This window comes from Micromonospora sp. IBSANI012 (assembly GCF_052814045.1).
The window spans coordinates 3,392,887-3,447,592 of record NZ_CP199933.1; the positions used below are offsets into that span (position 1 = coordinate 3,392,887).

The window sequence follows — 54,706 nt, forward strand, 5'->3', positions numbered from 1 at the left end:
CGACAACCTGCCCGGGTGGCTGACGACCACCGTCGGCCGGGTCTGCCTCGACCGGCTGCGGGCGCGGGCCGTCCGCCCCGAACAGCCGTGGGACACCGCCGGGCCGGAGCCCGCCGGGGCGGGCGGCGGTGACCCGGCCGAGCCGGTCGACCCGGAGCGGGAGGCCGTGCTGACCGAGTCGGTCGGCCGGGCGTTGCTGGTGGTCCTGGACACCCTCGCGCCGACCGAACGGTTCGTCTTCGTGCTGCACGACATGTTCGCCGTCTCCTTCGACGAGATCGCCCCCGTCGTCGACCGCAGCCCCGCCGCCGTGCGGCAGATCGCCAGCCGGGCCCGCCGCCGGGTGCAGCGGGACTCCGCCGCCCCCGAGACGGACCGGACCCGTCAGCGGCAGGTGGTCGAGGCGTTCCTCGCCGCCTCCCGGGAGGGCCGGTTCGACGATCTGGTCAGCCTCCTCGACCCGCACGTGGTGATGCGCGCCGACCCGGTGGCCGCCACCATGGGTTCGACGCCCGAGGCGCGCGGCTCGGCGGTCATCGCCGGCTTCTTCAACGGCCGGGCGCAGGGCGCCACACCCGCGTACGTCGACGGGGCGCCGGGTGCGCTGGTGGTGTTCGACGGACAGGTCCGGCTCGCGCTCAGCTTCATCGTCACCGACCGGATCATCGGCATCGAGGTGGTGGCCGACCCGACGCAGTTGGCCGCGCTGGACCTCGTCCCCGGTGCGGCGGAGGCCCGCTGACCGCGACGATCGACCCGCCGGCACCGGCTCAGGTAGGGCCAGGCATACCGCCGAAGTGAGCGCAGACGGCTGTCACCTGGTTGGCCGCACCGCCGCGCCCGCGCTGCCGGGTCAGTCCCGGCGGTCCTCGTCGCCCGGCCCGACCACCCGGCGCTGCTCCAGGGCGTCGGCGGCGGTGGCGTCCTCCGGCAGGGACGTCGACGGCAGCGCGTGCTCTCCCGGCACCGAGGCGCGCTGCTCGGCCAGGTCGGCCTCGTTGGCGTCCGGTTGCGGTTCCGGCGGCTCGTCGGGCTGCCCCTCGTCGAGCAGCGGCTGGCGCTGCTCGACCGCGTCGGCCTCCGGCGGCACGTCCAACGGTCCATCGGTCATGCCGACGCTCCTCTCCCCCGCCGGCCCCTCGCGGGGCCGGCCTCATGACGGCGGGTCAGTCCGGCAACAGCCGCCGGAGGACACCCTTCCCGGTGGCGCCCATCCGGTAGGACTGCACGAGGTACGAGCCGCAGACGATCTTTGCGCCGGCCAGCGCCGGCACGGCGAACTGCGCCAGGCGCTGGCGCCGCTGCCACGTCGCGATGTCGGCTGGCGTCCCCGCGGCGGGCACGGTGGCGTCGTGCACCTCGAGGCGGTCACCCCGCTGGTGCGCCGCCTCGGCCGACTGACCGATCCGGTTGCCGCAGTAGGCCGCGTAGGCGGTGGCCGCGGCACCGGCGACGGTGATTCTCGCCTTCAGCGCGCCCACCGTGCCGAATCCCTTCTGCAGGGCGGTGCGGCGTCCGCCGACCTGGGTCAGCCGCAGCCCGGCGAGCATGGTCGCACCGATGCCGAGCCACTGCACCGGGCTGAACCGGCTCCAGGCGGACTCGGCGACCCGGATCCGGTCGATGCCCTGCTGCAGGTCGCTGCCGGACTTGTTGACGCCGGCGACGCCCATGACGGTGCCGCCGAACCACAGCGCGGAGCCGACGTCATGGACGGCCTGGGCGACGGCGGGGTTGTCGGTCGCGGTCAGCTGCATCCCGCACTCCTCCGCTCCGCGGGCTCGTTGCCCTTCGTCCCGATTGAAGCACTTTCGCCGGGGTCGCCACCCGGTGTTCCCGACCACCGATCTCCGGGACAGCTCGCCCAGCGCGGGGCTGCCGCCGAGCGGTCAGCGCCCGGCCAGGCGGCGGGCCAGCGTCCGGCGCAGCTCGTCGATGCCGGCACCGGTCAGCGCGGACACCGGCACCGCGTCCGGGTAGGCGCGGCACAGCGCATCGACCCACTCCGGCGGCGCAATGTCGATCTTGTTGAGCACCAGCAGTTCCGGCACCTGGCCCGCGCCGATCTCGTGCAGCACGCCGTGCACCGTGGTGATCTGGCCGAACGCGTCGGGCGCGGACGCGTCCACCACGTGCATCACCAGGTCGCTGCGGCTGACCTCGTCCAGCGTCGAGCGGAACGCGTCGACCAGTTGGTGCGGCAGGTGCCGGACGAAACCCACGGTGTCGGTGACGGTGTAGGTCAGCTCGCCGGTGCTGATCCGCCGTACCGTCGGGTCGAGGGTGGCGAAGAGGACGTCCTGCACCTGGGCGTCCGCGCCGGTGAGGCGGTTGAGCAGGGCGGATTTCCCGGCGTTGGTGTACCCGGTGATCGACACCGAGGGGATCTGGTTGCGGGCCCGTCGGCCCCGGGTGCGTTCCCGCCGCCGGGCCAGCTCGCCGGCGTTGCGCCGCAGCCGGGTGGCCCGCTGGCGCAGCGTTCGACGTTGGGTCTCCAGCCGCATCTCACCCGGTCCACGCACACCGATGCCGGCGCCGCCGGCGACCCGGCCACCACCGACGCGGGACATCGACCGGCCGTCGCCGCGCAGCCGGGGCAGCTGGTACGCGATCTGCGCCAGCTCCACCTGCACCCGGCCCTCGCTGGTGCGGGCGTGCTCGGCGAAGATGTCCAGGATCAGCGCGGTGCGGTCCACCACCCGTACCCCGACCCGTTCCTCCAGGTTCCGCACCTGGCCGGGGCTCAGCTCGCCGTCGGCGATGACCAGCTCGGCCCCGGCGCGTTCGGTGGCGGCGGCCAGCTCGTCGACCTTTCCGGAGCCCAGGAAGGTGGCGGGATCCGGCTTGGGGCGGTGCTGCACCACCGCGTCGGCGACGTTGAGGCCGTCGGTGTCGGCGAGCCGGCGCAGCTCCTCCAGGGACACCTCACTGCCGGGGCCGTTGCCGCCGGCGCCGTCGTCCTCGCGCACCGCGACCAGCACCGCCGTCGGCCGTTGCCGGGAGGTCTCGGCTCCCGCACCCAGCAACCAGGTACCCGCCATCGTCCACCTCACCTCACCTCTCGCCGGACTGCGGCCTACCCTGGCCGCCGCCGACCATGCCGCCGACGCCGCGTCCACCCCGGGCGTCCTGTCGCACCCGGGTCCGAACCACGCCAGGCAGGACATCCGGTCACAGGTGTCCGCATGAGGCCATGGATGAGCGACGACCGTCGATGAGTGGACATCGACATATATTGACGTTCTTGATACCGTGGCTGGCAATTGTCTTCGCAGCGACGGGAGGTAGGCATGCCCCGACGAATCCTGCACGGAGTCGCCGCCCTGACCATCGGCACCGCGGTGGCCACGCTCGGCGCCGTGCCGGCGCAGGCCGATCCGGTGGTGCCCCGGCACGCCGTGGTCATCTGCCAGAGCGCCAGCTTCTACGACAACTACGACTCGGTCAGCGGCCCCTACGGCCTGAAGCGGGTCCTGCCCTACGGCAACAAGATCGGCCACACGCCCGGGGCGCACCCGGTCTACAACGGCTGGGCCGCGACCTTCGACTTCGGCCCCAACGACTGGGGCTACCTGCGCATCGAGTGCATCGGGGGGTACGACTCATGGTGAGCCGATCCGTCGCCCGCGCGGTGGCGACCGTGCTGGCGGGAACCGTCGCCCTCGTCGCCGCGCCGGCCGCGGCACACGCCGACACCGGCACGATCGGGCAGCGCGAGACGGTCTGCGCCGCCGACCTGTTCGTCCGCACCCAGCCCAACGGCGCCTGGATGGGCACCCTCTACCAGGGCCAGACCTTCCTGGTCGAGGGCCCGCGCAGCGGCGGCTACGTCTACGGGTTCGCCTACGGGCACATCAACCGCCACGGCTGGGTCCAGGACGGCTGGTTCTGCTGATCCGGCGGGAAGCCCGCCCGGCACGGCGCGGGTCGCCCGTACCGGCCGCCAGGTTCTCGTCGGTCGGCATGGTGGCAGCGGGAACGGGAAGGCCACGGTCGCCAGCAGGACGCACAGGGTCCCGAGGTACGAGCACGAGCACCCGCACCGGAGGGCAGCGCGATGAGCGAGACGACGGAGAAGGCGATCCTGGCCGGCGGCTGCTTCTGGGGAATGCAGGATCTCATCCGGAAACGCCCTGGCGTGCTCGCCACCAGGGTCGGATACACCGGCGGGGACGTGCCGAACGCCACTTACGACAACCACGGCACCCATGCCGAGGCGATCGAGATCGTCTACGACCCCGAGGAGCTGCCCTACCGGGATCTTCTCGAGTTCTTCTTCCAGGTCCACGACCCGACCACGAAGAATCGTCAGGGCGGCGACGTGGGAGTCAGCTACCGGTCGGCCATCTTCTACACCGACGAGCAGCAGCGGCAGGTCGCGGAGGACACGATCGCCGACGTCGACGCCTCCGGCCTGTGGCCGGGCAAGGTGGTCACCGAGGTCACCCCCGCCGGCCCGTTCTGGGAGGCCGAGCCGGAACACCAGGACTACCTGGAGCGCAATCCCGGTGGTTACACCTGCCACTTCCCTCGGCCGGACTGGAAGCTCCCCCGTCGAGGGGGGAAGGCCGCGTAGTGGCCGGCTCCGTTCGCGCGGCCGGCAGGCGAACGACGGGCGCGGCGGCAGCGGCGCGGCGCGACGGGCGCGGCCGGCCCGACATCACCGTCACCGGTCGGACTCACCGGGATCGCGCCACTCCGGCGGAGCCTGCTCCTCCCCCCGCTGCGAGTCGAGGGGATTCTCGTTCGCCTCGCGCGCCTCCTCGAAGCTGGGACGGCGGATGTGTTCGGGGGTGGGCACCTCGACGGGCCGTGCCCCGGAATCGGGCGGCGGCCGGTGGCTTGTCACCTCCGCGGCGCCCCGGGCTCCTTCGAGGGTCGGAGGCGGCACAGCACGGCGCTCGTGGTGCATTTCGTCGGCCAGGGTCTGCGGTGGTCGCGCGGCGCGCTGCGGCAGGTCCCGGCCGAGGTCGGCGACGTACTCGCCGTACTTGAGGTCGAAGGCGGGCCGCTCGGAGCGGATCCGGGGCATCCGGTCGAAGTTGCGCAGTGGAGGCGGGGAGGTCGTGGCCCATTCCAGCGAGTTGCCGTACCCCCAGGGGTCGTCCACCGCCACGACGGCCCCGAAGCGCCAGGACTGCCAGATGTTGTAGATGAAGAACAGGGTCGACGCGCCGAGGATGAAGGACCCGACTGTCGAGACGGTGTGCAGGGTGGTGAAGCCGTCCTGGGGCAGGTAGTCGGCGTACCGGCGGGGCATGCCCTCGTTGCCCAGCCAGTGGTGCACCAGGAAGGTCAGGTGGAAGCCGGTGAACATCGTCCAGAAGTGGATCTTGCCGAGCCGCTCGTCGAGCAGCCGCCCCGTCATCTTCGGGAACCAGAAGTAGACCCCGGCGAAGGCGGCGAAGACGATGGTGCCGAAGAGCACGTAGTGGAAGTGCCCGACGACGAAGTAGCTGTCATGGACATGGAAGTCGACGGGCGGGCTGGCCAGCAACACGCCGGTGAGGCCGCCGAACAGGAACGTCACCAGGAAGCCGACGGCGAACAGCATCGGCGTCTCGAAGGTGATCTGCCCCTTCCACATGGTGCCGATCCAGTTGAAGAACTTCACCCCGGTCGGTACGGCGATGATGAAGGTGGTGGCGGAGAAGAACGGCAGCAGGACCTGGCCGGTGGCGAACATGTGGTGGGCCCAGACGTTCAGCGAGTAGAAGAAGATCACCCACAGCGCGAGGACCATGCCCTTGTAACCGAACAACGGTTTGCGGGAGAAGACCGGGATGACCTCGCTGATGATCCCGAAGAACGGCAGGGCGACGATGTAGACCTCGGGATGGCCGAAATACCAGAACAGATGCTGGTAGATAATTGGCCCACCGTGGCCGGAGTCGTAGACGTGGCTGTTCAGGAGACGGTCTGACAGCAGCCCGAGCAGGGTGGCCGACAGCAGCGGGAAGACGACGATCGCCATCAGCGCGGTGATGAACATCGCCCAGGTGAACAGGGGCATCCGCCACATCGTCATGCCGGGGGCGCGCAGGGTCAGGGTCGTGGTGATCAGGTTGACCGACCCCAGGATGGTGCCGACACCGGACAGCACCAGGCCGACGACCCAGACGTTCCCCCCGACGCCGGGCGAGTGTTCCTGTTGGCTCAGCGGCGGATAGGCCGTCCAGCCGAAGTCGGCTGCGCCCTGGGGGGTGATGAAGGAGCCCAGCACCATCAACCCGCCGAACAGGTAGAGCCAGTAGGCCAGAGCGTTCAGCCGGGGGAACGCCACGTCGGGCGCGCCGATCTGCAACGGCACCAGGTAGTTGCCGAAGGCGAAGGCGAGCGGGGTGGCGAACAGGAACATCATGATCGTGCCGTGCGAGGTGAACAGCTGGTTGTACTGCTCCGGCGACAACAGCTGCAGGCCCGGCCGGGCCAGCTCCGCGCGCATGAGCAGCGCCTCGAGGCCGGCGGCGATGAAGAAGAAGAACGACGAGACGAGGTAGAGCAGGCCGATCTGCTTGGCGTCGGTGGTCCGCAGCAGCCTGAGCAGCGCGTTGCCCGGCAGGGCCGGCCGCATCGGCCCGGGAAAGCTGCCGAACTGCGCCGGAGCCAGGATCGCCGGTTGCGCGGGCGGTGGGCTCGGAGGCGTTGTCTGCTTCGGCATGGCGACCTCGATGCGATGAGCACGGCTGGCTCCGCAAACCCTTACATAACCGACAGGTCACCGACGGGCCGTTACGGGAATACGCCCCACCGGTGATCGCCCCGCGTGGTCAGCCCTGCTCGCGGGAGGGCCGCGGGTCGGCGGGCGGGTCCGGGCGCAGCGAGGAGAGCAGCAGGTCGGCGAAGTGCGCGCCGACCTGCTCGGCGGTGAGCCGGCCGTCGGTGCGGAACCACGCGCCGAGGTGGTGCACCGCGCCGAAGAAGTAGTCGACGGCCAGGTCGGCCGGGACGTCGGCGCGGAACGTCCCGGCGCGCTGGCCCTCCTCCACCAGCTCACGGAAGCGTTCGTGGTACTCCCGGCGGGCCGCCCGCACCGCGCGCCGGCGGTCGGCCGAGAGCAGGTGCATCGACTGCAGGAAGATCGTGGCGTCGTCCAGGTTGGCGATCGCCGTGACCACCACGTCGGCGGCGGCGGCCCGCAGCCGCAGCGCCACCGGCTGGTCGCGGGCCATGATGGCCTCCAGGCGCTCGCGCTGCATGCGCAGCAGCCGCTGGTAGATCTCCTGGAGCAGGTCGTCCTTGGCGGCGAAGTAGTGGTACATCGCGCCCTTGGTGACCCCGGCGGCCTCGACGATCTCCTGAACCGAGGTCTTCTCGAAGCCCTTCTCCGCGAACAGCCTGGTGGCGACCGCCAGCAGCCGCTGCGGCAGCGCCTCCCCGTCGCCCGTCCGACCCACCGCTGCTCCCGCCCTTCCCGACCGCCCGCCGGCCCGGTGCGCCAGCGTACGCAAGGCGCCGCCGATCAGGCCGGCTGGACCCGCACCGGGATGCCGTTGAGCACGACGTTTCCGGAGAGCGGGTCGACGGCCGTCTCGTCGGTGAGCACGTTGCTGTTCACGCCGGCGTGGGCGCGGGCCACCGCCTGCCGGGTGCCGGGCACGTCGTGGCCCCACCCGTGCGGCAGGCTGACCACGCCCGGCATGGTGTCGGGGGTGACCTCCACGGCCACCACGAGCGAGCCGACCCGCGAGGTGACGCGGGCGTCCTCCCCGGCAGCCAGCCCGAGCTTCGCCGCGTCCTCCGGGTGCACCTGCAGGGTGCAGCGGTCGCGGCCCTTCACCAACGCCGGCACGTTGTGCATCCAGCTGTTGTTGGACCGCAGGTGCCGGCGCCCGACCAGGACGAAGCCCTCCGGGGGCGCGTCGCGGGCGTCGCGCAGCCGGGCCACGTCGGCGGCGATCGGCGGCGGGCACAGCTCGACGGTGCCGCTCGGGGTGCGCAGCACCTCCGGCAGCCGCGGTCGCAGCGGCCCGAGGTCGACGCCGTGCGGGTGGTCGAGCAGCCGGGTCAGGGACAGCCCGTCCGGTCGCTGTCCGAACCGGTCGCCGTACGCGCCGAGCCGCAGCCGCGCGTCGAGCAGGCGTTCGGCCGGCCGGTCCCCGGCGACCAGCGCCCGCAGTTCGTCCGCCGGCCGGTCCAGTGTCTCGGCGGCGTCGGCGAGCACCTGGCCGAGCAGCTGCTCGTGCAGCCCCGCCGGGTCGGCGTCGGCGCCCTGCCCGGCGGCGATCAGCGTGAGCCGGGCGAGGATGTCGCACTCGTCGAGGCTGTCGGACGCCATCGGCAGGACGGGCGGCGAGTAGCTCGCCACGTTGCGCACGGCCAGGGTGAGGAACGCGAAGTCGTAGTGGCCGGCGCGGGCGGGATCGGGTGGCGGCAGCACGACGTCCGCGTGCCGGGTGGTCTCGTTCAGGTACGGGTCGACGCTGACCATGAAGTCGAGCGAGGCGAGCGCGCGGTCCAGCCGGTCGCTGTTGGCGGTGGACAGCACCGGGTTGCCGGCGATGGTGATCAACGCCCGGATCCGGCCCTCCCCCGGCGTCTCGATCTCGTCGGCGAGGGTGGCGACCGGCAGCTCGCCCTTGACCTCGGGCAGGCCCCGCACCCGGCTGGCCCAGCGCCCGGTGCGGAACCCCTTGCCGGGGCCGGCGGCCCGGGTCCGCTGGTGGGCGGCGAGCGGGAACATCGCCCCGCCGGGCCGGTCGAGGTTGCCGGTCAGCACGTTGACCACGTCGACCAGCCAGCTGGTCAGCGTGCCGAACGCGACCGTGCAGGTGCCGACGCGTCCATAGACGGCGGCGGTGGGGGCATCCGCCAGTTCCCGGGCGAGGCGCCGGATGCGCGGCGCGGGCACCGCGCACCGGTCGGCCACCCGCTCGGGCGCGAACGCGGTGGCCAGCTCCCGGACGTCGTCCAGGCCGGTGACGTGGTCCGCCAGCCGGCCGAGCCGGACCAGGTTCTCGTCGAAGAGCGTGTGCACGAGGGCGAAGAGCAGCAGCGCGTCGGTGCCGGGCCGGATGGTCAGGTGCTCGTCGGCGGCCGCGGCGGTGCGGGTGCGCCGGGGGTCGACGACCAGGAACCGGCCGCCGCGTGCCTGCAACGCCCGCAGCCGGCCCGGGAAGTCGGGCGCGGTGCAGAGGCTGCCGTTGGACTCCCAGGGGTTGGCGCCGAGCAGCACCAGCAGGTCGGTGCGGTCGAGGTCGGGTACCGGGATGGCGTTGGGGTCGCCGTACAGGTAGCCGGAGGAGACGTGCTTGGGCATCTGGTCGACCGTGCTGGCGGTGAAGACGTTGCGGGTGCCGAGCGCCCGCAGGAGGGGGCCGGCGTAGAGCCCGCCGGCCATCGTGTGCACGGTGGGGTTGCCGAGGTAGGCGGCGACCGCGTCGCGGCCGCCGGCTCGGGCGGCGGTCAGGCCGGCCTCGACGGCGGCGAAAGCCTCGTCCCAGCCCACCTCGCGCAGCGCGCCATCGACCCGCAGCAGCGGTCGACGCAGGCGGTCCGGGTCGGCGAAGAGCTGCGGGAACGCGGCTCCCTTCGGGCAGACGAAGCCGTGGCTGAAGACGTGCTCACGGTCGCCCCGGGCGTGCGTCACCCGGTCGTCGGCGATGGTCAGGGTCAGCCCGCAGGTCGCCTCGCAGAGCGGACAGGTGCGGTACGCGGTACGCGTCGCGGTCGTTCCCGGCATCGCGGGCCCCCTTCGATGAAATACCGACTGGTCGGTATGGTGGCACGCGGCCGGATGGCTGTCATCCCCCGCGACCGGCCAGCGCGGGGCGCAGCGGGACGGGCACGCACAGTGCCGCGGCCGGCGGAATTCGGGCACCCGCCCGCTGGCCTGGGCAGATGGGCCGATTCGGGTATTGACGGTGATGTAACCCACATCATTGAATGTCGAAGTGGCAGGGCCTGTCCGCGCAGCGGCCTGGACACGTACCACCGGCATGGCCACCCCGACCGCTCGTGCTGCTGCCTCCCCAGGAGCCGTCGTCAGGGTGCGGTGGGCGGAGTGAACGAGCGCCGGCGAAGGATGCTGCTCACCGCGGCGTTGCACGTCGTCTCGCACGGCATCGCCGTCCTCTACTGCCTGATGACGACCGGTGAGCCGAACCGGCCCCTGATGCTCACCGCCTACAGCTGCGGGATGGTGTCCGGCGCCGTCGGCATCTGGGCGGCGCGGACGGTGACCACGAAGGCCGCCGGCTACCGGGTCTCGTTCACCATCCTGCTGGTCACCATCGCCATGGCGGCGCTCGGCGCGTACTGGGACGGCGGGGCCGCCTCACCGGCCGCCCTGGGGTTCGTGACCACCACGGTGTTCGTGGCCAGCTACACCCCGCACCTGCGGCTGATGATGGCGCTGGAGGCGCTCCTGCTCGCGTCGTACCTCGCCGTGGCCGTTCTCGGGCAACCGACGCGGCCCGGCCACGTCTTCCTCTACATGGCGGGCATGCTGGTCCTGATCTCGGTCTGCTCCACCCAGACCCGGAAGCTGGCGCGGCAGCGGTCCCAGCTGCGCGCCCTGGCGGCGCTGGACCCGTTGACCGGCGCCCTGAACCGGCGCGGCCTGGCGGACTTCACCCAGCACCTGTTCCGCCGGTGCGGTCGCGCCGGCCCGGCCATGCTCTGCCTGGATCTCGACGACTTCAAGAGCGTCAACGACCGCCTCGGGCACGCCGCCGGCGACGAGCTGCTGAAGCGGACGGTGGCGGCGACGCGGGAGGTGCTGCGCCCCGAGGACGCCGTCGCCCGGGTCGGCGGCGACGAGTTCGTGGTCGTCCTCAGCGACGCCGACGAGGCGATGGTACGGACGGTGGCGGCCCGGATCGAGGCGGCGGTACGCCAGCACACCGGCGTCAGCATCGGCGCGGCCATCGCCCCGCACGACGGGGACACGCTCGAGACCCTGCTGGACGTGGCCGACCAGCGCCTCTACCGGGTGAAGCAGCGGCGCCGCGGCGGCGACCGGCCGCTCGACGGCCACGGGCTGGTGTCCACCGACACCGTCGGCGCGTGACGCCGCCGGCCGGCCACCGCCGGGCCGGCTGACCGAGCGGGCTCGGGCGGGTCCGGACGCACAATAGGCAACCTTCTTGACAGATTTGTTAACCATCGACAAACTTCATCGCGAGAGCGCTCTCTCGCCCGCTCCACCGCCGCCCTCGCCGTACCCCGGGAGGACCCCCATGCCCCCACACCCGCGCCTGCTCGGCTCGTTCGCCGCCGCCCTCCTGCTCGTCGGCGCGGCGCCGGCGGCGGGCATCGCCGGCCCGCCGGCCACCACCGCCCCCACCTATCGCGCCGCCCCGGCGGACCTCCCTCCGGACCTCGTCGACGCGATGCGCCGCGACCTGAATCTCACCGCCGCACAGGTGGGCGACCGCCTGCGCACCGAGGCCGCCGCCCCGGCGGTCGAGCGGCGCCTGCGCGCGACGCTCGGCCCCGCCTTCGCCGGCGCGTGGCTGCCCACTGACGGGAACCGCCTCACCGTGGCCGTCACCGATCCCGCGCTCGCCCCGGTGGTCCGCGCCGAGGGCGCCGACGTCACCGTCGCCGGCCGCAGCGAGAGTGCGCTCGACGCGGTCAAACGGGCGCTGGACAGGCGACGCGCCAGGGCCGACTCCCGGGACATTCACGGCTGGCACGTCGACGTGGTCAGCAACAGCGTCGTCGTGACGGCCCGACCCGGCGCCACCGCCGCGGCCACCGCGTACGTCCGGGCCAGCGGCGTTCCCGCCGATGCCGTCCGGGTGGTCACGTCCCCGGCCGCCCCGCACCCGCTCTACGACATCCGCGGCGGCGACCAGTACGTCATCAACGGCAACACCCTGTGCTCGGTTGGCTTCGCGGTCGTCGGCGGGTTCGTCACGGCCGGCCACTGTGGACGCGCCGGCAGCCCGACCCTCGGCTTCAACAACGTCTCGCAGGGCACGTTCGCCGGCTCGTCGTTCCCCGGCGACGACTACGCCTGGGTGCGCACCAACAGTTCCTGGACACCACAGCCGTGGGTCAACAGCTACAACGGGGGCAACGTGACCGTGGCCGGGTCGCAGGACGCGGCCATCGGCAGCTCGGTCTGCCGCTCCGGGCGCACCACCGGCTGGCGCTGCGGCACCATCCTCGGTCGCAACGAGACGGTCGTCTACCCGCAGGGAGCCGTGTCGGGGCTGAGCCGCAGCAACGCCTGCGCCGAGGGCGGCGACTCGGGCGGCGCGTGGATCTCGGGCAACCAGGCCCAGGGGGTGACCTCCGGCGGCTCCGGAAACTGCTCCTCCGGCGGCACGACCTGGTTCCAGCCGGTGAACGAGATCCTCGGGGTCTACGGGCTGTCGCTCGTCACCACCGGCGGCGGGGAGCGGATCGTCAGCAACTGGAACAACCGGTGCATCGACGTGCCGAACTCCAACTTCTCCGACGGCGTACCCCTGCAGACCTGGACCTGCAACGGCACCAGCGCCCAGGCCTGGGCCTTCACCGGCGGGACGCTGCGGACCCAGAACAACAAGTGCATGGACGTGGCCTGGGGCTCCACCGCCAACGGCGCCACCATCCAGATCGCCAACTGCAGCGGCAACCCCGCCCAGCAGTTCGTCCTCTCCGCCGCCGGCGACCTGGTCAACCCCCAGGCCAACAAGTGCGTCGACATCACCGACTGGAACAACTCCGACGGCGCCCGCCTCCAACTGTGGGACTGCGCGGGCACCGCCAACCAGAAGTGGCGTCGCGGCTGACACCACCGCTCTCCCCGGCGCGGCGGACACCCCCGACACCCCACCGATCCCGGCGCCGCGCCGGTCGCTTCTCCCCCCGTCGAACCCACGACAGGTTCGCGCCCGTCCCGCAGGAGGTCCCATGTTCCCCATCCGCACCCGCCGCCGGCCACGCGCGCTCGCCCTCGCCGGCGCCGCGCTCGTCGCGGCCACGGTGGCCCTCGCCGTACCGGTCGACTCCCGTCCCGCCGAGGCGGCGATCGGCGGCATCACCTGGCAGGACGAATTCAACGCCGCGGCCGGCACCCCGGTCGACCAGAGCAGGTGGCGCTTCGACATCGGCGGCGGCGGCTGGGGCAACAACGAACGGCAGTACTACACCAACAGCACGAGCAACGCGGTGCACGACGGTCAGGGCAACCTGGTCATCACCGCGCGCCGGGAGAATCCGGCCAACTACCAGTGCCACTACGGCCGGTGCGAGTACACCTCGGCCCGGCTGCTCACCGCCGCCACCTTCACGCAGGCGTACGGCCGCTTCGAGGCCCGCATCAAGATTCCTCGGGGGCAGGGCATCTGGCCGGCGTTCTGGATGCTCGGCAACGACATGGGCAGCGTCGGCTGGCCGAACGCCGGCGAGATCGACATCATGGAGAACATCGGCCGGGAGCCGAACACCGTCTACGGCACCATCCACGGCCCGGGCTACTCCGGCGCGGGCGGGATCACCGGCAGCCGGACCATCGCCGCGCCGCTCGCCGACGCCTTCCACACCTACCGGGTGGACTGGGAGCCGAACTCCATCATCTGGTACCTCGACGGCGTCGAGTACCACCGCGTCGACCCCGCCCGACTCGGCGGCAACCGCTGGGTGTTCGACCACCCGTTCTTCATGATCCTGAACGTGGCGGTCGGCGGCAACTGGCCGGGCTACCCGGACGCGTCGACCCAGTTCCCGCAGCAGATGCTGGTGGACTACGTCCGGGTCTCCGGCTACACCTCGGGTGGCGGCGAACCGGCACCGGGGACCACCCGGATCAGGGGCGCGGCGAGCGGCCGGTGCATCGACATCCCCGGCGCGAACCCGGTCGACGGGGCCAAGCTGCAGATCTGGGACTGCAACACCACCGCCGCGCAGGCGTGGACCTTCGCCGCTGACGGCACCCTGCGCGCCATGGGCAAGTGCATGGACCCGGCCTGGGCCGGCACGGCCAACGGCACCGAGGTCAACCTGGTGAGCTGCAACGGCAACCCGGCCCAGCGCTTCACCCTCAGCGCCACGGGTGACCTGGTCAACCTCAGCGCCAACCGCTGCGTCGACGTACGCGACCGGGTCACCGCCAACGGCGGCAAGCTCCAACTGTGGGACTGCACCGGCGCCGCCAACCAGAAGTGGTCCCGCGCCTAGACCCGTTCGCACCCCCATCCCCCACGCCCTTCGTCGGCCGGCCGCGACCCGGTTCGACGAGATGGTGCCCGTCCCCACCATCGAGGAGTTTCCCGTGACCAACAGACGCTCGTGCCGGACACGACTCGCCGCCGCCATCGGCGCGCTGGCGGCGCTGGTACTCGCCGTACCCGTCACGCTCACCGCCACCCAGAACCAGGCGCTCGCCGTCGGCCCGGACCTGCTTCCCGTCACCGTCGCCAACAACACCGGCCGCAGCGAGGCGGTCTACCTCTACATCCTGGGCACCGACATCCGCCCCGGCGGCGGCCTCGGCTACGTCAACGCCGCCGGCGCGTTCACCCGCTGGCCCGCCGGTGGCATCCCACCGACCCCGGCGCCGGACGTGTCGATCGCCGGCCCGCCCAACGGCGGCAGCGTCACCGTCCGCTTCCCGCGCTTCATCTCCGGGCGCATGTACTTCTCGTTCGGCCGCAAGCTCGACTTCCGCCTCACTCCGGACGGGGTCGTCCAGCCCGCCCCGTGGGCCGCCGGCGACCCGAACCGGGACGTCCTCTTCGACTGGTCCGAGTTCACCTACAACGACGCCGGCCTGTGGTTGAACAGCTCGCAGGTGGACCAGTTCGCCGTGCCGCACGCCGTCTCCGTCACCAGCGGCAGCGGCGTCACCACGAAGACCGGCGAGCTGCTGAACAACGGCCGGAACAACGTCATCAACGCCGTCAAGGCGCAGCCGGCCTTCGCCCGCTCGGTCGTCACCCGCGCCGACGGCACCGTGCTGCGCGTCCTCGCGCCGGGCAAGGCCATGGACGCCGGCCTGATGGACCCCGCCTACCTCGACTCGTACATCAGCTCGGCGTGGAACGCGTACACCAGCCGGACCCTCACGGTCGTGCCGCGCACCAACGAGCCGAACCGGCGGTTCTTCGGCCGCACCGTCGGCAGCACCATGGTCTTCACCGACTCGTCCGGCGCCCAGGTGGCGACGGTCGCCAGGCCGACCACCGGCAACGTGTGGGGCTGCGACGGCGTCTTCAACGCCCCGAACACCCCGCCGTTCATCGAGCCGGAGATCAAGCGCACTCTCTGCACCGCGCTGAACCGCGGCACCCTCGGCCAGTTCGACACCGAGCCCCGGCTCGACGCCGCCAGCTTCTACAAGAACAGCGCCCCGAACCACTACTCCCGCATCATCCACGCCAACATGGCCGACGGTAAGGCGTACGGCTTCGCCTACGACGACGTCGGCGGCTTCGAGTCGCTGGTGCACAGCGGCGATCCCCGTTCGGCCGCCATCACCCTGACGCCGTTCGGCGCCGGCGGCCCGACCGGACCGCCGCCGACCACTCCGCCGGCCACGGGCGACCTGGTGGTCAGCAACTGGCACCAGAAGTGCGTCGACGTGCCCAACTGGAACTTCGCCGACGGCCAGCGGCTCATCGTCTGGGACTGCCACGGCGGCACGAACCAGCGCTGGGAGTTCGTCAACGGCACCCTGCGCACCCAGAACAACAAGTGCATGGACGTCGCCTGGGGTGCCACCGCCAACGGCGCCGCCATCCAGATCGCGACCTGCTCCGGCAACCCCGCCCAGCAGTTCGTGCTCAGCGCGGCGGGTGACCTGGTCAACCCCCAGGCGAACAAGTGCGTGGACATCGCCGGCTGGAACCCGAACAACGACGCGGTGCTCCAGCTCTGGGAGTGCACCGGCGGCGCGAACCAGAAGTGGCATCGCGGCTGACGGCGGCCTCCCGCGATCCGGCGGCGGCGGCCGACCCCTGGCCGCCGCCGCCACCACCTTTGCGCGACCGCCCGGCGTCGACCATCCCTGCCGGTCCGCTCCGATGTGGGCTCCGGTCGCGGGTCAGAGGGACTTCGCGACCTCCACCAGCTGGTCGAGCGCCGCGCCCCAGCCCTCGGCGAAGCCCATCTCCTCGTGCTGCTTGCGGGCCGAGGCGTCGGCGTGGATCGCCGTGGCGGTGTACCGCGTACCGGCGCCGTCCGGCGCAATGCGGACCACTGCGGTGAACGGGAAGCCGTCCTCGGCGACCTGCGGGCGGAACCCCGGGCCCAGGGCGGAGGTGAACACCAGCGTCGAGCCCTCCTCGACCACCAGGATGCAGCCGTCGCTGGGGAACTCCTCACCCTCCGGCGAGCGCATGACGGTGTGGAACCGGCCGCCGGGCTGGAGGTCGATCTCGCAGGACGAGGTCGACCAGGGCTTCGGGGCGAACCACCGCACGATCAGCTCGGGCGTGGTCCAGGCCTTCCAGACCAGTTCCGGGGCGACGTCGACGGTGCGCTCCAGGACCAGGTCGAGCTCGGGGTTCGTGGTGTAGGCGGTCATGTCTGCTGCTCCTTCAGGTCGTAGAGAAGCGAGTCGAGTTGATCGAGGCGGCGGGTCCAGAGCGCACGTTGCGCGGCGAGCCAACTGTCGGCCAGCTCCAGCGACCGGGGCGCCAGGCGGTAGGTCCGCACCCGTCCCTTCTTCTCCGAGGTCACCAGGCCCGAGCGCTCGAGAACACCCAGATGCTGGGTGAACGACGGCAGTGCCATCTCGAACGGACGCGCGAGGTCGCTGGTCGTGGCGGGGCCCCGGCCCAGGAGTTCGACGACGCGCCGGCGGGTGGGGTCCGACAACGCGTGGAACACGTCGTCCAGCGACGCGTCGACCGCGCCGCCACCATCGCCGGAATACTTAGCCATCCACCTAAGTATGAGGGGCGAAGGGCGGCCAGGTCCATACCTGGGGGAAGTCGGACCCCGATCGGGACCTCCGCACCGGCGTCGACCGGTCCCACGGGCATCGGTGAGCCCTCGCTGCCGCCGGCGGGCAGAGCGGTCGTACCGCCCGCCGTGCGCCCGGACACCACGTAGCGTCGATCAGGTGGAGGTGCTGCTGCGCGGCGGGCCGGGTGACGGTCAGGTCGTCCCCGGCGGCGGGGAGACCGTCCGGTGGCAGGCCTGCCTGTACGAGATCACCTCCGAGAGGGCCCACCGGCGCGGGCGTGACCTGCGGGTGTACCGGCACCGCGTCGACTGCTGCGAGCCGTACGGCCGGGGCTCCGAGGACAGGTGCGAGTAGCGATCGAGCAACGGGGGCCGGCCGCCAATCCGGCCCCCGGCCGGTCCTCGGCTGGCACAGTGGGCTGGTGGGAAACCGGTGGCGCGGGCGACTGGGGCCGGCCGTCGGGATCGCGCCGGGCGCCCGGGTGGACCGGTTCGAGGTCTTCTTCGACCTGGTCTTCGTCTTCTCCTTCTTCATCATCACCCGGGCCACCGCCGCCAACATCACCGGCCGGCAGCTGCTGCACGCCATGCTCGTGCTGGCCGTGCTGTGGTGGTGCTGGGTGGTGCACAGCGTGGTGGCCACCCGGGTCCGGTTGGGCGAAGGCTTCGTCCCGGTGCTGATGGTCGCCGGGATGGCGGCGCTGTTCTGCTTCGCGTTGTCGCTGCCGCAGGCGTTCGGCGACCCGAAACAGACGGCCGCCGGGCCGATGGTGGTGGCGGTCAGTTACGTGGTGATCCGCGGGGTGCACCTGCTGCTGTACTGGCACGTCGCCAGCGAGCGGCCGGGCGAGCGGCGACTGCTGCTGAAGTACTCCCCGGAGCTGGTAATCAGCACCCTGCTGCTGCTGGGGGCCGCGCTGATCCCGCCGCGGATCGAGGACGCGGGCCGCGCCGGGATGCTACGGGACGGGCTGTGGATCAGCGTCGTCGTGCTCCAGTACGGCGCCGGACTGGTCGCCGGCGCGTGGGGCTGGATGGTCACCTCCGCCGAGCACTGGACGGAGCGCTACGACCTCATCCTGATCATCGCGCTGGGCGAGTCGATCATCTCCGTCGGCGTCGGGGGCAACCTCCTCGGCCAACCGGTCGCCTTGCCTGCGATCACCGCGGCGGTGCTGGGCATCGTCTTCACCGCCGCCCTGTGGTGGGCGCACTACGACGTGATCGCACCGGCCGCCCGGATCGCGCAGCACGTCGCGCTGGGGCGCGCCCGGGTGTCGATGGCCCGCGACGCGTACGCCTACCTACACCTCGTGATGATCGCCGGGGTGATCCTGTTCGCCCTGGGCGCCGAGGAGATCGTGCGGCAGATCGCCGACCCGTCGATCAGCCTCGCCGAGCCGGCGCACGGTCCCGGCGTACCGCTGCTGTTCGGCGGGGTGATCTGCTACCTGTGCGGGGACATGCTGTTCCAGCTGCGCACCCTGCGCACCGTGTCCTGGAGCCGGGTCGGCACCGTGCTCGCGCTCACCGCCGCCATCCCGGTCGCGACCCACCTGCCGGCGCTGGCCGCCTTCGCCCTGCTCACCGCGATCTGCGTGGCGTTGGTGGCCGTCGAGGTGGTGGTGATGGCGGACGCCCGGCGAGCCCTGCGGCAAGCGGCCCTCAACGAGCGGACGACCCACGAGAAGCACGAGGCCGACTGGCGCGCCCGCTGGCACGAACAGGCCGCCGACGAGCCACCGGCCTAGCGGGTGCCGCGCGGTCGGCGACCCCGCCCGCGTCGTGCTCGCCGAGGCGCCAGGTGGCGGCGACCACGCCGGTGTTCCGGACGGCGCTGTCTCCGCACCCGCTGACCTGGCATGATCCAGCCATGCCGGTCAACCGTCGCTCGTTGCTCGGACTCGGGCTCTCCGCCGCCACCGCGGCGCTCGCCGGCTGTCGGGCGGCACCGCCCGCGGGCCGCGCCGGTGCGTGGCGGACGCCGGGCACGCCGGCCCCGGGCCAGGGCGCCGCCGCGGTCACCGGGCCGGTCGTCCGCACCTCCCCGGTCAGCCGGCGACTGACCACCGTGCTCACCGGCTACCTGAAGCCGACCAGCCAGAACCCCGCCCACCCGATGTACGCCGGCGCGGTCGCGCTCGCGCTCAGCGGCGGGCAGCCGTACGCCGAGGCGGCCGTCGGCGAGGCCCTGCGCTTCGGTGCCGGGCCGGTCCTCCTACCCGCCGGAGAGCGGGTCCGGATGCGCACCGACTCCATCTTCGACCTCGCCTCGATCACCAAGGTCTACACCTCCATCCTCGCCCTGCGGCAGGTCGACAAGGGTCGACTCGACCTCGACGCGCCGGTGGTGAGCTACCTGCCGGAGTTCACCGGCGCCGGCAAGTCGGCCGTCACGGTGGCGATGCTGCTCGCGCACACCAGCGGTCTCCCCGTGGGTGCCTCGGTGACCGGCTACGCCACGCTGGCCGAGAAGTGGCGGGCCGTCCTGGCCACCCCGCTGGTCAGCGGGGCGATCCCGGGCCGGGTGTTCCGCTATTCGAGCGTGGGGCTGATGGTCGTGGGCAAGCTGGTGGAGAAGGTGACCGGCCAACGGCTCGACCAGGCGCTGAAGACCGAGCTGACCGACCCGCTCGGCCTGCGCTGGACCGGCTTCAACCCGAACACCTGGCTCAGCGCCACCGACCGGGCCACCCGGCTGGTCGCCACCGACGCGCGCTCCTCGCGGGGACTGCTCCGGGGCGTGGTGCACGACGACGTGGCGAACCACCTGGGCGGCATCGCCGGGCACGCCGGCATCTTCAGCACCGCCCAGGAGGTCGGGGTCATCGGCCAGTTGCTGCTCGACGGCGGCACGTACGGCGGACAGCGGATCCTGGCCGAGAGCACCGTCCGCCGGATGCTGACCAACGCCAACGTCGGGCTGCCCGCCGTCGACCCGGAACGCCCGAACCGGACCGCCGACCACGGGCTCGGCGTGGTGCTGCACCAGCCGTGGTTCATGGGTCGGCTCAGCGCCCCCACCACCTTCGGGCACACCGGTTTCACCGGCACGTCGCTGCTGGTGAGCCCCGCCCGCCGGACCGTCTTCGTGCTCCTCACCAACCGGGCCCACCCGAACTGGAGCTGGGCCAATCCCGATCCGGTGCGGGTCGCGACCGCCAATGTCCTGGCCCGCCTGCCCATCCTGTCGGCCACCGGCACCAGATGACGGCGGCGCGGCGGTCCCGTCCCGCCTCGTCGAGCGACGGGCGCCGCGGTCACCGGGTCTCGGGCAGGGTGACCGGCGGGCCGAACCGGACCGGGACGCCGGGCGAATAGAGCACGCTGGCCGGCGGTCCCGCCTGCGGCGGCAACCCGGCGGCGGCGACCAGTTCGTCGTCCAGGCTCAGCAGCTCGGCCCGGTGCAGCGGCCAGCGGGGATGCCAGTTCGGCAGGTGCCGCGTGCGCCCGTACGCGCGGGTGTGCAGCCCCCAGCGGGCGGTGACGAAGTGCTCCAGCGGGGTCGGGTCCGCGATCGGCTCACCCACCCGTACCACCATCCGGCTCGACGCTCCGACCGGGCCGGGCCAGCGGCGCCGGCACCGGTAGGTGTAGCGGTCACCGTCTCGGTCCAGCCGCATCGCCGACCACAGGTACGGCAGTCGCAGGGTCGCCCGGGCGACCAGCACCAGCACCAGCCGGGACGCGTCGAGCGAACGGAACACCACGGCCCGCCGGCCGGTGTGGTCGACCGAGTAGAGCCGGACGTTGGTCTCTGCGAAGCTGCCGAAGTACGGCACCCCCGGCCCGGTGCCGAAGCCCAGCCCCACCATCCGGAAACCGATCAGGCCGACGTAGCTGAGCCCGTCGAGGGTGTCCGGACGGGTGCCGGCGGGCAGCAGGGGCGCGACCAGCTCCGGCGCGACCGCCCAGTGCAGGAAGGTCAGGTGCTCCCAGCGCTGCCCCAGGATCGCCCGCCGGAACCGCTGCTCCGGGGCGCAGTCGACCGGCTCGATCTCCACCCACCCATCCTGCCCCGTCGGCGGCCGGCGGTAGGCTCCCCCGCCCGGCCGGAGATCACCTGACTGTTGTCGATTGCCGGCGTTTCCGGGTCCGGTACGGGCTACGGTCTTCCGGTGAGGGCTCGTACCCGCGCGGTGGAGGCACTCAAGGCTGATCCGGCCATGTCGTCGCTGCGCCGGTCGCTGGAGTCCTACTACGGCGATCCGGCGCGCGAGGCGGCGATGGACGAGTTCTACGCCCGCTTCGTCCGCCCCGGCGACGTGGTCTTCGACATCGGGGCCCACGTCGGCGACCGGACCGGCAGCTTCCGTCGCCTCGGGGCCCGCGTCGTGGCCGTGGAGCCGCAACAGCTGTGCGTGCGCGCCATCCGGCGCATCTATGCCGGGGAGGACGACGTCGTCGTCATCGAGGCGGCCTGCGGAGCGCACGACGGCAGCGTCCGCCTGCACGTCAACTCCCGCAATCCCACGGTGACCACGGCGTCCGCGCACTTCCTGCAGGCGGCGCACGGCGCGGGGGGCTGGGAGGACGAGGTGTGGGACGCGACGGTCGAGGTGGCCGCCACGACGCTCGACTCCCTGATCAGCCGCCACGGCACGCCGACCTTCGTGAAGATCGATGTCGAGGGCTTCGAGGAGGCGGTGCTGGCAGGGCTGAGCCGCCCGCTGCCCGCGCTCTCCTTCGAGTTCACCACGATCGAGCGGGCCGTGGCGCGGCGCTGCGTCGCCCGCCTCACCGCGCTCGGCTTCGAGGCGTTCAACATCGCGTTCGGCGACGACATGGCCCTGGCCTTCGGGGAGTGGATGTCGGCGACGGAGCTGGCCGAGCGTCTCCGGTCGCTGCCGCACGCGGTCAACTCCGGTGACGTCTACTGCGTGGCACCGACCGCCGGGTAGCGCCCGCGCGCCGCCTCCTCCCCAGGGAGGAGACGGGCTCCGACCGCCGGCCGTAACCGGGGCCCGAGGTCGGGCGCGCCCCGACGACCGGTTCACGAGCATCTACAGGTATGACTACCGCGTTGCGCCGGGCGGCACACTGGCACCGCCCCATGATGGTCTTCGTCGCGGGGATGGCGGTGCTCGCCGTCGTCGCCGCGATCGGCGTCGTCGCCGATTCCCGCGTCCTCACCGGCGTGCCGATCTGGCTCAAGCCGTTCAAGTTCGCCGTGTCGTTCGTGCTGTACGGCACCACCCTCGCCTGGATGCTCTCCCTGCTGCCGCGACGCAGCCGGACCGCGGAGCGGGCGGGCACGGTCATCGTCGCGATGTCGCTGGCCGAGATGGCGGTGATCGTCGGGCAGGTGCTGCGCGGCACGACCAGCCACTACAACGAGACGACCCCGCTGAACGCCGCGCTGTGGCAGGTGATGGGCGCGTCGATCATGGTGCTCTTCGTCGCGCACTTCGTCATCGGCATCGTGGTCCTGCGGCAGCCGATGGCGGACCGGGTCGCCAGGTACGCGGTCGGGTGGGGGCTCGGCCTGTCCCTGCTCGGCATGCTGGCGGCGATGCCGATGGTGGTGCCCGGCCAGGAGATGGCCGAGGGGATCGCCGGGGCGCACAGCGTGGGCGTACCGGACGGCGGGCCCGGGCTCCCGCTGGTCGGCTGGAGCACCACCGGCGGGGACCTGCGGATCGGGCACTTCGTGGGGCTGCACGCCCTGCAGGCGCTGCCGATCCTGGCGATCCTGCTGAGCCGGTTCCTCGGGGCGTGGCTGGACGAGCGCAGCCAGGCGCGGCTGGTGGTCGTCGCGGGCGCCGCCTACGGCGTACTCACGATCCTGTTGACCTGGCAGGCGCTGCGCGGACAGCCGCTGCTGCGGCCGGACGCCCTCACGCTGGCCGCCGCCGCGGCGCTGGTGGCGGCGACCGCGACCGCCGCCGCGCTGGTCCTCGTCCGCCGACGCCGCCCGGAACTGGCGCTGGCCGCATGACCGGGACGCTGTTCACCCTGACCTTCGCGCTGGCCGCGCCGTTCTGGGCGCTGATGCTGCTGCTGCCGCGCTGGTCCGGGACCGCCCGGATCATCTCGTCGCCGCTGATCGTGCTGCCGGTCCTGGTGAGCTACGCGCTGCTGGTGCTCCCGGCGCTGGCCGACGTGCTGCCGGCCGTGACGTCACCGACCCTTGAGGGGGTGCGTGACCTGCTCGGCAGCACCGACGGCGCGGCGGCGGCCTGGGCGCACATGGTCGGGTTCGACCTGTTCGTCGGCCGGTGGGCCTGGCTGGACGGTCGGGAACGGGGGGTGCCGGCGCTGGTGATGGCTCCGGTGCTGGTGCTGACGATCCTGCTCGGGCCGCTCGGGCTGGCCGCCTACCTCGCTGTCCGGGCGAGGTGGGCCCGGCCGGCGGTCGTTCCGGCCCGCGAGCCGCAGCGCCTAGGCTGACCCGGTGGGATGGGTGGGACGGCTCTTCGACGCGCGCGACACGTTCGCGCGGATGCTGCTGCTCGACCTCAGCGGCGTCGGCTACCTGGTCTTCGGCGCCCACGCCGGACGCTCGCCGACGACCACACAGTGGATCCTCGCGCTGGTCGCGTTCGCCGTCGGGCTGGTGTGCCACCGCCGGGCGCTGGTCAACCTGGTGGCGCAGGCCGCGCTGCTGGCGGTCGCCATCCAGCTCGTCGACGACACCACGATCAACCAGGTCGGTGCCAGCTGGGCCCTGCTGGAGCTGGCCATGCGGGCGGACCCGCCACGGATCATCTGGCTGGCCGCCGGGCTGCTGGCCGCGGTCGACCTGACCGACTCGATCGGCGACCCGTTCCGGCGGTTCCTCTCCGGCGTCTTCGGGCTGACCGTGGAGGTCGGCGTGCCGCTGCTGCTCGGCCTGGTCATCCGCACCACCCGGGAGCTCGGCCGGCAGGCCGCGGAGCGGGCCGCGGCCGAGCAGCGCCGACGCGAGTCCGAGAGCCGCGCCGCCCGCGCGGACGAACGCAGCGCCATCGCCCGCGAGCTGCACGACGTGGTCGCGCATCACGTCGCGTCGATGGTGCTGCGGGTGGGCGTGGCCCGGCACGTGCTGACCGAGCTGGATCCGCGGGTGGGCGAGGTCTTCGACGACGTGCACGGCACGGGGACCGCCGCCCTGGCGGACCTGCGCCGGCTGGTCGCGGTCCTGCGCGATCCCGACGGGGTACGCGGTGACGCGGCGCTGACCGCGATCGAGCCGGCGGCGCTTCCGGCGGCACTCGGTGCGGCGGTCGACCGGGCCCGGCAGGCCGGTGTCACCGTGGAGGCCGACATCGACCCGGCGGTCGGCTCGCTCGACGCCGTCCGGGGCCTGGCGGTGCTGCGGCTGACCCAGGAGGCACTGACCAACGTGGCCAAACACGTCGGCACGTCCGCGCGGGCGCGCCTGGCGGTGTCGGTGGTCGACGGGGCCGTGCACTGGGAGGTCTGCGACGACGGACGCGGCCGGGTGCCGGCCGCGGTGCCGCCCGGCGGTGGCCACGGCATCACCGGCATGCGCGAGCGCGTCGAGGTCCTCGGCGGCCGGCTGGAGGCCGGCCCGACCGGCGCGGGTTGGCGGGTACGTACCGTGCTCCCGGCCGCCGCGTCGACCGCTCCCCCCGGCCCGCCGGTCCCCCGCGCCGGCTCGGCCGCACCCCACGAGACGGAGCTCGCATGATCCGCGTCCTGCTGGTCGACGACCAGCACCTCATCCGCGCGGGCCTGCGCATGCTCTGCGACGCCCAGCCCGACATCGAGGTCGTCGGCGAGGCCGACAACGGTCGCGACGCGATCACCCTCGCCGCGCGGCTGGTGCCCGACGTCGTCGTGATGGACCTGCGGATGCCCGGCGTCGACGGGATCACCGCGACCAGCCGGATCCTCGCCGACCGCCCCGCCACCCGCGTGCTGGTGCTGACCACCTTCGGCGACGACGACCACCTCTATCCGGCGCTGACCGCCGGCGCCTGCGGGTTCCTGCTCAAGGACGCACCCCCCGCCGACCTGCTCGACGGCGTCCGCCGCGCCGCCGTGGGCGACAGCCCGTTCAGCCAGGAGGTGCTGCAACGCCTGGTCCAGCGCGCGGTGCACGCCCGCCCCGAGACGCCGCAGCCGGCCCAGGGGCTGACCGCGCGCGAGCAGGACGTGCTGAACCTGGTCGCCGAGGGGCTCTCCAACACGGAGATCGCCGACCGGCTGCACATCGGCGTCACCACGGTGAAGACCCACATCACCAGCCTGATGACCAAGACCAACAGCCCCAACCGGGTACGCCTGGCCCTGTTCGCCCGTGGCGGCTGAACCGCTCCCCCGCCGGCCGGCCGGCAGCACGCGGCGACCGGGCTAGGTGAGGAAGCCGAGCAGGTGCCAGACGGTCTCCTCGGGAGCCTCCTCGGGCAGGAAGTGGCCGGCCGCCACGGGACAGCCGTCGACCTCGTCCGCCCACGCTCGCCAGACGCCCAGCGGCTCGTACCAGGCCGCGACCGGGCCGGCGTGACTCCAGAGCACCAGGACCGGGCAGCCGATCCGCCGGTTTCCCCGGTCGGCCTCGTCGTGCTGGTAGTCCAGCGTGGCGGCCGCCCGGTACTGCTCGCAGATGGCGTGGACGGTCTGCGGCGCGCGGAGCTGCGCCACGTACCGGGCCCGGACGGCGGCCGGGAAGGCGTCGGGAAGCTCGGACAACGTGTCCAGCATGTGATCGACGATCACGTCCGGCGCCCGGGCGATCAGTCGTTCGGGCACCGGCTCCGGCGCGGCGAGAAAGGACCAGAGCCAGAACCCCAGGCTGAACTCCATGTCGGCGCGCCGGTACGCGTCGCCGGTGGGCACGATGTCGAGCACCGCGAGGCGGGTGACGGCGTCCGGATGATCGAGCGCCATCCGGTAGGCGCACCGCGCGCCGCGATCGTGCCCGACGACGGCGAACCGGTCGTAGCCGAGCAGCCGCATGAGCTCCACCTGCTCGCCGCCGATCCGGCGCATGCTGTAGGGCGCGTGGTCGGGCGCGCTCGGCGGTGTCCCGCTGTCACCGAAGCCCCGTAGGTCGGTGGCGACCACGGTGAACCGCTCGGCGAGGCGGGGCGCCACCCGGTGCCACATGAGATGGGTCTCCGGCATGCCGTGCAGCAGCAGCACCGGCGGGCCGGCACCGCCCCGGCGGCCGTGGATGACGGTGTCCGTCGTCCGGAGGTCCAGTTCCTCGAAGCCGTCGAACATCCGGTGCCTCCCGTCGCCGCCCCGGCCTCCTGGCCGCCCGGCGGAGCGGGCCGGATCCGTACGCGTCGGTGGACGGGTCAGCGCGCGGCGTCCGGGTGCCCCCGCATGCCGGAGCCGCCAGCGCTGCCACCGGAGGAGCCACCGGCCACGCCCGACCCGTCGTCCTCGGTGACCAGGTCCGGGCGTGCGTCGGTGTCGTCCGGGGCCGGGACCTCGGTGTCCGCCTCCACCTGCACGAGGCGGGCCTGGCCGGCCTCGTTCTCGGCGTGCTCCGGATCGACCGGCTGCTTTCCTTGCCGCGCCTGGTACCCCACGGCCGTCTCCCGTCGGTGGCGGATCTGTCCGGCGACGGCTACCCGCCGCCGTCGGGGCGAAACCTCACCCGCGGGGCCGTCGACTGGTCGAGGTGCGGCAGCCGGCGTCCGCGTCGCGGCGGGGCGGCGGGCGGGAGCGGCTGGTGGCGCTCCCGCCGACCAGTGGCGGCGCCGCCGCCGGTGACCCGTTCGGCAGGGCCCGACCCGGCAGGGCCCGGCCCCGCCGAGCGCGGACGCGCGTGCGGGTGCACTTTCGGAGAAAGAGTGGCCTTGGAAGCCGGAATGGCCACTCCTTCTCTGAAAATGGGCACCGGGAAGCGGCGGGTGTACCGGCGGCGCGAGCGGGTAGCCAGGCCCGCCCGACCGGCTGCGCCGTGCCCGGGGTCGCAACCAGATCAGGGGGGTGGGACCGATGCCGCTTTCGCAGGCGTCATCTGGTCACCGCGTCCGACCCGGCCGGCACCACCCGCCGCCGCACCGCCGATGAGCCGGGTCCGGAACCTGCGCGTCCGCCCCGACCTGCTGTACGTGGCGAGCGGGTGGAGCACGCTGGTCACCGACATGCGCGGCCGGATCACCGGCGCCGACCCGCAGGGCTTCTTCGCGCGCAACACCCGGGTGCTCAGCGCCGAGCGGCTCACGGTGGACGGCCGGGAACCGGTCGCGTTCAGCACCGCGAACGTGGGAGGTCACGCGCAACTGTCGTACGCCGAACTCGGCGACGGCGAGGCGCTGCCCTCGCAGGCGGTCTACCTGCTGACGGAACGCTTCGTCGGCGACGGGCTGCGCACCCGGCTGACCGTGGTCAGCTACGCCGCCCGGCCACTCACCCTGCCGGTGCGGATTCACCTCGCCGCCGACTTCGCGGACACCAGCGAGGCCGAGACGGGACGTCGCCGGCAGTTCGGCGACGTCGACCCGGCGTGGGACCCGGCGGAGCGGGAACTGCGCCTGACCTACCTGCGCGACGACCTGGACCGGGCGGTGGCGATCCGGGTACGCGCCGACGCCCCCGTCCGGTACGTCGACGGCGCGCTCGCGGTCGACGTCACGGTGCCGCCGGGTGGGAGCAGCCTTGTGGATCTCCTCGTCGAGCCGGTCTTCGACGGCGAGCGCCTGGTCGCGCCGCCGCCGACGTTCACCGGCCCCACCGACGCCGCCACGGCCGCCGGCGCCCGCCTCGCCCGTGAGTTCACCCGGCTGAGCAGCAGCAACTTCGACGTCACGGCGGCCTGGCGGTGCGCGGTCGACGACCTGACCGTGCTGCCGCTCGGCGAACCAGCCGGGCCGACGGCGCCGATGGCCGGGCTGCCGATCTACCAGGAGATCTTCGGCCGGGACACGATGACCGCGTCGTGGCAGGCGCTGCTGGCCGGGCCGACGATGCTGGCGGACAGCCTGCGGCTCAACGCCCAGCACGTCGGGCAGCGCGTCGACGACCGGCGCGACGAGGAGCCGGGCAAACCGCTGCACGAGGCCCGCCTCGGCCCGGTGTCGGCGCTCGGGCTCGACCCGTTCACCCACTACCACGGCGACTGGTCCACGGCGCCGGACTTCCTGGTCTTCCTCGGGCAGTACCTGGCCTGGACCGGGGACCTGGACACGGTGCGGGAACTCCTGCCGACGGCGCACCGCGCCCTGGACTGGCTCGACCGGTACGGCGACCTGGACCGGGACGGCTTCCTGGAGTACCACTGCCGCGCCCGGTCCGGCCTGAAGAACCAGGGGTGGAAGGACTCGGACACCGCCGTCGTCGACGAGCACGGGCAGGTGGTGCCGAACCCGATCGCCAGCAGCGAACTCCAGGCGTACTGGTACGCCGCGCTGCGGCACGCCGCCGTGGTGTTCGCCGCGACGGGCCGGCCCGCCCTCGGCGCGAAGCTGGCGGCCCGCGCCCGCGCGTTGCGTCGCCGCTTCCACCGGGCCTACTGGATGCCCGATCAGGGCTGCTACGCGATGGCGCTCGGGCCGGACGGGCGGCAGGTGCGGTCGGTCAACTCCAACGACGGGCACCTGCTGACCACCGGCATCGTGCCGACCCGGGTCGCCGGCCTGGTCGCCCGCCGGCTGCTGGCGCCCGACATGTTCAGCGGCTGGGGGGTGCGGACCCTGTCGGCGGCGCATCCGGCGTACAACCCGTTCAGCTACCACCGGGGCAGCGTGTGGCCGGTCGAGGCGGGCACGATCGGTCTCGGCCTGGCCCGGTACGGCTGCTGGGCGCAGCTGCACCGGTTGGCGGAGGGGATGTTCGCCGCTGCGGCGCTCTTCGACGAGCACCGCCTGCCCGAGGTGCTCAGCGGCCTGCCCCGCGACGACGCCCATCCGCATCCCGGCGTCTATCCCAACTCGTGCTCACCCCAGGCGTGGTCCGCCAGCTCGGTGGTCGCGCTGGTCCAGGCGCTGCTGGCGCTGCGCCCGGCCGCACCACTGCGGACGATCTTCGTGGACCCACACCTGCCGGAGTGGCTGCCGGACCTGACGCTGGAGGGCGTACAGGTGGGGCGGGCCACCGTCGACCTCACGGTGCGCCGCCGGCGCGGCGGGCGCACGTCGATCCGCGCCCGCGGCGACCGGATAGCCGTGGTGCGCCGTCCGACGCTGCAGGCGACGGCGGTCACCCGCCACCGCTCCTGACCAGCGGTACGCCGCCGGCGCCCGTCGGTCCGGATCGCCGTCGGGCGGAAGGGGTGGCGATGCCGTCCGGGAGAGCCGCCGACGAGGACCTCAGATGGCCGTGGCCTTGGCGACCTTCCACTCGCCGTCGACCGGGACCAGCGTGAGCACCACGCGGTTCTGGTCGACCTTCTCCCCGGCGGTGTTCACGTTGCGCCGGAACTGGTTGAGGTACACCAGCAGCTCGACCCGGTCGGTGGTCGCGGTCACCACGCCCGTCGCGGACACCTCCGCAGCCACGACCGCCTGCTGCTTCGCGGCGGTCTGCTTCAACGCCGCCGTGGTCTGCTCGTACTCCTTGCCGAAGGAGCCGGTGGCGAAGCTGCGGCCGTTGGCGACGCTGTCGTCGAAGGTGCGGTAGTCGTAGGAGAAGATCGCCTTGGCGGCGGCGGGCGCGGTGGCCAGCGCCTGCCGTACGGCGGTGTCCCGCTGCTCGGCGCGGTGGTCGCCCCACCAGGCCAGACCGGCGACGGCGGTCGCGAGCACGATCGCCACGACCAGAGCCGGGACGAGCCCCATCCGGGCGGCGGGCCGCCGGAGCACGCGCGGCCGTCGTGCGAAGTCGACCAGGGTACGCATGGGTCCTCCCTCTCTCATCCGACGAACTGCAGGCGGGACACCAGCCACCGGCCGGAGTCCTTGTCGTGGACCATGTCCATCTGGATCCGGTAGTGCGACGGCCGCCCCTCGGGCGACTTGACGTTCTTGACGGTGGCGTCGACCGCCACCAGCACGACCGCCCGGCTACGGTCACCGGAGACCAGCCCGGCCCGCAGCACCGACCCGCGCGAGTCGACCTTGTTCTCCACCACCGCGGCCCGGACCTGGGACTGCCCCCGGCTGAACTCGTCCTTGAAGTCACCGGTGGCCCCGGCCGTGATCCGCTGGATGTCCCGGTCCACGCTGGCCGCGCTGACCGAGACGAAGTTGACGCCGGCCTGCTTGGCGGCGGCGATCGCCTCCTGCCGGGCCTGGTCCGTCGCCCGGTCGACGTACCACCGGTGACCGGCCACGCCGGCGGCGGCGAGGGCCGCGGCGAGCATCACCACGAGCAGGGCGATCAGCGGACGCCGCCGTCGCGTCGGCGCCGGGGTGGCCCGCTTCGCGGCGGGGCGGCCACCGGCGGCCTCCTCCGCGGGAGCGTCCGCGTCCGCCGGGTCGTCACCGGCCGCCGGATCCGCCGACTCCGCCGGGTCCTCGACCGGTTCCTGGTCGAGCCGCTTCAGCAGGTCCTCGATCGGCTCCTCCGGCTGGGGAAGCTGACGGGGGACCATCCGGCGTTGCGCCGCCCGACCCGGCACTCCAGGCTTCGCCCCCTTGATGACTTTCAGCGTGTGGTTCCTGCGTGCCTGCATCGCCACCTCCTTCTTCGCGCCGGTCACGGGGTCACCCCGGCGAGCAGCAACTGCTTCCACGACTGGTCCCCGGCCATCCGGGACTGGCCGCCGGTCCCGCCGAACTGCAACGGTCGACCGTCGGCGCCGAGCACCAGGCCGGTGGCCGGGTCGTACCCACCGGTGGTGGTTCCGGCCCTCGGCGCGGCGCCGGACGACGCCGGGCCGGCCGCCAGTTCCCGGCCCCCCGGTCGGGGGGCGTTGGCGTTGCCGCGCACGCTGGCGCCGGCCGCCCGCTCCCCGGCGTCGCACTTCGCGTTGCCACCCCCGTACACGCAGGACGGCGGGTCGTTGGCATTGACCACCAGACCGAGGTGCACGGTGCCGTCGCCCGGGGTGACCGTGAAACCGCCGGCGACGGCGATCGGATACACCACCAGCATCTGCTCGATGCCGGGCAGCCGCCGGGCGGCGATGCCGTTGACGGTCACCAGGTTGCCGAGCAGGGTGCCGACCGTCGGCTCCAGTCCCCGCAGCAGCGCGGACAGTTCACGCCCGGCGGGAGGTCCGGCGGCGAGCAGCCGCCGCAGGTCCGGGTCGGCCTCGCGGAGGGTGGCCGCCAGCTGGGCCAGGCCGGCCGCCCACCGGCGCAGCGCCTCGGCCGACTCGGCCTGGGTGGTGAGCACGGTACGTCCGTCGTCGATCAGCGCGAGCGTCTCCGGCAGCCGGGCGTCCGCCTCGGTCAGCAGCGCATCCCCGGCGTCGAGGATGCTGGCCAGCGCCGTCTCGTTGCCCTCGAACGCGGTGCCGAGTTCGGTGATCAGGACGGTGAGGTCCTCCGGGTCGACCGAGTGGACCAGGGCGTCGAGGTTGGTCAGCAGGACCTCCGGGGCGAGCGGGACGCCGGTCCGGTCCGCCGGGATCACCGCCCCGTCGGCGAGGTACGGCCCGCCGTCGCGGTCCGGGCGCAGGTCCACGTACTGCTCGCCGACGGCGGAGCGCTGCGCCACCACGGCCCGCAGATCGTCGGGCACCCGGACGTCGCGCTGCAACCGCAGGTCGGCGCGGACCCCGTCGCCGTGCAGGGCGACCGCGGTGACCTGGCCGACCGGCACCCCGCGATAGGTGACCGGGGCGTTGGGGAAGATCCCACCGGCTCGGGTGAGGTCCATGTGGACGACGTAGCTTCCGCCGAGCAGCCGGTCGCCGACACCGACGTAGCGGACGGCGACGTAGCCGACGCCGAGGACGCTCACCAGCACGAACGCCAGAACCTGCAGTCTCGCGGTACGTCCGATCATGGCTTCAGTCCCCCTCCGAGGATGTCCGGCAGGCCGCCGATCTGTCCGGTCACCGCGCCGGTCACCGGCAACACGCACTGCGCCGACATGACGGTGCCCGGGGGCAGTTCGGTCCCGGCGGGGAAGGCGGTGCCCGGTGGCACGACGCCCTTGGGCAGGATCAGTCCGCCGACGGGCACCGTCGAGCCGGGCTTGAGCAGGACGCAGCCCTCCGGCAGCAGACAGTCCTTCGGCGGCGTCCAGGTGGCGGGGAACTTCTCAGGGTCGGGCAGGCACTTCAGGAGCGGCAGGCCGGCCAACGGACCGGTGCCGACGCCGGGCAGCGGGACGGCAGGCGACGGTCCGCCGGCGGCGGGCGGCCTGGCCGGAGTGGCCGTCTTCGGCGGCGCCGCCGGGCCTCCCGGCGCGGGGGCCGCGGCGGCCAGGTTCGCCAGGATCGAGGCCGAGTCGAGGTCGGCGGTGACGGAGAGGTTGACGAAGTCGCCGACGATCGCGCCGGTGATGTTCGGCGGGAACGGGTACGACAGCATGAAGTCCAGGGACTTCGGCAGGTCGTCACCGGCGCGTACCAGCTCCTCCAGGATCGGTTGCAACGCCCGGAGGTTGGCCACGGTGTCGTCGCGGCTGCGGTTGACGACCCGGGTGCCGACGTCGCCGAGTTTGTCCAGGGCGGTCAGCGCGCTGGTCAGTTGGGCGCGCTGTTGCGCCAGCACGGTCAGGCCGGGGGCGAGGGAGTCCACCGCGTCGCCGAGCACCTGCTTCTGCCGGTTGAGCCGGCCGGTCAGCCGATCGAGGGCGTCGAGGGCGCGGACCAGGTCGGCCTTCTGCTTGTCCAGCCCGCCGATGAACTCGTCGAGCTGGCCCAGCGCGTCCCGGACGGCGGGTTCCCGTCCGGCGAGTGCGGTGCCGAGTTCCTGGTTGATGGTCCGCAGTTGGGCCAACCCGCCACCGTTGAGCAGCAGGCCGAGGGCGGCGAGGACCTCTTCCACCTCGGCGCCGCGGTTGGTGCGGGAGAGCGGGATGACGTCGCCGTCGGCGAGTCGGCCGGTCGAGGCTCCGGTGATCGGCGCCGCGACGGTCACGTACTTCTCGCCCAGCAGGCTGCTCTGCCGGACCGCGGCAGTGGCGTTGGACGGCAGGCGCACGTCGGTGCCGATACGCAGGGTGACCCGCGCGGTCCAGCCGGCGAGGGAGATCTTCTCCACGCTTCCGACGGTCACGTCGTCGACCTTGACGGCGGCCTGCGGCACCAGGTCGAGCACGTCGCTGAACTCGGCGGTGACGGTGTACCCCGCGCCCTTCGGGGCGCCGCCGGGCAGCGGCAGGTCGGCGAGGTCGGGCAGGCCGCACCCGGTCGGGAGCAGCGCCACCAGGACCGCGCCGGCCAGGGCGCGCAGCGCCCGGGCGGTCACGGGGTGCCCCGCAGGATGCCGCCGAGGGTGGGGTCGCTGGTGATGCCGGAGCCGCCCGGCGCCTGGTCGGGGATCGGCGCACCGGGGGAGCTGATGGGAGGTCCCGGTGAGGACCCGCCGATCGCCGGGGCGCCGGGCGGCAGCTTGAGCAGCTTGCGCAGCTGGTCGGTCATGGGCAGCCCGCGCTGGTGCAGGGTCTGCGCGAGCGCCATGCACTTCGCGGGCACCTCAGCGGCGGGAAGCTGGTCGACCAGCAGGGAGCACGCGAAGCTGGCTGGGTCGTACGGGCCCATCGCGTTGTCGCGGGTGTCCAGGGTCCCGGAGCGTGGGTTGTACGAGAGAGCGAGGTTGTTCACGGCGAGCGGGGCGACGTCGAGGATCTCGATGACCGCCTGTTGCTGGCCGACCAGCACGCTGGTGATCTCCGTCAGCGCGGCGACGTTGGAGGTCAACGCGGCCCGGTTCTGCTTGACGAATGCGGTGACGTCGGCCAGCGCGGTGGCGAGGTTGCGCAGCGCGGCGGCCAGCTCGTCGCGTTGGCCGGCCAGCTGTTCGGCGACGTCGGCGAGTTGCCGGTTGAAGGCGCGCACCTCCCGGTCGCTGCGGGCCAGCGCGGTGGTGAAGCGTTGCAGGTTGGCGACGGAGCCGAAGAGGTCCTGCCGGCCGTCGGAGAGGGTGGTCAGCGCCCGGGACAGGCCGTCGAGGGTGTCGTGCAGGTTCTGCCCGTTGCCCTCCAGGTTGGCCCGGCCGGTCGCGACGAGGTCGGACAGGGCGCCGTCGCGGTTGGCCCCCTCCGGGCCGAGGGTGCGGTTGAAGTCGTCGAGCGCCTGGTAGACATCGTCGATCTCCATCGGCGCGGCGGTCCGCTGCAGCGGGATTTCCGCCCCGTCGGTGAGCCTGGCGCCACCGGCGTAGGCGGGGGTGAGTTGCACGTACCGATCGCTGACCACGCTGGGCGGAACGATGAGCGCCTGCGCCTCGGCGGGAACGTCGATCGCCGGGTCGTAGGACATGGTGACCTGGACACTGCGGCCCTGCGGGGTGACCGTGAGCACCTCGCCGACGCGAACGCCGAGCACCCGCACGTCCGATCCGGGGTACACCCCGACGGCACGGGAGAAGTAGGCGACCACCCGCCGGTCGGGTGTGCTGTCACGGAGGACGACCACGCCGGCGGCGACGGCCACCAGCAGGGCGGTGGCGACGGCGACCGGTCGTCGCCAGCGCTGGATGGGACCGGGCATCAGCGGCCTCCCCTCGTCGGTTGGTACGGCTGGAGCAGACCGGCCACGTACGAGTCGAACCAGCGGCCGTTGCCGACCACGTTGGCGAACGTCGAGACGAACGGGCCCATCCGCTGGATGGTCTTCTCCAGGTCTTCCTTGTTGCGCTGCAGGATGGCGACTACCTCGCGCAGCTTGCGCAACGCGGGCTCGATCCGGGCGCGGTTGTCGGTGACCAGTCCGGAGAGCTGCGTGGCGAGCTCGTCGGTGCCGACGAGCAGTTTGTGGATCGCGTCCCGACGCCGGCTCACCTCGGCCAGCAGCGCCTCGCCGTCGGCGACCAGCTTGCGGAACTCCTCGTCCCGGCTGGCCAGCACCGTGGTGACCGAGCGGGCGCGGGAGAGCAGGGTCCGCAGTTCGGCGTCGCGGTCGGCGACCGTGCGGGAGAGCCGGGAGAGTCCGACCAGGGAGGTGTTCACGCTGTCGGGCGTGTCGGCGAAGGTCTCGGACAGGGTGGTGAAGGCGGCGGCGAGCTGTTCGGTGTCGATCTTGTCGAGGGTGTCGGCGAGTCCGGTGACCGCCTGCACCACGTCGAACGGCGCCGCGGTCCGGGCGAGGGGGATCTGCCCGCCCTCGCGCAGCCGCCCGGGCCCGGCCGGTATCAGCGCCAGGTACTTCTGGCCGAGCACCGTCTTGATCCTGATCATGGCGCTGGTGTCGCTGCCGAGGCGGACGCTGTCGTCGTCCAGCCGGAACCGGACCCGGACGTAGGGCGCACCGTCTCGGGCGAGCTCCACCGCGGTCACCTTGCCCACCCGCACCCCGGCGACCCGCACCTCGTTGCCGGTGGTGAGGCCGCTCGCGTCGTGGAAGGCCGCCTGGTAGGCGCGTCCGGTGAGGTCGGCCAGCCGGTCGAGCTGAAAGGCGCCCAGCAGCGCGGCGACGATCAGCGCCAGCCCGACCGTGCCGACGACGACGGGGTTGCGTTCCCGGAACGGTCTCACTGGGTGCCTCCCGCGCATCGGGCGGCCGGGGCGCTGAACGTGGGCACGTCGATCGGCGCCCGGCCGGCCACCGCCACGTTGCCGTCGAAGTCGCAGAGGTAGAAGTTGAACCAGGAGCCGTAGGAGGCGACGCGGGTCAGGGACGCGTACCGCTCCGGGAGCCGGCCGAGGGTGCCGTCGATGACGGCCGCGTTGCGGTTGAGGTTGCCACTGAGTTCGTCCAGGGCTCGGATGTCCGCGGCGAGCGGTGGTCGTACCTCGTCGATCAGCGCGGACGTGGCGGTGGTGAGCTCACCGATGCTGACCAGCGACTCGCCGATGGCCTTGCGGTCGGCGGAGAGCCCGGAGACGAACTGCTGCAGCTGGCTGATGCTCTGGTCGAGGTTGCGGTCCCGTTCGGCCAGCGTGGCGAGGACGCCGTTGAGGTTGGTGACGACCCGTCCGATGACGGCGTCCCGGTCGGCGAGGGTGTTGGTCAGCGACGCGGTGCGTTGCAGCAGGCTGCTCACCGTGCCGCCCTCACCCTGCAGCACCTGGATGATCTCGTAGGCGAGCTTGTTGACGTCGTCGGGGTCGAGGGCCGTGAACAACGGCCGGAACCCGTTGAACAGGACGGTGAGGTCCAACGCCGGCGTGGTCTGGCCGAGCGGGATGAGGCCGTCGGCCCGCAGCGGCCGCCCCTCCCCCGGCCCCTCGCTGAGCGCCAGGTATCGCTGACCCACCAGGTTGCGGTAGCGGATCTTGGCGCGGACGCTGGTAGCCACCGGGACGTCGCGGGTGACGTTGAAGGCCACCTCCGCGACGGTGCTGTCGACCACCTTGATCCGGCTGACCTGGCCGACCTTCACCCCCGCGACGCGTACGTCGTCCCCGGGGAGCAGCCCGGTGACGTCGGTGAACCGGGCCCGGTAGGTGACGCCGCCGGGCGGGAAGGCACCGAGGGTCTGCGCGAGCAGCGCGGTCAGCAGCAGGGTCACCGCGGCGAAGACCACCAGCTTCAGCAGGGGTGCCATGGTCTTGCTGCTCATCGGGCGTTCACCACCCCTCCGCGTAGCAACGGCCCCCAGAGCAGGACCGCGATGTCGGGAACCTCCGCCGGCGGGGTGCCGGTGACGGCACCGACGAGCGGATTGACCAGGGCACGCTCCTCAGCGGTGCCGGCCCGGCCCATGCCCGGGGACCCGCCGGCCGGCGAGGTCCCCAGCAGGCCGACCGGCAGCGGCGTACGAGGGCGCTCGCCCCGGTAGTCGTAACCGTCGTTGATGGGCACCTCGGGCGCCGGCTTTCCTGGGTCGGGCACGCCCCGGCAGTGCGGGCCGTCGTGCGCGCCGTAGACCGGCTCGTCGCGTCCCTTCTCGAACTTGCCGCCGTCGCGGGTGACCTCGAGGGTGATGTGCATCCGCCCGCCGGCGAAGACCTCCTCGACGCGGGGTTGCAGGGCGACCAGGCCGCTCATCATGCACGCGTACTCCGGGGAGTACGTGGCGAGCAGTTGCAGCACCGGTCGGCTGACCTGGCCGAGGGAGATGAGCTGGTCGCCGTGGCGGTCCAGGAAGCCGCGCGTGAGGTCCGCCGTGTCGGTGGTCTCGATGAGGAACGCCGCCAGCTGTTCACGCTGGTCGGTGACGGTGCGGGAGGTGACGGTCACGTCGCGCAGCAGAGCGAGCAGGTCGGGCAGCGCGGCGTCGTAGCTGTCCAGCACGACCGCCAGTTTCCGGATGTCCTCCGCGATGGTCGGCATGGCCGGGTTGAGCTGCTTGAGGTATGCGTCGAGCCGCTCGACGTTCGCGCCGAGCTGCTCGCCGCGTCCCTCCAGCGCGGTGGCGATGGCGCCGAGCGTCGCGGCAAGCTGGTCGGGCCGCACCGCCTGCAGCAGGGGCAGCGCCTGGTCGAGGACCCGTTCCAGCTCGACGGCGGTACGGCTGCGGTCCTGGCCGATGACCGCGCCGTCGCGGATCGGTGTGGCCGCGCCGCCGGTCGGCGGGACAAGTTCGACGTACCGCTCGCCGAAGAGGGTCTTGGGCAGCAGCCGCGCGCTGACGTCGGCCGGGATCAGGGGCGTCGTGGCCGGGTCCAGGGCCAGCCGGATCCTCGCGCCGGCGCCCTCGCTGCCCACCGAGCGCACCTCGCCGACGACCACTCCGCGTACCTTGACGTCAGCGCCCGGGCTGAGCTGCAGCCCGGCCCGACCGGCGTGCAGGGTCACCCAGGCGACCGGGGTGAACGCCTTGTTGTACTGCAGCACGGAGGCGGTCAGCGCCGCGGTCAGCAGGGCGATGAAGACGATGCCCAGAATGCGATTTCTCATGTTCACCCCGCGATCCGGACGGTGGTGGTCGCGCCCCAGATGGCCAGCGACAGGAAGAAGTCGACGATGTTGACCGCGACGATCGCGAGCCGGACGGCCCGGCCGACCGCGACGCCGACGGCGGCGGGTCCGCCCCGGGCGGTGTAGCCGTAGTAGCAGTGCACCAGCACGACGATCACGCTGAAGACCAGCACCTTGAAGAAGGACCACAGCACGTCGACGGGGGGCAGGAAAAGATTGAAGTAGTAGTCGTAGGTGCCGGCCGACTGATCGAAGTAGAAGACGGCGATGGTGCGGGTGGCCAGGTAGCTGGTGAGCAGCCCCACCACGTAGAGCGGGATGACCGCGATGAAGCCGGCGATCATGCGGGTGGTGACCAGGAACGGCAGGGACGGCACGCCCATCACCTCGAGGGCGTCGACCTCCTCGGAGATCCGCATCGCGCCGAGCTGGGCGGTGAAACCGCAGCCGACGGTGGCCGACAGCGCCAGCGCCGCCACCAGGGGGGAGATCTCACGAGTGTTGAAGTACGCCGAGACGAAGCCGGTGAAGGCGCTGCTGCCGATCTGGTTGAGCGCCTGGTAGCCCTGCAGGCCGACCTCGGTGCCGGTGAAATAGGTCAGGAAGCAGATGACGCCGACCGTGCCGCCGACCACGGCGAGCGCGCCGGAGCCGAAGCTCACCTCGGCCAGCAGCCGGACCACCTCGCGCTTGTAGCGGCGAACGGTGCGTGGGGTCCAGGCGAAGGCGCGCAGGTAGAAGGCGAGCTGGCCGCCCAGGTCGTCGAGGTACCGCAGGCCCGGCATGTCAGCTTCCCTTCTGCGGTACAACCTGGAAGTACACGGCCGTCACAACGAAGTTCAGCGCGAACAACAGCATGAAGGTGATCACGACGCTCTGGTTGACCGCGTCGCCGACGCCCTTCGGGCCGCCCTTGGCGGTCATCCCCTTGTAGGAGGCGACCAGCGCGGCGGCCGCACCGAACAGCAGGGCCTTGACCTCGCCCACCAGCAGGTCGGGCAGCTGCCCCAGCGCCTGGAAGCTGGCCAGGTACGCGCCGGGCGTGCCGCCCTGCATGACCACGTTGAACAGGTAGCCACCGCTCACCCCGACCACGCTGACCAGGCCGTTGAGCAGGACGGCGACCAGCATCGAGGCGAGCACGCGCGGCACCACCAGGCGCTGGATCGGGTCGATGCCCAGCACCTGCATGGCGTCGAGTTCCTCGCGGATCTTGCGGGAGCCGAGATCGGCGCAGATGGCCGAGCCACCCGCGCCGGCGATGATCAGCGCGGTGACGATCGGGCCCGCCTCGCGGACCACCGCGAGCACCGACGCGGCCCCGGTGAACGACTGCGCGCCGAGCTGCCGGACCAGCGATCCGAGCTGCAACGCGATGACCGCGCCGAAGGGGATGGAGACCAGCGCGGCCGGCAGGATGGACACCGAGCTGATGAACCAGGCCTGCTGGACGAACTCGCGGACCTGCACCGGCCGGCGGCCGAGGCCGCGCAGGGTGTCCAGGCAGAAGGCGAAGAAGTCACCGGTGGCGCGGACGGCGGCGACGGGGGCGCTCATCCGGCCACCTCCCGGTGGTGCCGCCCGTCGGCGGCGAGCTCCCGGCCCAGCTCGATGGTCGGCTGCGCGGTGTCGCGGCGGCCCTCGAAGGAGCCGGGTGGCGGGGTGACGCCGTTGTCCCGGCACCACTGGCCCGGCGGGCGCTCGGCCTGGCGGGGCAGCCCGTCCGAGGGCGGCAGCTGCAGCGGGATGGGCGGCAGCGGGGGCAGTTCGGCCCCGGCGTCCGCCTCGGCCTGCAACTCCTCGGCGTCCTTCTCCTCGGCCATCCCGATCGGGCCGACCCGTTGGGCGTTGAGGAACTGTCGCACCACCGGCTCGGTGCTGGACAGCAGCATCTCCCGGGGCCCGAACATGGCCAGGTGCCCGTGGTAGATCAGCCCGATGTTGTCCGGCACCGTACGCGCGGTGTTGATGTCGTGCGTGACGATCAGGAACGTCGCCCCGGTCCGCTGGTTGAGGTCGATGATGAGCTGGTTCAGGTACGCGGTGCGCACCGGGTCCAGCCCGGAGTCGGGCTCGTCGAACAGGACGATGCGGGGGTCGAGCACGAGCGCGCGGGCCAGCCCCGCCCGCTTGCGCATGCCGCCGGAGATCTCCCCGGGGAGCTTCTTCTCGGCGCCGACCAGGCCGACCATGTCGAGCTTCTCGTTGACCACGTCGCGGATCTGCGACTCGGACTTGCGGGTGTGCTCGCGCAGCGGGAAGGCGACGTTGTCGTAGATGTTCATCGAGCCGAAGAGCGCGCCGTCCTGGAACAGCACGCCGAACAGCTTGCGCACCTCGTACAGCGCACGCTCGGAGAGGCGGGGCAGGTCCTTGCCCTCGATCCAGATGGAGCCGGCGTCGGGCCGGAGCAGCCCCACCAGGGTCTTCAGGAACACCGACTTCCCGGTGCCGGACGGGCCCAGCAGCACGGAGATCTCGCCCGCCGGCAGGGTCAGGCTGACGTCAGACCAGACCGGTTGGCCACCGAAGGACTTCGTCAGTCCCTGCACGGCGACTTCGACACCCATGCGCCCTCCCTCCGTCGACATCTCAGACATCGCGGCGGCGCGGCAAAACGCAACACACTTCTTTCCGCAGGCGGGCGGCCACCCAAGGTGACCTATGCAAAGTGGCCTACGTCTCGATAGCGTGCGGTTAACCCGCCGGTAACGAAGGTGTCTCGCAATCCATGACCACAGCGATCGAGCCAGAGCTCGTCCGCCGGGCCGCCGATGGCGACCCGACGGCGGTGTCGGCCCTGCTCACCGACGTACGGCCGCGGCTCGTCCGCTACTGCCGGGCGCGGCTGGGCCGGGTCGGCGGGGCGTACATCACCGCCGACGACGTCGCGCAGGAGGTCTGCCTGGCGGTGCTGAAGGCCCTGCCCCGCTACCGGGAGCAGGGCAAGCCGTTCTCGGCGTTCGTCTTCGCCGTCGCCGCGCACAAGGTCGCCGACGCCCAGCGGGCGGCGGTACGCGACTCCGCCGTCACCATGACCGACACCCCGGTGGAGCACCCGGACGCGGCGCCGGGTCCGGAGCAGCAGGCCGTCGCCACCGACCTGGCCCGCCGGCTGTCGGTGCTGTTGCAGCGGCTGCCCGACGTCCAGCGGGAGATCATCACGCTCCGGGTGGCGGTCGGCCTGACCGCCGAGGAGGTGGGCACCATCCTCGGCATGTCGGCGGCGGCCGTCCGGGTGGCCCAGTCCCGGGCCCTCGCCCGGCTCCGTACCCTGGCGGGCAGCGGACTTGACGAGGTGGCGGCATGACTGGGCACGAGCCGGACAGCGGCGCGCAGCTGGACCTCGGTACGGTCACCCGCGACGACCTGCTCCTCGACGCGCTCGGGCGGGGCGAGGAGGGCACCGACGGCGACGACCTCGCGGCGATGCTCGCCACCTGGCGGGCCGACCTCACCGCCGACGTCGACGAGACCGCAGCGAGCGGCCGCTTCCCCGCCGTCGGCACCCACGCCGACGGGCGGGGCGGGGCCGACCTCCGTTCCGGGCCGTACGACGCCCGGGCCGGCCGCGTCCGACCGCGACGGCCCCGGCCGTGGGCACTGCGGCTGGCCGCCGCCGTGGCCGCCGTCCTCGTGCTCGCGACCGGGCTGGGGGTGGGCAGCAAGAACGCCGGGCCGACGAGTCCGCTGTGGTCGCTGACCAAGGTCCTGCATCCCGAGCAGGCCGCGGTGCGCACCGTCGAGCAGAGCATCGCCCGGGCCCGCGACGCCGTCGCCACCGGCCAGCTCGACGAGGCCCGACACTGGATCGACCAGGCTCAACAGGACCTGAACTCGGTCGCCGACCCCGTCGAGGCGGACCGGCTGCGCGCCGAGATCGACGCCGTCCTGCGCGACCTGACGGCGGCGAGCTGCTCCGGCTGGCCCCGGTGTGCTCCGCCTACGACGCCCGCGCCGGCCGCCTCGACGGCCGGCAGCTCCCCGAGCGCTCCGGCCCCGGCTCCACCCCCGACCGCCCCGGCGTCGCCGTCGGCGCGGCCTTCGCCGCGGCCCAGCTCCGGATCCGGGCTCCTGCCGCCGCTGCCGTCGCTGCCGTCGCTTCCCCTGCCGCCGGCGCCGAGCCCGTCGCTGCTGCCGCCACTGCCGGGGCTGCCGCTGCCCACCGGGGACCTGCTCGACTGATCCTCCGCGTGATGTCCGGACCGGACGCTGCCCTGTCGTTGGGCCGGCGGGACGGTCCACGGCACCTCACCGCCCCAGCGCGGTAATCGCCCAGAAAATGATGTTGCATTCCGAGTGCCGGGCGCGATGTACAGACATGGCTTCCACGCAGCCGGTCCCGGACCGGCACGGCAGGCAGGCGGCGGCACGACCACCCGCTGATCGACCCCGGTCGACCCGGACGCCCGGTGGCGTCGTCGCCGGGTGACCACCTTTCGCGCAAGTGCCGGAGACGGTGCCGACCCGGCGCGGAAAGCCTCAGGCCGACCGTTCGGTGTTGCCAGCACCACCGAACGGTGGTTGACTGCTGCACCGTGCCAGAACCTCTGATTACCGATAGGTCTGCTATTTCGTGAAAGACGACGAGATGTCCACAATGGCGGCACCGCGTCGTCGACGCATGACGTGGCGGCAGCGAGCGGCCCGGTGGCTCGATCCCGCGCTCGCGCAGGCGGACGCCGCCGCGGCGAGCCCACCCCCACCCGAGAACCACGCGGAGGACCTCTGGCCGGCGATCTGCGACCAGTTCGCGCTGCGCATCCTCGCCTCGGCGTACCAGATGGGCAGCCACCTCGAAGCCGTGGAGACCGACGAGCAGGACCCGGAACGGCTCGAACGGCTCTACCGCATCGACCACGCGAACACCCGCATCCGCCGCCACGCGGAGAACCTCCAGGTGCTGCTGGGCCGCCGGATCGAAGACGCCAGCCCGCAGACCGTCACCCTGGTCGACGTGGTCCGGGCCGCCTCCTCGGCCATCGAGCACTACCCCCGGGTCCGGGTCGGACACGTCGTGGACCTGGGCGTCGTCGAGTTCGCCGCCGACGACGTCATCCGGGTGCTCACCGAACTGCTCGACAACGCGACCCGCTTCTCGCCGCCCACCTCGTCGGTGGTCGTCTCCGCCTACGTCACCGAGGACGGCAGCGTGCTACTCCGGGCCGAGGACGCCGGCGTGGGCATCGACCCCGGCCAGCTACCGCAGCTCAACGCCATGCTGACCGGCACCGCGCCGGCACCGGCCACCGGCAACCCCGCGGCCCACCTGGGCCTGCTCGTCGTCGCGCACCTGTCGCGCGCCCACCAGCTGCGGGTCAACCTCACCGCCCGCCCCTCGGGCGGCACCACCGCGACGGTGCTGATCCCCGGATCCCTGCTCTGCGAGGTGGCGCCCGCCGCCCGGCCGGGGCCTGCCGGCACCGCGCCGACGACGGCGGGCGGCCGGCCACCCGTCTGGGCCGGAGTCCCGCAAGGGAGCGCGCAGATGTCCAGGTCCGACGAGAGCAGGCACGCCCCGACGGTGCGCCTGGCCACCCTCCTCGATGCCGCGCCGGCCGGCGACGGCCCGGCCCCGGACACCCGCCCGCCGGCGCCGGCCGGCGACCTGCCCCGCCGGGTACGCGAGAGCGTACGTGGGCAGACTCCCTCGCCCGGGGCGCACCGTCCGCCGCCACCGGGTACGGCACCCCAGCCCCCGGCCCCAGCGCCCGGCGGGTCTGCCTGGCCCGATGAGACAGCCGACTTCGCCGCCGGGGTCGGCGACGCCCGACCAGCCACCCTCGACGAAGGACACCCCTGATGACCGCACCGCTCGACGCACGCCACCAGCCGATCGCCGGCCAGAGCCCGCCGGACTGCGCCTGGCTGGTCCGCCAGTTCGCCGACGACGTACCCGGCGTCACCCACGCAGTGCTCGTCTCCCTCGACGGACTCCAGCTCGCCGCGTCCGGTCGGGTGCCCCGCGACCTCGGCGACCAGCTCGCCGCCCTGACCTCCGGGCTGCTCAGCATCGCCGACCGCAGCGGCGCCCTGCTCGACCTGGGGGCGTCGGAGTACCTGACGGTCCGGCTGCCCCGCGGGCACCTGCTGTTCATGCGGGTGGGCGAGTCGGCGGGCCTGGCCGTGGCCGCCACGGCCGGCTGCGACCTCCGCGTCGTCGCCTACCGGATGACGCAGTTCGTCAGAGCCGTCCGGCACGCGCTCACCCCGCAGGTCCGTAGTGAGTTGCACCGCCACACCGCCGGCCGGCCGGCCCGCTGACCGTCCCGGAGCCCAAGGAGGTCTCCACCATGCCCACCCCGTACTGGAAGGTGCGGCCCTACGTCCTCACCGGCGGGCGCACCCGCACCCGGCAGCACCTGCTGGTGCACACCCTGGTGTCGGTGCCGTACTACGACGCCGTGTTCGCCTCGGGCCTGCTGCCGGAGCCCCGTTCGCTCTACGAACACGCCCGCACGACCCGGTCGGTCGCCGAGCTGTCCGCCGTCTGCGGCATGTCGCTGGGGGTGACCCGGGTGGTCGTCGACGACCTCGCCGCGACCGACCGACTGTGCATCCATGGCGACACCGCCGCCTCCCCGTTCGACCACCGCCTTCTGGAGAGACTCCGCGATGGCCTCCGTCAGCTCGCCTGAGCACCCCCTGCCGACCTCGGCGAAGATCGTCATTGCCGGCGGCTTCGGGGTCGGCAAGACGACGTGCGTGCAGTCCATCTCGGAGATTCCGCCGATCAACACCGAGGCGTGGATGACGGCGGCGAGCGAGACCGTGGACCGGCTCGATCCGGGGATCGACAAGACGACCACCACCGTGGCGATGGACTTCGGCCGGCTGACGATCGGCGGGGACCTGGTGCTGTACCTGTTCGGCACGCCCGGCCAGCCCCGGTTCTGGCCGATGTGGGACGACCTGTGTCGCGGCGCGGTGGGCGCCCTCGTCCTGGCCGACACCCGACGCCTGGAGGCGTCCTTCCCCGCGGTCAACTACTTCGAGCAGGACACCGACCTGCCGTTCGTGGTCTGCGTCAACCTGTTCGACGGCGTGCTCACCCACCGCCTGGACGACGTCCGGGCGGCCCTCGGACTGTCCGCTCACGTTCCCCTGGTCGCCTGCGACGTCCGGGACCCCTCGTCGGTCGCGCGGGCCCTGGTGACGGTCGTGGAACACACCATGGCCAGCACCGCCAGCGCGGTCCGGTAGCTCACCCACCTGGAGGTACAGATGCGCAGAATCCTGATCGTCGGGGCCGGTCAGTCCGGGCTGCAGCTCGGACTCGGCCTGCTCGCCGAGGGCTACGACGTGACCATCATGTCGGCCCGTACGCCCGAGGAGATCCGCCGTGGCTGGGTGATGAGCACACAGGCCATGTTCGCCGCCGCCCTGCACACCGAACGCCGGTACGGCCTGGATCTCTGGACGGAGCAGACGCCGCAGATCCAGGGGCTGCACGTGTCGCTGTCCGCGCCGCCCGGCGAGCGTGCCCTGCGCGTCCCCTGCCCGCTGGACGACCCCGCGCAGAGCACCGACCAGCGGCTGAAGATGGCCGCCTGGCTGGAGCTGTTCGAGCAGCGGGGCGGCACCGTGCACTACCAGGGCGTGACCACGGCCGACCTGGACGGGCTGACCCGGCTCGGCCGCTACGACCTGACCGTCGTGGCGGCCGGCAAGGGCGATCTGGTGGGTGTCTTCGACCGTGACCCGCAGCGGTCGGTCTACGCGACGCCACAGCGCGGGTTGGCCGTCGCGTACGTGCACGGTATGACGCCGGACCCGCTGTGGCCGCAGCCGCACGTCAGCTTCAACGCGGTGCCCGGGCTCGGGGAACTCTTCGTCATTCCCGCGCTCACCCTGTCCGGACCGTGCGACATCCTGTTCTGGGAGGCGGTGCCGGGCGGGCCGCTGGACCTGTGGCAGGAGCGGCGGGATCCGGCCGAGCACCTCAGGCTGACCTTGGAGCTGACCCGGCAGTACACGCCGTGGATCCACGAGCGGTGCGCCCGGGTGGAGTTGACCGACGGGCGGGCAACCCTGTCCGGCCGGTACACCCCCACGGTGCGCCACCCGGTCGGCGAACTCCCCTCGGGCGGCGCCGTCCTCGGCATGGCCGACGTGGTGATCGCCAACGACCCGATCACCGGCCAGGGCAGCAACACCGCCGCGAAGTGCGCCGACGCGTACCTGCGGTCGATCCTGGAGCGCGCCGACCAGCCCTTCGACCCGGAGTGGATGAAGCGGACGTTCGAGCGGTTCTGGGCCGACACCGGCCAGGCGGTCACCCACTGGACGAACGCCATGCTCCAGCCGCTGCCCCCACACGTGCAGCAGATCCTCGCCACCGCCGCGACCAGTCCGGCGATCGCCCGCCGATTCGCCTACGGCTTCTGCGACCCCAACGACCTGGACGACTGGTTCATGGCGCCGGACCGCGCGGAGCAGTACCTGGCCGCGGTGGCCGTCGGCTGACCCGCCCCCCACGCCCGGCCGGCGCCGGTCGGCCGCGCGGCGGCACGCCGGGGGATCCACCGTCGCCGGCCGGCCCGGGTACGACCGGGGGCCGGCGTCGGTCAGGGTCCGTGGGGCAGGGGCTCGGCCAGCGCCCGGAGGTCCGCCGGCAGTTGCACCATGGCGTCCTCGAACTCCCGGTGTCCGACCACCCGGTGCAGGGTCTGCAGGACGGCCCGCACACCCCGCTCGGCGACCCCGCGGTCCACCCCGGCGCGATCGGCCACCCGACGCAGGAACTCGTCGTAGCCGAACGCCTCCGGATCCTCCGTGCCCTTGATCAGCAACGGGCTCAGCTCGTCGGCGACATGGCCGGCCAGGGCCCCGGCCTGGCCGCCACTGATCCGCTGCGTGAGGGTGCCCAGGGTGGCCTCGGTCAGGGACCGCGCCGTCTCCGGCGGTACGCCCGCCCGTGCGGCGACCTTGTCGACGAACTTCAGCTCGGCCATGCGACGTCCTTCCCGTGGCGAGGCAGCGTGGCTACCCGCGGCCGCGATCGACAAACGCTCCGCCATCGGCGCCCGGCGACCGGGCCCATCGGCGTTTTGCGCTATTTTTGCTGTTTGTTCGGAAGGTGTCTTGTTCCTGAACAGCGGCGAGGCCACCTCCTCGACAGTCGAGAAGGGACACCCAGGCGTCGCTCGACGCGCCCTTCAGCCTCCCCCGGCCGCCCGTCCCGGGGCGGCTCGCACCACTGCTGACCTGCGCATATGTCGGATCCCATCAGTTGGGGCGACCGGAAACGGGTGGTATGACTAGAGGTGTCGACCACCGATGGCGCTCGTCGTCATACCCCGGCACCGCAGCGGGTGCCACCCGGGCAGCGTGGTCGTACGCCTCCGGCAGCCACTCCCGACGGGGTTCCCGCATCGACCTCAGGGAGTTGCCGTGCAGAGCATGCGAGTCTGGCGCAACCGGCAACCGTTCGAGAACGCCGTCCTGGTCACCGCGCCCGTGTGCGGACTCCTGCTGATCACCCTCAACGTGCGCCCACCCTCGGTGGAGATGGCGATGCCGCGACCGATCCGGATCGGCTGGGAACTGGGCCTCGTCGTCGTCGGGCTGGGGGGCCTGCTCGGCCTGACCTGGCCGGCACGGATCTCCACCGCCCTCGGCATCGAACTGGCGTCGATGCTCCTGCTGGGCACCCTCGCCGGGATGTACTCCGTCGCCCTGATGGTGATGTCCGGCCGGATGGCGATCGCCGCGACGTCGTTCATCACCGCGGTCGCGGTGGGCTCGTGGTGGCGCGCCACGGAGATCCTGCTCGACCTCCGGAGGCTGATCCGCAACATCGACGTGGACAGTGGCAACTGTCCCACCGGCGGCCGACGATGACGCCGACCGACACCACCACCGCCCCGCAGTGGGTCCAGGTCGTCCTGTCCGTGCTGGGCGTGCTCGGCGGCGCCAGCGGCCTGGCCGCCATCGCCGCCGTCGTGGCCCAACGCGGCAAGTTCAAGGCAGAGGCGGCGGACATGCTCACCGACGCGGCCCTGACCCTCGTACAACCGATGCGCGTACGGGTGGCGGAGCTGGAGGCGGAGGCACAGGCGGCCCGCGAGCAGTTGCGGACGGCCCGGGAGCAGACGGAACGGGCGACGGCCACGCTCAGCGACCTGCACGCGATGCTCGACCGCTGGTACGCGCTCATCTTCGCCCCCGACGCCACGCTGCGGTCGATCCGCAGCGCCGTACGGGAGGACCGCCGCAGGCGCGGCGCACAGTGGGACCGGGGGCCCGACCCGACGCGCGGCCGACCCTGACGGCGACCGCACGTGGCCGGCATCGGGCACGGTCCAGAGTCGACCGTTGTTGGTGCCGTCGGTCCGGGTCCGGGTATGGACGGCGCTGAGCCGGTGCCGTCAGCCCGGCTGCGGCGTCATCGCGGGTCGTCCTCGGTGGACGGGTGCGGCTCGGCGGTCGCGCCGTCGACGACGGGCGGGCCGGCGACGGCGTCCAGGCACGCGGACACGGTGGCGGTGACGCCGTCGACCCCTCGGGTGAGCAGCAGGCCCTCGCTCAGCCGGTGGGCCAGCCACAGGCCGCGTCCCCCGGCGACGTCGACGGGAGGCAGCCGCACCGGCAGACCCGACGCGGTCGCCCCGTGGTCGCTGACCTCGCAGATCAGCACGTCGTCCTGGCGCCGCAGGTCGAGGTGGCCGTGGCCGCCACCGTGGCGCACCGCGTTGGTGGCCAGTTCGTGCACGGCGAGAACGAAGTCGTAGCCCTCGTCACCGTCGAGTCCCGCGCCACTGACCGCCGCCCGCAACCGGTGCCGCAGGGCGGTCACGGTCGCGGCGGTGAAGTCCTCGGACATGAGTACGGACGCCGCGGCCGACCGGGGGCCCACCAGCCCCGGGTCCGGTGCCCCGGCGTCATCCTTCACGCTCGCAGGTTACCCACGGTGGAAATTTCCGCGACCGTTGCGAAGAGGCAACTACCCGCGGTGATCCTCGTCCAGGAACTCGTCGATCATCGGGGCCAGCCAGTCGGCGCGGTGCGGGATGGTGGTGTGGGTGGTGCCGGGCAGAATGGCCAAGCGGCAGGCCGGCAGGCCGGTCAGGTCGCCGGCCACCGCCCCGCCGAGCAGCCGGAACATCCGCACGGCGTGCTCGGGCTGGACGATGTCCGAGTCGGCCAGCACGATCATCGTGGGCGCGGCCAGCGCGCGGATCTGCTCGGGCGTCCACTGCGGCAGGTTCGCGTCCAGGACCTTCATCTTGGTGACCAGGTTGCACCAGCCGGCCGGGTCGGGCGCGGTCCGCAGGTACTCCTCGTGGAACTCCGAGCCGTGCAGGTGTTCCGGTCGCAGGTCCTGGATGCCGTCCAGGAGCCCTGGGTGCAGGCCGGCGTCGTCGAAGCTCACCGAGGCGAGCACCAGCCGCCCGACCCGGTCGGCGTGGTCGGTGCCGAGGCGCAGCGCGACCGCCGCGCCCATGCTCCAGCCGAACACGTCCGCCCGCTCGACACCGAGGCGGTCGAGCAGCTCGACCACGTCGGCGGCGAAGTTCTCCACGGTCAGCGGACGGTCGACGTCCGGGGTGCGACCGTGTGCCTGCAGCTCGATCGCGATCACCCGCCGGCTCTTCGCCAGCAGCGGCAGGATCCGGCCGAACGAGGTGCCGATGCCGGAGAGCGCGCCGTGGACGAGGACGACCGGGCGGCCGTCGCCGGTGCCGTGTTCTTCGTGGTGGATGTCCATGTGCCCACGGTGGGCCACGGCGCTTACGGTCCCCTTCAGATCGCCTTCCGCGTCGATAGGATGGCCGCCGTGCAGTTCGGGGTGCTCGGGCCGCTCGCCGTCAGCACCGATGCCGGCGAGCCGGTCGTCGTACCCGGCACCAAGGTGCGGGTGCTGCTGGCCGACCTGCTGGCCCACCGCAACCAGGTGGTCTCGGCGGACCGCCTGATCGACGACCTGTGGGGTGCGGACGCCCCGGCCAATCCGGCCGGCGCCCTCCAGGTGCGGGTGTCCCAGCTGCGCAAGGCGCTCAACGACGCCGAGCCGGGAGCGCGCGAGCTGGTCGAGTCACGGCCGCCCGGTTACCTGCTGCGTACCGGCGCGGTGGACGCCGACCGGTTCGCCGAGCTGGCCACCGCCACCGACGTGGACCGGCTGACCGCCGCCCTCGCGCTGTGGCGCGGCGACGCGTACGCCGACGTGGCCGACGCCGAGTTCGCCCGCGCCGAGGCCACCCGCCTGGCCGAGCAGCGCCTCGTGGTGCACGAACGGCTCGCCGACGCCCGGATGGCCCGCGGCGAGCACGACCTGGTCGCCGCCGACCTGGCCGAGCTGGTCGCCCGGCACCCGCTGCGCGAGGGTCTGCGGGCGTTGCAGATGCGCGCGCTCTACGCGGCCGGTCGTACGTCCGAGGCCCTGGACAGCTACGCCGACCTGCGCGACCGACTCGTCGACGAGCTGGGCCTCGACCCGGGGCCGGAGCTGGTCGCCCTGCACCGCAGGATCCTCGAACAGGACGCCGGCCTGAGCGCCCCGCCGAAGGCCGCGATCATCCGGAACAGCCTGCCGGCCCGCCTCGACGGGCTGGTCGGACGGGCCGAGGCGCTGACCGAGCTGCGCGCCCTGCTCCCGGGGCAGCGGCTGGTCACGCTGATCGGGCCGGGCGGGGTCGGCAAGACCCGGCTGGCCACCGAGGCCGCCCGCGAGCTGGTCCTCCCGGACGGCGCCCACGTGGTGGAGCTGGCGCCGCTGCCGGTCGGCGACCCGCGCGTCGCCGACGAGGTGCTCGGGGCGTTGGACCTGCGCGAGGCGGCGGGCGCCAGCGTGTCCGCCGTCGACCGGCTGTCCGCCGTGCTCCGGCACCGGCAGCTGCTGCTCGTGCTGGACAACTGCGAGCACGTCATCGAGCCGGCCGCCGCGCTGGTCGCCCGGCTGCTGCGGGACGCGCCCGGGGTCACCGTGCTGGCCACCAGCCGGGAACCGCTCGGTCTCACCGGTGAGCTGCTCTGGGAGGTGCCGCCGCTGGCCGTACCCGAGCACGACGGTGACCTCGACGCGGTCCGGCGCTCGGCCGCGGCCCGGCTGTTCGCCGCCCGCGCCGCCGCGCAGCACCGCGGCTTCCACCTCGACGAGCGGACCGCGCCCGCGGTGGCGCAGCTCTGCCGCCGGCTGGACGGCCTGCCGCTGGCCCTCGAACTGGCCGCGACCCGGGTACGCGCGCTCGGCGTGCAGGGCGTGGTGGACCGGCTCGACGACCGCTTCAAACTGCTCGCCACCGCGCAGCGGGACATGCCGCCGCGGCAGCGCACGCTGACCGCGGTGATCGGCTGGAGCTGGGACCTGCTGGCCGAGGCCGACCGCCGGGTGCTGGCCCGGCTCGCGGTGTTCAGCGACGGCGGCACGCCCGACGCGGCCGAGCAGGTGTGCCGGACCGACCTCGACGCGCTGGCCCGGCTGGTGGACCGGTCGCTGGTGGTGGTGGACGACGCGGGCGCGAGCCCCCGCTACCGGCTGCTGGAGTCGGTCGCCGCGTTCTGCCTGGAACGCCTGGAGGACGCCGACGACGTCCGGGCGCGGCACGCGGCGTACTACACCGACCTGGCCGAACGCGCCGACCCGGAGCTGCGCGGCGCCGACCAGCAGGAGTGGCTGGCCCGGCTCGACGCCGAGACGGCGAACCTGCGGTCGGCGCTGGCCCACGGTGGCGGGCTGCGCCTGGCGGTCGCGCTGAGCTGGTACTGGTTCCTGCGCGGCCGGCTCACCGAGGCGCGGCGGGCGCTGGCGATGCGGGGCGACCCGACCGAGGAGGCGCGCGCCGCGCCGTGGCGGGCCGGGTTCGCGCTGTTGCAGGGCGAACCGATCGCGCCGGGCGACCTGCGCGTCGCCCTGGCCGGCGACCCCGACGGCCGGGCGACGTGGTTCGTCGCGAACGCCGTCATCGACCGCAGCGACCTGACCCTGGCAACGGAACTGCTGCCCACCGCCGTCGACGACCCCTGGACCGAGGCGGCGGTGCTCAGCTCGCGGGCCAAGCTCGCCCACGCCACCGGCGACCTGGCCACGCTGGAGCACGCCGGTACCCGCAGTGCGGCCTTGTTCGCGCAGGTCGGCGACCGCTGGGGCCGGCTGCAGGCGACCGACTGGGTGGGCGGCCTGGCCGAGATGCGCGGCGAGCACGAGCGCGCCGCCGCCCTGCACCGGGAGGGGCTGCGCTGGGCCGAGGAGCTGTCGCTCTGGCCCGAGGTGGGCAGCAAGCTGTCCTGGCTGGCCTGGCTGGCGGTGCAGACCCGCGACTACGCGCAGGGCCGGGAGCTGGCCGAACGCGCGTACCAGCTGGCGGTGGAGCAGGACGCGCCGAACGCGATGATCTTCGCGGAGATCGGCCTCGGCCTGGCCGCCCGCCGCGACGGCAAGCTCGACGTGGCCGTCACGCACCTGACGCGCCTCGCCGAGCAGGGCCGCCGCGAGACGCAGCCCGCGCTGTACCTGCCGATGGTCCTGGTGGAGCTGGGCTACGTGGCCGAGCAGAACGGCGACCCCACCGCCGGGCTGGCCCTGCACGTCGAGGCGTTCGACGCCGCGCAGGCGATGGAGTCACCGCGCGACGCCGTCAACGCGCTGGAGGGGATGGCCTCGGCGGTGCGTATGCCCGAGGTCGCGGCCCGCCTGCTGGGCGCCGCGGCCGCCGCGCGGGAGGCCGCCCGGGCCCCGGCCGCGCCGGCGGAGCGCGACGAGACCGACCGGGTGACGGTACGGCTGGTCGCCGCCCTCGGCCGGGAACGCTTCGACGCGCTGGTCACCGAGGGCGGCAAGCTGGGCCCGGGCGAGGCTCGGGCCCAGCTGAAGAGCGCGTCCGTCAGCGGGCCGCCTTCGGCCGGTACGAGGCGATGATCACACCGCTGCGCTGCACCTTCGTGTCGACCAGCTCGAACGACGCCTTGAAGTCCTTCAGCGGTGCGGTCACGCTGTCGCCGCCCTCCAGCACCGGGTGGATCCAGAACCGGACCTCGTCCAGCAGACCGGCCGCGATCAGCTGGGTGGTGACCGAACCGAAGCCGTACTGGAGGATGGCCTTGCCGTCCTGCGCCTTGAGCCGGGTCACCTCCTCGATCAGGTCGCCCTGCAGCACCTCGCTGTTCTTCCAGGTCGGGTCGGTCAGGGTGGTCGAGGCGACGTACTTCTTGACGTTGTTGAAGTAGGCGGCGCCGGTGCTCGGGTCGCTCTCGTCCCGGGTCGGCCAGGCGGCGGACATGCCGTCGTAGGTGATCCGACCCATCAGCAGCGCGTCGGCCTCGTTGGTCTGCCCGCCGGCGAAGGCGGCGGCCTCCTCGTCGAAGTACGGCATGGTCCACATGGGGTTCTCGATGACGCCGTCGAGGGTGATGTAGGTCGAGTTGATGAGCTTGCGCATCGGGATCTCCTGGCTGTCGGTGGTGCTCTCCGGTGACACCCAGAACATTGCCGGATCCCGCTTACGATTCGCTTCAGGCGCCCTTACGCACGCCGGACCACTTCCCCGGCCCGGGCGGGATTGCTTCGCGCCGGACCGGGTAGCCCGCCGGACAGTCCCGCCGAAGCGGAGGCACCCATGCCGATCACCCCGGAGACCGCCCGACCGCACGAGCAGCCGGAGGAGAACTCCCGGCACGGCCGCCTGAGCGTGCGACCGGGTCCACCGGTCGCCGCCGCGGGCCGCACCGGCCTGGTGTCGTTCGACGCACCGGACGGTGAGCTGGTCGCCCAGGCCTACGTGCCGGCGCCGGCGGACGGCGGCCCGTACCGGCTGGCCCTGCTGCTGCACGGCGCCGGCGGGTCACCCCGGCAGGCCCTGGAGCTGATGCTGCCGGTCGCCGACGACCAACGCCTGCTGCTCGTCGCGCCGCAGTCCGCCGCGGCGACCTGGGACATGATCGGTGTCGGCTTCGGCCCCGACGTGCGGCGGATCGACCGGGTGCTCCAGGAGATCGTCACCGGCTACCCGATCGCCGGCATGCTGATCGGCGGATTCTCCGACGGCGCGTCGTACGCGCTGTCGATCGGCCTGATCAACGGCGACGTCTTCGACGCCGTCCTGGCCTTCTCCCCCGGCTTCGCCGCCCCGCTGCTCACCCACGGCACGCCGCGGGTCTACGTCTCGCACGGCACCGCCGACCGGGTGCTGCCGATCGACCGGTGCAGCCGGACCCTCGTGCCGCGCCTGCAGACTCTCGGCTACGACGTCACCTACGACGAGTTCGACGGTGGGCACGACGTACCCGAGGCCACCGTGCGCCGGGCGGTGGCCTGGCTGCAGCCCGCCGCCTGACCCGCGGGACCGGTCGCCACCCGCTCCCACCTGCGTCGGAGCCACGCCGGCAGCGGTCACCAGCGGCCGGGTCGCCGGCCGGTGTCCCCGAGCCGGACCGCCGGCTGTCGCGCCGGGCGCGACGTTCGGCGGCGAGGTGGCATCATGTGCGCGAACCGGCCGACTGCTCCGCGCGGGGAAGGATGAGCTGCCCTATGGCGCGCTTCGAGGCGACGACGTCCACGGCACCAGGACGGGCGGTGGTGCGGCTCGCCGGCGAGTGTGACCTCGCTGCCCGGGAGGAGCTCTCGGCCGCGCTGCTGGGCGCCGTGGCCGACGCCCAGGTCGTGCTGGTCGACGCGGGGGCGCTCGACTTCCTCGACTCCACCGGCATCCACGGCCTGGTCACCGCCCACCACGCGGCCCGCGCGGCCGGCGGCCGGCTGTACGTGGTCAACGCCCGCGGTCCCGTCGCGAACGTCCTGGCGATCACCGGCGTCGCCGACCTGCTGCGACCGCCCACCGACGACGGCGTGGACCCGCGGTGACGGCCCGCCGGCCGGTGGAGGACGACGATGTCTGACCGTCCCGCCACTCGGTCCTCCGCGGTCGCCACGATGCCGTACGCGCACGTCGACGACCTAGTGCAGGTCCGCGCGTTCGTCTGTTCCCGGGCCCTGGCCCGGGGGTTGCCAGCCGCCCGGGTGGAGCTGCTCGCGCTGGCGGTCAGCGAACTAACGACGAACACGTTGCAGCACACCAACGGGGGCGGCCTGGTGCGGGTGTGGGCCGAGGCGGGCCAGTTCGTCTGCGACGTCGTCGATCAGGGCGGACCGCGCACGGTGGCCCG

56 protein-coding genes (2 of these 56 running past the window's edge) are annotated in these 54,706 nt (G+C 73.0%); 30 read left to right on the forward strand and 26 right to left on the reverse strand.

What is annotated here, in order from left to right; translation table 11 throughout:
• On the forward strand, window positions 1–742 hold the 3' portion of the coding sequence (locus ACTWM8_RS15745; RefSeq protein ID WP_446209673.1) for a sigma-70 family RNA polymerase sigma factor. Its footprint begins 152 nt before the window's first position; the window shows 742 of its 894 coding nt (coding positions 153–894); the start codon falls outside the window, past its left edge; the stop codon is at window positions 740–742.
• Between the two features lie 111 nt (window positions 743–853).
• On the opposite strand, the gene ACTWM8_RS15750 is transcribed toward ACTWM8_RS15745, so the two are convergent.
• From ACTWM8_RS15750 to hflX, 3 genes are all read right to left on the reverse strand, one after another.
• Window positions 854–1,111, reverse strand: a complete 258-nt coding sequence (locus tag ACTWM8_RS15750; protein WP_446209674.1) for a hypothetical protein — start codon at window positions 1,109–1,111, stop codon at window positions 854–856.
• Between the two features lie 55 nt (window positions 1,112–1,166).
• Window positions 1,167–1,757 (reverse strand): hypothetical protein, encoded by a 591-nt coding sequence (locus ACTWM8_RS15755; RefSeq protein ID WP_446209675.1) that lies wholly within the window; start codon window positions 1,755–1,757, stop codon window positions 1,167–1,169.
• A gap of 132 nt (window positions 1,758–1,889) precedes the next feature.
• Window positions 1,890–3,041, reverse strand: coding sequence for a GTPase HflX (hflX, locus tag ACTWM8_RS15760; protein ID WP_446209676.1), 1,152 nt, complete (start codon window positions 3,039–3,041; stop codon window positions 1,890–1,892).
• Window positions 3,042–3,290: 249 nt separating this feature from the next.
• Here hflX and ACTWM8_RS15765 point away from each other — a divergent pair, with 249 nt between their 5' ends.
• The 3 genes from ACTWM8_RS15765 (at window position 3,291) to msrA (ending at window position 4,576) form a co-directional block, all read left to right on the forward strand.
• Window positions 3,291–3,611 (forward strand): hypothetical protein, encoded by a 321-nt coding sequence (locus ACTWM8_RS15765; RefSeq protein ID WP_446209677.1) that lies wholly within the window; start codon window positions 3,291–3,293, stop codon window positions 3,609–3,611.
• Entirely contained in the window at window positions 3,605–3,895 is a 291-nt protein-coding gene (locus ACTWM8_RS15770) for a hypothetical protein (protein WP_346533974.1), read from the forward strand. Before ACTWM8_RS15765 ends, ACTWM8_RS15770 begins: the two co-directional genes overlap by 7 nt.
• 162 nt (window positions 3,896–4,057) lie before the next feature.
• Entirely contained in the window at window positions 4,058–4,576 is a 519-nt protein-coding gene (gene msrA / locus ACTWM8_RS15775) for a peptide-methionine (S)-S-oxide reductase MsrA (RefSeq protein WP_446209678.1), read from the forward strand.
• A gap of 90 nt (window positions 4,577–4,666) precedes the next feature.
• On the opposite strand, the gene ctaD is transcribed toward msrA, so the two are convergent.
• From ctaD to ACTWM8_RS15790, 3 genes are all read right to left on the reverse strand, one after another.
• Window positions 4,667–6,661, reverse strand: a complete 1,995-nt coding sequence (gene ctaD, locus ACTWM8_RS15780; RefSeq protein WP_446209679.1) for an aa3-type cytochrome oxidase subunit I — start codon at window positions 6,659–6,661, stop codon at window positions 4,667–4,669.
• Between the two features lie 109 nt (window positions 6,662–6,770).
• Window positions 6,771–7,397: a TetR/AcrR family transcriptional regulator gene (locus tag ACTWM8_RS15785; protein ID WP_446209680.1), complete on the reverse strand. Its 627-nt coding sequence runs from the start codon at window positions 7,395–7,397 to the stop codon at window positions 6,771–6,773.
• Between the two features lie 65 nt (window positions 7,398–7,462).
• Window positions 7,463–9,682: a molybdopterin oxidoreductase family protein gene (locus tag ACTWM8_RS15790; RefSeq protein ID WP_446209681.1), complete on the reverse strand. Its 2,220-nt coding sequence runs from the start codon at window positions 9,680–9,682 to the stop codon at window positions 7,463–7,465.
• 321 nt (window positions 9,683–10,003) lie between these two features.
• Between ACTWM8_RS15790 and ACTWM8_RS15795 the strand changes: the two genes are divergently transcribed.
• The 4 genes from ACTWM8_RS15795 to ACTWM8_RS15810 all read left to right on the forward strand — a co-directional run bounded on the left by ACTWM8_RS15795 (window position 10,004) and on the right by ACTWM8_RS15810 (window position 15,853).
• Window positions 10,004–11,011 (forward strand): GGDEF domain-containing protein, encoded by a 1,008-nt coding sequence (locus tag ACTWM8_RS15795; RefSeq protein ID WP_446209682.1) that lies wholly within the window; start codon window positions 10,004–10,006, stop codon window positions 11,009–11,011.
• A 169-nt stretch (window positions 11,012–11,180) separates the two neighbouring features.
• Entirely contained in the window at window positions 11,181–12,725 is a 1,545-nt protein-coding gene (locus tag ACTWM8_RS15800; RefSeq protein ID WP_446209683.1) for a ricin-type beta-trefoil lectin domain protein, read from the forward strand.
• Between the two features lie 121 nt (window positions 12,726–12,846).
• Window positions 12,847–14,112 (forward strand): family 16 glycosylhydrolase, encoded by a 1,266-nt coding sequence (locus ACTWM8_RS15805; RefSeq protein ID WP_446209684.1) that lies wholly within the window; start codon window positions 12,847–12,849, stop codon window positions 14,110–14,112.
• A 94-nt stretch (window positions 14,113–14,206) separates the two neighbouring features.
• Window positions 14,207–15,853, forward strand: coding sequence for a beta-1,3-glucanase family protein (locus tag ACTWM8_RS15810; RefSeq protein WP_446209685.1), 1,647 nt, complete (start codon window positions 14,207–14,209; stop codon window positions 15,851–15,853).
• Between the two features lie 123 nt (window positions 15,854–15,976).
• Here ACTWM8_RS15810 and ACTWM8_RS15815 read toward each other — a convergent pair whose 3' ends face one another.
• Window positions 15,977–16,459 carry an SRPBCC family protein gene (locus tag ACTWM8_RS15815; protein WP_446209686.1) on the reverse strand — a complete coding sequence of 161 codons (483 nt, stop codon included), beginning with the start codon at window positions 16,457–16,459 and terminating at the stop codon, window positions 15,977–15,979.
• Complete coding sequence (locus ACTWM8_RS15820; protein ID WP_446209687.1) at window positions 16,456–16,818, reverse strand: ArsR/SmtB family transcription factor; 363 nt, start codon at window positions 16,816–16,818, stop codon at window positions 16,456–16,458. The genes ACTWM8_RS15815 and ACTWM8_RS15820 overlap by 4 nt, the downstream gene beginning before the upstream one ends.
• A 181-nt stretch (window positions 16,819–16,999) precedes the next feature.
• Here ACTWM8_RS15820 and ACTWM8_RS15825 point away from each other — a divergent pair, with 181 nt between their 5' ends.
• The 3 genes from ACTWM8_RS15825 (at window position 17,000) to ACTWM8_RS15835 (ending at window position 20,053) form a co-directional block, all read left to right on the forward strand.
• Window positions 17,000–17,197: a hypothetical protein gene (locus ACTWM8_RS15825; RefSeq protein WP_154936775.1), complete on the forward strand. Its 198-nt coding sequence runs from the start codon at window positions 17,000–17,002 to the stop codon at window positions 17,195–17,197.
• Between the two features lie 64 nt (window positions 17,198–17,261).
• Window positions 17,262–18,593, forward strand: a complete 1,332-nt coding sequence (locus tag ACTWM8_RS15830; RefSeq protein WP_446214570.1) for a low temperature requirement protein A — start codon at window positions 17,262–17,264, stop codon at window positions 18,591–18,593.
• A 122-nt stretch (window positions 18,594–18,715) separates the two neighbouring features.
• Window positions 18,716–20,053 carry a serine hydrolase domain-containing protein gene (locus tag ACTWM8_RS15835; protein ID WP_446209688.1) on the forward strand — a complete coding sequence of 446 codons (1,338 nt, stop codon included), beginning with the start codon at window positions 18,716–18,718 and terminating at the stop codon, window positions 20,051–20,053.
• A gap of 49 nt (window positions 20,054–20,102) precedes the next feature.
• Here the strand turns inward: ACTWM8_RS15835 and ACTWM8_RS15840 are convergent, their stop codons facing one another.
• Window positions 20,103–20,846: a YqjF family protein gene (locus tag ACTWM8_RS15840; protein ID WP_446209689.1), complete on the reverse strand. Its 744-nt coding sequence runs from the start codon at window positions 20,844–20,846 to the stop codon at window positions 20,103–20,105.
• 162 nt (window positions 20,847–21,008) lie between these two features.
• On the opposite strand from ACTWM8_RS15840, the gene ACTWM8_RS15845 reads away from it, so the two are divergent.
• The 5 genes from ACTWM8_RS15845 to ACTWM8_RS15865 all read left to right on the forward strand — a co-directional run bounded on the left by ACTWM8_RS15845 (window position 21,009) and on the right by ACTWM8_RS15865 (window position 25,098).
• Window positions 21,009–21,743 (forward strand): FkbM family methyltransferase, encoded by a 735-nt coding sequence (locus ACTWM8_RS15845; RefSeq protein ID WP_446214571.1) that lies wholly within the window; start codon window positions 21,009–21,011, stop codon window positions 21,741–21,743.
• A gap of 110 nt (window positions 21,744–21,853) precedes the next feature.
• Window positions 21,854–22,780, forward strand: coding sequence for a hypothetical protein (locus tag ACTWM8_RS15850; protein ID WP_446209690.1), 927 nt, complete (start codon window positions 21,854–21,856; stop codon window positions 22,778–22,780).
• Window positions 22,777–23,232: an ABA4-like family protein gene (locus ACTWM8_RS15855; protein WP_446209691.1), complete on the forward strand. Its 456-nt coding sequence runs from the start codon at window positions 22,777–22,779 to the stop codon at window positions 23,230–23,232. Before ACTWM8_RS15850 ends, ACTWM8_RS15855 begins: the two co-directional genes overlap by 4 nt.
• Before the next feature lie 4 nt (window positions 23,233–23,236).
• On the forward strand, window positions 23,237–24,475 hold the full coding sequence (locus ACTWM8_RS15860; RefSeq protein ID WP_446209692.1) for a sensor histidine kinase: 1,239 nt from the start codon (window positions 23,237–23,239) through the stop codon (window positions 24,473–24,475).
• Window positions 24,472–25,098, forward strand: coding sequence for a response regulator transcription factor (locus ACTWM8_RS15865; RefSeq protein ID WP_238450329.1), 627 nt, complete (start codon window positions 24,472–24,474; stop codon window positions 25,096–25,098). The genes ACTWM8_RS15860 and ACTWM8_RS15865 overlap by 4 nt, the downstream gene beginning before the upstream one ends.
• A gap of 42 nt (window positions 25,099–25,140) precedes the next feature.
• Here the strand turns inward: ACTWM8_RS15865 and ACTWM8_RS15870 are convergent, their stop codons facing one another.
• Window positions 25,141–26,013 (reverse strand): alpha/beta fold hydrolase, encoded by an 873-nt coding sequence (locus ACTWM8_RS15870; protein ID WP_446209693.1) that lies wholly within the window; start codon window positions 26,011–26,013, stop codon window positions 25,141–25,143.
• Window positions 26,014–26,090: 77 nt separating this feature from the next.
• Window positions 26,091–26,327 carry a preprotein translocase YidC gene (locus tag ACTWM8_RS15875; protein WP_446209694.1) on the reverse strand — a complete coding sequence of 79 codons (237 nt, stop codon included), beginning with the start codon at window positions 26,325–26,327 and terminating at the stop codon, window positions 26,091–26,093.
• Between the two features lie 483 nt (window positions 26,328–26,810).
• Here ACTWM8_RS15875 and ACTWM8_RS15880 point away from each other — a divergent pair, with 483 nt between their 5' ends.
• Window positions 26,811–28,961 carry an amylo-alpha-1,6-glucosidase gene (locus tag ACTWM8_RS15880; RefSeq protein ID WP_446209695.1) on the forward strand — a complete coding sequence of 717 codons (2,151 nt, stop codon included), beginning with the start codon at window positions 26,811–26,813 and terminating at the stop codon, window positions 28,959–28,961.
• Between the two features lie 90 nt (window positions 28,962–29,051).
• On the opposite strand, the gene ACTWM8_RS15885 is transcribed toward ACTWM8_RS15880, so the two are convergent.
• The 11 genes from ACTWM8_RS15885 to ACTWM8_RS15935 are packed head-to-tail and all read right to left on the reverse strand — an operon-like array spanning window position 29,052 to window position 40,173.
• Window positions 29,052–29,579, reverse strand: a complete 528-nt coding sequence (locus ACTWM8_RS15885; RefSeq protein ID WP_446209696.1) for a hypothetical protein — start codon at window positions 29,577–29,579, stop codon at window positions 29,052–29,054.
• Between the two features lie 14 nt (window positions 29,580–29,593).
• Window positions 29,594–30,355 carry a hypothetical protein gene (locus ACTWM8_RS15890; RefSeq protein ID WP_446209697.1) on the reverse strand — a complete coding sequence of 254 codons (762 nt, stop codon included), beginning with the start codon at window positions 30,353–30,355 and terminating at the stop codon, window positions 29,594–29,596.
• Between the two features lie 23 nt (window positions 30,356–30,378).
• Window positions 30,379–31,635, reverse strand: coding sequence for an MCE family protein (locus tag ACTWM8_RS15895; RefSeq protein ID WP_446209698.1), 1,257 nt, complete (start codon window positions 31,633–31,635; stop codon window positions 30,379–30,381).
• On the reverse strand, window positions 31,632–33,047 hold the full coding sequence (locus tag ACTWM8_RS15900) for an MCE family protein (protein ID WP_446209699.1): 1,416 nt from the start codon (window positions 33,045–33,047) through the stop codon (window positions 31,632–31,634). The genes ACTWM8_RS15895 and ACTWM8_RS15900 overlap by 4 nt, the downstream gene beginning before the upstream one ends.
• A complete protein-coding gene (locus ACTWM8_RS15905) occupies window positions 33,044–34,291 on the reverse strand; it encodes an MCE family protein (RefSeq protein ID WP_446209700.1) in 1,248 nt (415 codons plus the stop codon). Before ACTWM8_RS15905 ends, ACTWM8_RS15900 begins: the two co-directional genes overlap by 4 nt.
• Window positions 34,291–35,274, reverse strand: coding sequence for an MCE family protein (locus ACTWM8_RS15910; RefSeq protein WP_446209701.1), 984 nt, complete (start codon window positions 35,272–35,274; stop codon window positions 34,291–34,293). The genes ACTWM8_RS15905 and ACTWM8_RS15910 overlap by 1 nt, the downstream gene beginning before the upstream one ends.
• Complete coding sequence (locus ACTWM8_RS15915; RefSeq protein WP_346533945.1) at window positions 35,271–36,302, reverse strand: MCE family protein; 1,032 nt, start codon at window positions 36,300–36,302, stop codon at window positions 35,271–35,273. The genes ACTWM8_RS15910 and ACTWM8_RS15915 overlap by 4 nt, the downstream gene beginning before the upstream one ends.
• Window positions 36,299–37,582, reverse strand: coding sequence for an MCE family protein (locus ACTWM8_RS15920; RefSeq protein ID WP_446209702.1), 1,284 nt, complete (start codon window positions 37,580–37,582; stop codon window positions 36,299–36,301). The genes ACTWM8_RS15915 and ACTWM8_RS15920 overlap by 4 nt, the downstream gene beginning before the upstream one ends.
• A gap of 2 nt (window positions 37,583–37,584) precedes the next feature.
• Window positions 37,585–38,388, reverse strand: coding sequence for an MlaE family ABC transporter permease (locus ACTWM8_RS15925; RefSeq protein ID WP_334576466.1), 804 nt, complete (start codon window positions 38,386–38,388; stop codon window positions 37,585–37,587).
• A 1-nt stretch (window position 38,389) separates the two neighbouring features.
• On the reverse strand, window positions 38,390–39,160 hold the full coding sequence (locus ACTWM8_RS15930; RefSeq protein ID WP_210775908.1) for an MlaE family ABC transporter permease: 771 nt from the start codon (window positions 39,158–39,160) through the stop codon (window positions 38,390–38,392).
• A complete protein-coding gene (locus tag ACTWM8_RS15935; RefSeq protein WP_446209703.1) occupies window positions 39,157–40,173 on the reverse strand; it encodes an ABC transporter ATP-binding protein in 1,017 nt (338 codons plus the stop codon). Before ACTWM8_RS15935 ends, ACTWM8_RS15930 begins: the two co-directional genes overlap by 4 nt.
• Window positions 40,174–40,334: 161 nt before the next feature.
• Between ACTWM8_RS15935 and shbA the strand changes: the two genes are divergently transcribed.
• From shbA to ACTWM8_RS15970, 7 genes are all read left to right on the forward strand, one after another.
• Entirely contained in the window at window positions 40,335–40,913 is a 579-nt protein-coding gene (gene shbA, locus ACTWM8_RS15940; protein ID WP_446209704.1) for an RNA polymerase sigma factor ShbA, read from the forward strand.
• Window positions 40,910–41,788: an anti-sigma-D factor RsdA gene (locus ACTWM8_RS15945; protein WP_446209705.1), complete on the forward strand. Its 879-nt coding sequence runs from the start codon at window positions 40,910–40,912 to the stop codon at window positions 41,786–41,788. The genes shbA and ACTWM8_RS15945 overlap by 4 nt, the downstream gene beginning before the upstream one ends.
• Before the next feature lie 439 nt (window positions 41,789–42,227).
• Window positions 42,228–43,406, forward strand: a complete 1,179-nt coding sequence (locus ACTWM8_RS15950) for an ATP-binding protein (protein ID WP_446209706.1) — start codon at window positions 42,228–42,230, stop codon at window positions 43,404–43,406.
• A complete protein-coding gene (locus tag ACTWM8_RS15955) occupies window positions 43,406–43,867 on the forward strand; it encodes a roadblock/LC7 domain-containing protein (protein WP_446209707.1) in 462 nt (153 codons plus the stop codon). Before ACTWM8_RS15950 ends, ACTWM8_RS15955 begins: the two co-directional genes overlap by 1 nt.
• A 29-nt stretch (window positions 43,868–43,896) precedes the next feature.
• The gene (locus ACTWM8_RS15960; RefSeq protein WP_154936744.1) at window positions 43,897–44,241 is read left to right on the forward strand and encodes a DUF742 domain-containing protein; all 345 of its coding nucleotides are present in this window, start codon (window positions 43,897–43,899) and stop codon (window positions 44,239–44,241) included.
• Window positions 44,219–44,806 carry a GTP-binding protein gene (locus ACTWM8_RS15965; RefSeq protein WP_446209708.1) on the forward strand — a complete coding sequence of 196 codons (588 nt, stop codon included), beginning with the start codon at window positions 44,219–44,221 and terminating at the stop codon, window positions 44,804–44,806. Before ACTWM8_RS15960 ends, ACTWM8_RS15965 begins: the two co-directional genes overlap by 23 nt.
• Before the next feature lie 21 nt (window positions 44,807–44,827).
• Window positions 44,828–46,069: a styrene monooxygenase/indole monooxygenase family protein gene (locus ACTWM8_RS15970; protein WP_346533936.1), complete on the forward strand. Its 1,242-nt coding sequence runs from the start codon at window positions 44,828–44,830 to the stop codon at window positions 46,067–46,069.
• 101 nt (window positions 46,070–46,170) lie between these two features.
• Here the strand turns inward: ACTWM8_RS15970 and ACTWM8_RS15975 are convergent, their stop codons facing one another.
• Window positions 46,171–46,557 (reverse strand): DUF2267 domain-containing protein, encoded by a 387-nt coding sequence (locus ACTWM8_RS15975; RefSeq protein WP_179804974.1) that lies wholly within the window; start codon window positions 46,555–46,557, stop codon window positions 46,171–46,173.
• 448 nt (window positions 46,558–47,005) lie between these two features.
• Here ACTWM8_RS15975 and ACTWM8_RS15980 point away from each other — a divergent pair, with 448 nt between their 5' ends.
• A complete protein-coding gene (locus ACTWM8_RS15980; protein WP_446214572.1) occupies window positions 47,006–47,446 on the forward strand; it encodes a hypothetical protein in 441 nt (146 codons plus the stop codon).
• Complete coding sequence (locus ACTWM8_RS15985) at window positions 47,443–47,874, forward strand: hypothetical protein (RefSeq protein ID WP_446209709.1); 432 nt, start codon at window positions 47,443–47,445, stop codon at window positions 47,872–47,874. The genes ACTWM8_RS15980 and ACTWM8_RS15985 overlap by 4 nt, the downstream gene beginning before the upstream one ends.
• Window positions 47,875–47,990: 116 nt before the next feature.
• Here the strand turns inward: ACTWM8_RS15985 and ACTWM8_RS15990 are convergent, their stop codons facing one another.
• Entirely contained in the window at window positions 47,991–48,497 is a 507-nt protein-coding gene (locus tag ACTWM8_RS15990) for an ATP-binding protein (protein WP_446209710.1), read from the reverse strand.
• A gap of 51 nt (window positions 48,498–48,548) precedes the next feature.
• Complete coding sequence (locus ACTWM8_RS15995; RefSeq protein WP_446209711.1) at window positions 48,549–49,313, reverse strand: alpha/beta fold hydrolase; 765 nt, start codon at window positions 49,311–49,313, stop codon at window positions 48,549–48,551.
• 69 nt (window positions 49,314–49,382) lie between these two features.
• Between ACTWM8_RS15995 and ACTWM8_RS16000 the strand changes: the two genes are divergently transcribed.
• The gene (locus tag ACTWM8_RS16000) at window positions 49,383–52,463 is read left to right on the forward strand and encodes a BTAD domain-containing putative transcriptional regulator (RefSeq protein ID WP_446209712.1); all 3,081 of its coding nucleotides are present in this window, start codon (window positions 49,383–49,385) and stop codon (window positions 52,461–52,463) included.
• On the opposite strand, the gene ACTWM8_RS16005 is transcribed toward ACTWM8_RS16000, so the two are convergent.
• Window positions 52,429–53,031, reverse strand: a complete 603-nt coding sequence (locus tag ACTWM8_RS16005) for a dihydrofolate reductase family protein (protein ID WP_446209713.1) — start codon at window positions 53,029–53,031, stop codon at window positions 52,429–52,431. The two genes, ACTWM8_RS16000 and ACTWM8_RS16005, sit on opposite strands and share 35 nt — an antisense overlap.
• A gap of 129 nt (window positions 53,032–53,160) precedes the next feature.
• Between ACTWM8_RS16005 and ACTWM8_RS16010 the strand changes: the two genes are divergently transcribed.
• From ACTWM8_RS16010 to ACTWM8_RS16020, 3 genes are all read left to right on the forward strand, one after another.
• Window positions 53,161–53,877 (forward strand): alpha/beta hydrolase, encoded by a 717-nt coding sequence (locus ACTWM8_RS16010; RefSeq protein WP_446209714.1) that lies wholly within the window; start codon window positions 53,161–53,163, stop codon window positions 53,875–53,877.
• A 194-nt stretch (window positions 53,878–54,071) separates the two neighbouring features.
• Window positions 54,072–54,404, forward strand: coding sequence for an STAS domain-containing protein (locus ACTWM8_RS16015; RefSeq protein WP_446209715.1), 333 nt, complete (start codon window positions 54,072–54,074; stop codon window positions 54,402–54,404).
• Between the two features lie 27 nt (window positions 54,405–54,431).
• Window positions 54,432–54,706 carry the 5' portion of an ATP-binding protein gene (locus ACTWM8_RS16020; protein WP_446209716.1) on the forward strand. 124 nt of this gene lie beyond the right edge of the window, so 275 of the gene's 399 nt are visible here — the first part of the coding sequence; its start codon is at window positions 54,432–54,434; the stop codon falls past the right edge of the window.

Excerpts from the sequence above, each read along its gene's own strand:
- ACTWM8_RS15750 (WP_446209674.1), bottom strand. The coding sequence starts at position 1,111 with ATGACCGATGGACCGTTGGACGTGCCGCCGGAGGCCGACGCGGTCGAG.
- ACTWM8_RS15755 (WP_446209675.1), bottom strand. The coding sequence starts at position 1,757 with ATGCAGCTGACCGCGACCGACAACCCCGCCGTCGCCCAGGCCGTCCAT.
- hflX (WP_446209676.1), bottom strand. The coding sequence starts at position 3,041 with ATGGCGGGTACCTGGTTGCTGGGTGCGGGAGCCGAGACCTCCCGGCAA.
- ACTWM8_RS15765 (WP_446209677.1), top strand. The coding sequence starts at position 3,291 with ATGCCCCGACGAATCCTGCACGGAGTCGCCGCCCTGACCATCGGCACC.
- ACTWM8_RS15770 (WP_346533974.1), top strand. The coding sequence starts at position 3,605 with ATGGTGAGCCGATCCGTCGCCCGCGCGGTGGCGACCGTGCTGGCGGGA.
- msrA (WP_446209678.1), top strand. The coding sequence starts at position 4,058 with ATGAGCGAGACGACGGAGAAGGCGATCCTGGCCGGCGGCTGCTTCTGG.
- ctaD (WP_446209679.1), bottom strand. The coding sequence starts at position 6,661 with ATGCCGAAGCAGACAACGCCTCCGAGCCCACCGCCCGCGCAACCGGCG.
- ACTWM8_RS15790 (WP_446209681.1), bottom strand. The coding sequence starts at position 9,682 with ATGCCGGGAACGACCGCGACGCGTACCGCGTACCGCACCTGTCCGCTC.
- ACTWM8_RS15800 (WP_446209683.1), top strand. The coding sequence starts at position 11,181 with ATGCCCCCACACCCGCGCCTGCTCGGCTCGTTCGCCGCCGCCCTCCTG.
- ACTWM8_RS15805 (WP_446209684.1), top strand. The coding sequence starts at position 12,847 with ATGTTCCCCATCCGCACCCGCCGCCGGCCACGCGCGCTCGCCCTCGCC.
- ACTWM8_RS15815 (WP_446209686.1), bottom strand. The coding sequence starts at position 16,459 with ATGACCGCCTACACCACGAACCCCGAGCTCGACCTGGTCCTGGAGCGC.
- ACTWM8_RS15820 (WP_446209687.1), bottom strand. The coding sequence starts at position 16,818 with ATGGCTAAGTATTCCGGCGATGGTGGCGGCGCGGTCGACGCGTCGCTG.
- ACTWM8_RS15835 (WP_446209688.1), top strand. The coding sequence starts at position 18,716 with ATGCCGGTCAACCGTCGCTCGTTGCTCGGACTCGGGCTCTCCGCCGCC.
- ACTWM8_RS15845 (WP_446214571.1), top strand. The coding sequence starts at position 21,009 with ATGTCGTCGCTGCGCCGGTCGCTGGAGTCCTACTACGGCGATCCGGCG.
- ACTWM8_RS15850 (WP_446209690.1), top strand. The coding sequence starts at position 21,854 with ATGACTACCGCGTTGCGCCGGGCGGCACACTGGCACCGCCCCATGATG.
- ACTWM8_RS15855 (WP_446209691.1), top strand. The coding sequence starts at position 22,777 with ATGACCGGGACGCTGTTCACCCTGACCTTCGCGCTGGCCGCGCCGTTC.
- ACTWM8_RS15865 (WP_238450329.1), top strand. The coding sequence starts at position 24,472 with ATGATCCGCGTCCTGCTGGTCGACGACCAGCACCTCATCCGCGCGGGC.
- ACTWM8_RS15870 (WP_446209693.1), bottom strand. The coding sequence starts at position 26,013 with ATGTTCGACGGCTTCGAGGAACTGGACCTCCGGACGACGGACACCGTC.
- ACTWM8_RS15880 (WP_446209695.1), top strand. The coding sequence starts at position 26,811 with ATGAGCCGGGTCCGGAACCTGCGCGTCCGCCCCGACCTGCTGTACGTG.
- ACTWM8_RS15885 (WP_446209696.1), bottom strand. The coding sequence starts at position 29,579 with ATGCGTACCCTGGTCGACTTCGCACGACGGCCGCGCGTGCTCCGGCGG.
- ACTWM8_RS15890 (WP_446209697.1), bottom strand. The coding sequence starts at position 30,355 with ATGCAGGCACGCAGGAACCACACGCTGAAAGTCATCAAGGGGGCGAAG.
- ACTWM8_RS15895 (WP_446209698.1), bottom strand. The coding sequence starts at position 31,635 with ATGATCGGACGTACCGCGAGACTGCAGGTTCTGGCGTTCGTGCTGGTG.
- ACTWM8_RS15905 (WP_446209700.1), bottom strand. The coding sequence starts at position 34,291 with ATGCCCGGTCCCATCCAGCGCTGGCGACGACCGGTCGCCGTCGCCACC.
- ACTWM8_RS15915 (WP_346533945.1), bottom strand. The coding sequence starts at position 36,302 with ATGAGCAGCAAGACCATGGCACCCCTGCTGAAGCTGGTGGTCTTCGCC.
- ACTWM8_RS15920 (WP_446209702.1), bottom strand. The coding sequence starts at position 37,582 with ATGAGAAATCGCATTCTGGGCATCGTCTTCATCGCCCTGCTGACCGCG.
- ACTWM8_RS15925 (WP_334576466.1), bottom strand. The coding sequence starts at position 38,388 with ATGCCGGGCCTGCGGTACCTCGACGACCTGGGCGGCCAGCTCGCCTTC.
- ACTWM8_RS15930 (WP_210775908.1), bottom strand. The coding sequence starts at position 39,160 with ATGAGCGCCCCCGTCGCCGCCGTCCGCGCCACCGGTGACTTCTTCGCC.
- ACTWM8_RS15935 (WP_446209703.1), bottom strand. The coding sequence starts at position 40,173 with ATGGGTGTCGAAGTCGCCGTGCAGGGACTGACGAAGTCCTTCGGTGGC.
- shbA (WP_446209704.1), top strand. The coding sequence starts at position 40,335 with ATGACCACAGCGATCGAGCCAGAGCTCGTCCGCCGGGCCGCCGATGGC.
- ACTWM8_RS15945 (WP_446209705.1), top strand. The coding sequence starts at position 40,910 with ATGACTGGGCACGAGCCGGACAGCGGCGCGCAGCTGGACCTCGGTACG.
- ACTWM8_RS15950 (WP_446209706.1), top strand. The coding sequence starts at position 42,228 with ATGACGTGGCGGCAGCGAGCGGCCCGGTGGCTCGATCCCGCGCTCGCG.
- ACTWM8_RS15955 (WP_446209707.1), top strand. The coding sequence starts at position 43,406 with ATGACCGCACCGCTCGACGCACGCCACCAGCCGATCGCCGGCCAGAGC.
- ACTWM8_RS15960 (WP_154936744.1), top strand. The coding sequence starts at position 43,897 with ATGCCCACCCCGTACTGGAAGGTGCGGCCCTACGTCCTCACCGGCGGG.
- ACTWM8_RS15965 (WP_446209708.1), top strand. The coding sequence starts at position 44,219 with ATGGCCTCCGTCAGCTCGCCTGAGCACCCCCTGCCGACCTCGGCGAAG.
- ACTWM8_RS15970 (WP_346533936.1), top strand. The coding sequence starts at position 44,828 with ATGCGCAGAATCCTGATCGTCGGGGCCGGTCAGTCCGGGCTGCAGCTC.
- ACTWM8_RS15975 (WP_179804974.1), bottom strand. The coding sequence starts at position 46,557 with ATGGCCGAGCTGAAGTTCGTCGACAAGGTCGCCGCACGGGCGGGCGTA.
- ACTWM8_RS15980 (WP_446214572.1), top strand. The coding sequence starts at position 47,006 with ATGCGAGTCTGGCGCAACCGGCAACCGTTCGAGAACGCCGTCCTGGTC.
- ACTWM8_RS15985 (WP_446209709.1), top strand. The coding sequence starts at position 47,443 with ATGACGCCGACCGACACCACCACCGCCCCGCAGTGGGTCCAGGTCGTC.
- ACTWM8_RS15995 (WP_446209711.1), bottom strand. The coding sequence starts at position 49,313 with ATGGACATCCACCACGAAGAACACGGCACCGGCGACGGCCGCCCGGTC.
- ACTWM8_RS16005 (WP_446209713.1), bottom strand. The coding sequence starts at position 53,031 with ATGTTCTGGGTGTCACCGGAGAGCACCACCGACAGCCAGGAGATCCCG.
- ACTWM8_RS16010 (WP_446209714.1), top strand. The coding sequence starts at position 53,161 with ATGCCGATCACCCCGGAGACCGCCCGACCGCACGAGCAGCCGGAGGAG.
- ACTWM8_RS16015 (WP_446209715.1), top strand. The coding sequence starts at position 54,072 with ATGGCGCGCTTCGAGGCGACGACGTCCACGGCACCAGGACGGGCGGTG.